Origin of the sequence: Micromonospora sp. LOL_021 (assembly GCF_048060215.1) — a bacterium.
In the GTDB taxonomy this organism is placed as follows: Bacteria; Actinomycetota; Actinomycetes; order Mycobacteriales; family Micromonosporaceae; genus Micromonospora_E.
The window spans coordinates 1-54,251 of record NZ_JBHMIN010000044.1 but is presented as its reverse complement, the minus strand read 5'-3'; the positions used below and the strand labels follow the sequence as shown (position 1 = coordinate 54,251).

The window sequence follows — 54,251 nt, the reverse complement described above, 5'->3', positions numbered from 1 at the left end:
TCATGGACCCGGCCGACCCCCAGCAGATGCACGGCTACGCCTACGCCAACAACAACCCCACCACCTACACCGACCCCACCGGCCTCGCCTTCCTCGAAGGCAACGGCGGCCTGGACGGAGAAGGCCAAAAAACCCGGCCAGGCAGAAAACGGGGCGACCGAGCCCTAACGCCAGGAACGCCGTTGGCGCCACGCAACAACAACTCCGGAAGGGCCAGTAACAGTGGTGGTCCGACGCTAGAGACTCCCGCTCCCGCCCCGCTCCCGCCCCCAATACCAGTCGATTGCATCGCCGCCGATCAGTGTCGCCCGGTAGAAGTAGATCTTGCAATGTCTTTCGTTCCTTTTGTGGACGTTCCTGATTGTCTGGGCGGCAGTGTGATTGCCTGTATTTTTGTGGGCATGGATGCTGGTGGCGGAAAGATTGCCAGCGGCATCATTGGATTCGGATTGCTTACCGCCAAGCGGATAGGTAGATTGGGGCACGTTGGACGCGGAGTTTGGGATCTGCCGTGGAAGCAGAGGGGGTTCGAAGTTGAGCGGATCATTCTTGCCGATCGAGGACGTCCTGGATCTGTCGCCAATAATCACCCCAGAATTGATGATTTCTCCTTTCATTCTGGTGATGCTTTAAGTGTGAAGAGTATTGATACGGAGTACGGTTTCAAGAAGCCTGGGGCTCTCCAGGGAGAACTGCGTCGTTATGTTCGCGCTCTTGAGAAGTATCGTGGTGGAACGCATGCAGGTGTTACCATCGATCCACGGGACATTAAAACGAGAACTCTAGCTGTCGGTATTCCCTCTGGCACAGTGACCGAGGTACAATATGCGGCTATGGTGGACGCCATAAGGTATGGGCAGAATCGTAATATTGATGTGGAGTTTGTGATCGTTCGATGATTGGCTACGGGTCGATAGACAGATTGCAATATGTAACAGTCGTGGCGAGTCACTCCCGTGTGGATACCGGCATTTGGGTGGTCAACGGCTGGTTCAGGACCCTGGATAATTCGATTTCGGATGAAGGGCTTGCTGAGGCAGTCCTTGAGGCGTTCGCCAAGACGCAGGATGGCGTAGGCCAAGAATTCGCCGAGGATGTCAAGGGCCGAATGCGGCAAATCTTCAATTCGGTTGGGGTCGATTCGTATGCGGCTTACCTGAAAGGCCTCGTTTCGGTTAATGCAAGGCGGGAATTCCCGGGCAGTTTTGTCGAGTTGACCCCGATGCAGAACTTGGGGCCGCGGCGAGGGCTTAGATTCGATCTTGATCAGATGGTTGTCGTGTCTTCGGATTCGGGACTCAACGATCTTGGAGCCTCAATCCGGGTGGCGCTTGATAGGGCGTCGTGAGCACGTGAATTAGTTTGGGGGTGCCAGACTTGGTCTGCCGTGGTCAGTGACCCTTAAGCTGATCTTGCAGGTCAGGGCGGGCGCAGCAAGCCCGGAGAGCGTTGAAGGCGAGGCTCCAGGTAAGACAGCAGTCGACCAAGATCCGATGCCCCGACCGGGAGCCTCGCCCGTGCTGTCTTACCCCTCCACGATCCCGCTGTCCAGCCGCACCCTCAACCACCTCACCGACCTCATCCGAGCCGACCGCAACCAGCATCGATCCCGCTGGCGGCGCCTCGACCCCGCCAAACGTCCAGTGACTGGACGTCTTTGTTCACGTTGCGCCCGATTGGCCTGGGAAATTAAGTTAAGACGGTCGATGCAACTGCCGATTTCATGACGACTTGGTCCTGATCGAGGGCATTCGCGAAAGCACAGCTTGAGCGGTTTTACTACGCTATGAGTGTCTGGCTAGGTTTGTCCACAAGTCGCTGACGGCCGTCGCAACCACAGGGGCTGACACCCTCATGTGTTGCCCGCCTGGCCTGCCCATATGCGGTCAAGAGCTTCAAAACGGCAAACGTGAATCAGGATGAGACGTCCTCTGAGTGAGCGTTTGTGATAGGCGTGTCCGTCGGCGGGGTGGGGTTGGGTCGATGTACACGGTGCGGCGCGTACCCTACCTACCCCTCGGACCTGACCGATGCCTAGTGGGAGATCATCGAGCCGATGCTCCCGCTGATCAAGGAGCCCGGTCGTCCGCTGAAGCATCCGCGTCGGGACATCGTCGACGCGATCCTGTACGTGGTAAAGACCGGCTGCTCGTGGCGGCAGCTGCCGGCGGACTTCCCGCCGTGGGAGACGGTGTACGGCCAGTACCGCAAGTGGGAACAGCGGCGGGTGACCGAGTGGATCGTCGACCGGCTCCGCGAGGAGGTCCGGGTTCGGGCCAGGCGTGACCCGGACCCGTCGGCGGGGATCATCGACTCGCCGGTGCAGGAGACCGCCTGCAGGCGGCGGATGTCGTAGCGGCCGTGTCCCGGGGGTAACCTCCCACCCACCAGTAGCAGTAGCCGGCACGGTGGCGTGCCGGCTACTGGGATCGATGCGGTGAATGCTGATGGCCGCCCATGCTGACAGGATCAACCGAGACGGCTGTGGTGGCTACGGCGTACTGGCTGTTAGGCGGTGAAGCGTTCGCGGCTCGCTTCGCGTACGAAGGACTGCCAGTCCTCGGGGTTGATGCTCAGGGCGGGGCCGGCAGGGTCTTTGCTGTCGCGGACGAGGATCCGCCCGGTGGTCGGGAGGAGGTTGGTGGCCACCTCCACGCAGTCGTTGCCGTTGCCGCTGCGGCTGGACTTGCGCCACTGGGCACCGGTCTGGTCAGGCTTCACGGAGTGCCTCCAATGCAGAAGTGATCATGCTTCTCGACTCGTCCTCGTTGAGTGAGCGGCGGTCGATGTCTTCCCAGACGAGCTGGTAGGTGCCGGACTCGCCGGGCTTGTTCAGGTAGAGCGCTCCGGTCAAGGTGTCGACGTAGGCGAGTGGCGGCTCCAGCGGCTCACCGCTCTGCGGGTCCGCCGGGAAGGTCAGCAGCGCGAATGGGGTGGACGCTGCCATGCCGCCGTGGACTCCGGCGGTGAACGGCAGCACCCGGATGCTGATGTTGCCTCGCCGGGTCAGGTCGAGCAGGTGCTCGAACTGCTCGATCATCACCTCGCGCCCGCCCACGTGCCGGTGCAGCACGGCCTCATTGAGGATGACGCTGAGGTGCGGTGCGCGAGGACGGGTCAGTAGCGACTGCCGCTCCATCCGGACCTCGACGCGTCGCCGTTTCTCGTCGTCATCGATGTAGTCGGTCGGTACCCCGTGGACTTCCTCGGCGTACCGCCGGGTCTGGAGCAGACCCGGGATCAGCTCGACCTCGTACTTCCGGATCGTCTCGGCAGAGTCCTCCAACGAGACGTAGAGCGCGAAGAACGCCGGCAGCTCGGTCTCGGTGCGGTCGTGCCACCAGGACTTCCGCCGCCCGTTGCGGGTCTCGGCGGTGAGCGCGAGGAGGATCCTCCCGTCCTCAGCCTCCGCGCCGTAGAGCTCCAGCATGGCCTTGACGTCGATGTCCCGGAAGCGTACGGCCTCGTGCCCGTCCTCCATGCGGGCGATCGTCGCGCGTCCCTTCTGGAGTGCGTCGGCCGCCTGCTCCTGGGTCAGGCCGGCGCGTCGTCGCAGTGCTTCGAGTCGCCGGCCGACGTACCGACGCAACAGTGCAGAACCCACCATATCCGACACCTGTCGACCACCTCCCGCTCGTTTTGGGCGTGTGTCTCGCCCAAATGATACAACCGATCTGTCATTACATACATTGGCCCCGCCTAAATGGGCTGGACAATTACCGATGATCTCACGTCGGCTCGATTAATGGAAAGCTGATCTCCCTGAGGTGTTGATTTTTGGACACACCCAAAGTGTAATGAGGTGGTCGCAAGTTCTCCGCCGCCTGTTCTGGCGCTGGCCAGGATATCGATTGGAGCAAGAGCGTGATTCTCGTGCTGGTAGCCGCGATATGCCTGTTCGCCGGCGTCTTCGTCGGGTTCTGCTTCGGCAAGGAAGTCAGCGGATGGTGCGTGGAGTGCGGGGATCGGGTGCGCCCACCCGATCTGCACCGTGCCGGCGGCCAGACCCCTACCCGAAGACCCTGGTCCTGATCAAACGGACGCGCAACGGACCGACGTGCGCGGCCGACGACGGCTCGCAAAGCTTCGGCACCCCTGCACCTCGCCGCCCAGGCCGGGACCCGGCTCAACACCTATTACATAGCAACTCAAGGAAGGAGGCGTGATGCCACCACCCACCCCTGCCACCGACCCGCACCAGCGCCGCCCCGATGACATCGCAGACGCGGCCACCTATCGCCCGTCCGACCGCGTCTGGGTATGGCCCCCACACACCGGCCAGTGGCGACCCGGCGTCGTGGAAGCCAGGTCGAACCTTGCGGTGCTGGTGACCTACCAGCGTCCCGGCGGTGGTACCAGCGTCGACTCGCTGCTCCCGCACAACGTCATGGCCCGTACCGAGCCCGACGCCGACCTCGACGGCACCTCGTCCCGTCCGATCCGGCTGCGCGACGTCCGATCCCTCACCGCCAGGTCAGCCGCCCCGGCGTGACCAGCAAGGTTGTACCTCGAAAGGTTACATATGGACAGTCAGCTGTAAACCGCAACCGACCTGGACCACCCGGACTGGTGTGATCTCAGCGAGTGCACCGCCAGCGGCCCCAGCGAGTTCCACCCCGAGTCGTCGCCGCCCGCGCACTGGGGCCACCGGCATTCCTGCAACCCCCAGCCGGGGCGGTACCCGACCGAGGTGGCTGTCCAGCTCGTCCGGTTCGTCGACGACCCGCCGAAGACCGACTTCATCCGAGTGGAGCTGGGCAGCTACGAGGAGCGGCGCTCGCACTACGTGCGCCTCGCCCAGGGCGCGGCGATGCGCGACGTACTGAATGTGCTCCTCGCGCAGGCGCAGACGGGTCGCGACGTGGCCCGCGAGTCGGGGGCGTGATCCGATGCCCTCCGGCTCTTTCGACGTGGAGGCCGCGGAACGTGCCGCCGAGCAGTTCCTGACGGAGCTGGGTGTCACCTTGGACACCGACTCCCGGTCGCGCAGCGCGGCCCGTATGGTGGCCGCCTACCAGGAGCTGCTCGCCGGCCCGCAGTTCGCACCGACGACCTTCGCGAACGACGCAGGGCATCGGGATCTGGTCCTGGCACGCGCGGTGCCGTTCGTGTCGCTGTGCGAGCACCACTTCTTGCCGTTCACCGGGGTCGCGCACGTTGGCTACCTCCCTGACGGCCGCATCCTCGGCCTGTCGAAGCTCGCTCGACTGGTGGAGATGTTCGCCCGACGTCCGCAGGTCCAGGAGAGCCTTACCCAACAGATCGTTGGCTGGCTGTTCGAGGAGTTGAGCGCACGCGGCGCCGGGGTTGTCGTCGTCGCTGAGCACATCTGCATGACCCGCAGAGGCATCAGAGCGCACGGTGCGACAACCGTCAGTGTGGGATGGCGCGGCACGCTCACTGACGATCCGTCCGCGAGGGCAGAGTTCCTGACCCTTGCCGGGGTCTCGCTACTCGCGGGCGGCGCGCGGTGACCGACGGTCCCGCTCGCGAATCGCGACGTGATACGGAAGCGCCGCAGCTGATCAGCGCGATCGGTTGGTATGGGACGACGTCGCGGCGGGTGTCGAGGCGGTCAATCCGTCTATCGGATCCTGCTGCCGTTGTAGCGGGTTCCGCACCTACGAGAGTTCGCGAACGTACGGCAGACCTCACGCAGGTCTCAGGTGACACCAGGAGGGGCGATGGGACAGAGACCTAGCGGGGCGAAAGCGGGATCGCCAAGGAAAGTGGTATTGGTGCTGTCCGGTAGTTGATCACCAATAGGCCAGTGACGAGGAGCAGTGCCGAGCCGCCGATGGCGCGTAGGAAGTCCGCCGCGCTGGTGCGGAGTGGGTGCGGCGGAACCTGCCGAGGAGGTACCGGCTTGGGCTGGAAGAACTTCCAGACGCGCTGCGTCCGGTCGTTGGCCGTCCTGTCCCGCCGCGCGGCCGCGAACGTCTTGTGCCAGGTCCAGTCCTGGTGCGGGCCGGCCAGGAAGACCTCGAGATGGTTGAGGATACTCTCCTGTAGGGACGGGTCGAGCGACTCGAACTCCTTGACCACCGAGCCGATCGCGGCCGGGTCGGGAGTCTCCGCCGTGGTCTGCGGCAGCGAGTCCAGCAGCGAGCCGACGACATTGATGCCCCGAGCCCAGGGATCTTCGGAGCGTTGTGTCGCCCAACGGCGCACCTGTGCCAACTGTGCGAGTTCCTGGTCGGTCAGGCTCTGCACGGTACGGCCGCTCAGCAGTGCGAGCGCCAGGTAGAAATAGGCGCGGGAGTTCGTGTAGCCCCGGGCGACCGCTTTCATGATCAGCTCCCTCGCCTTGGACGGCGCGCTAATCTCCAGGTAGTGGAGGCCGACCTCGAACTGCCGCTCAGGCGGGTCGTCCTCGCTGACGTGGTACCCGCCTTCGATGTGGACCCATTGGGCCTGGAACCCGACCCGGGCATCGCCGTCCGCGACGTTGATGAACGCTTTCTCCTGCGGTCCGGCGCTCATGACAGGGCCCGCAGAGCCGCTATGAGCCCCGCGACCCGCGTGGCGAGATCCGTCCAGTCCAGCAGCAGGCCGCGCAGCTTCCGCAGGGCGGTGGTCGCACGACTGCGTGCCTCGTCGTCGGCCGGAGGAACCTCTGCGGCGGCGGCATCCATCTCCTGCTCCGCAGCGCGGTACGTGACCGTGTCCACGTCACCCGCCTCATGGCACTTACGGAGCGCGGCGCGCAAGTCTGCGAGCTGGTCGTGGAATGTCTCCCTGCCGGGGCCGCCCGGCGCGCCGTAGACGGTCGCGTGGTGAACGGTATGTGCCTGAAATCCGACGTGGGCGTTGCCCTTGGCGACGTTTCTGACAGAGCCGGACATCGACGCATCACCTGCTTCTTTCCGAGGACGGCGAGGGGAGGAGCCATACTGCGACCCGAGCTCCTGAGCGAGCGCGAGGGCGAAGGCCGCGGCGTTGGCGGCGGCACGCGGCTGCCAATTCTCGCCGTCGGTGTGGACCTTGGTCCCGTCGGCGCGGTCGCTGATACCGCGGACGACGACGGCCGGCAGAGATCGGTTCAGGTGGGCGGCCTGGGCGACCCCGGCGGACTCCATCTCCACCGCCAACGCGTCGTTGTAGTGATCACGGATAAGCGTCGCCTCGGGCGAGGACGCCGAATCGAGGACGACCTCTCCAGCGGCGATCGGCCCGAACCGCACCCGGGGCACGCCTCCGGAGAGACCCTGCGCCCAGCCCCGCTCCCGCTCAAGATGCCGGGCGAGCTGATCACAGACATGGGGGATCTCCCACACGCGAGGTCGGGTGCGGAACGCGTCGCTCTCGCTGGTGCCACCGTGATAGGCGTACACGTGGGTGGCCACGACGACGTCGCCGAGGCCGACGGAGGGCCAGAGCGCCCCGGCCACACCGGCGAAGATGACCGCTTCCGGATCGAACTCGGTCATGGCGCGCTCGGCGATGACAGCGGAGGGATGGTTCCCCTTGCCGACAAGGCCGAGAATGATCTCACAGGAGCCTCCGGCCACAGTTCCACGTTCGAATCGCGTGCCCATCGGATGAACGTGCGGTTCGACTTTCGTGAGACGTTCGCGGACTGCGTTGTACTCGAGGTCCAGTGCGGTGAGCACGACCACAGGTCTGGTCATCTCTCATCTCCTCCGGATGTGACGGCCGAATCCGTGCGGATCATGGGTGGGTAGAGGTTCTGGCACGGACCAGCGCGGTAGACGCGGGCCGGGCGACCGGTGCCCGTGGCGCGCGGCGGACCGGCGGGGACCACGAAGCCCTTCGTGCCCTGGACCTTGCGGTAGAAGTTGCGGGGGTCGAGCGGCGTGCCCCAGACGGCCTCGTAGACCTGCTGCAGCTCCGTGAGGGTGAAGACCTCGGGGCAGAAAGCGGTCGCGAGCCCTGTGTGCTCCAACTTGGAACGGGCACGCTCCACCCCGTCGACGACGATGCGTAGGTGGTCGAAGGCAAGCGGTACCCGCGCCGCGAGTACGTCGTCGGCCGGAGTCCACTCGGCCGCTGCGGCGTCGGTTCCCGCGATGGGTTCGGGAAGGCGCGGCACGACGGCGAGGTGGGCGACGGAGACTACGCGTCCACGAGGGTCACGGTCGGGGTCGCCGTATGTACCGAGCTGCTCCAGGTGCGGGATGTCGGTGAGCCCTGCCTCCTCGCGCAGCTCCCGGCGGGCGGCGCCGAGGATGTCCTCGCGCTCATCGGCGAGGAATCCACCAGGCAGCGCCGCCTGCCCAGCGAACGGCTCGACGCCACGCCGCACGAGAAGCAGGTGTAGACGGCCATCGCGCAGGGTGAGGATCACGAGATCGACGGTGAGCAGGATCCGGGGTGGTTCCCATATGTCATCGGGCACCACTCGACCATAGCTTTTTGTCGACATGACAAGAAGTTATCCGAGCTGTCGCGTCGCCGACACTCGAAGTCGCGGCTTGATTATCAAGAAGTGAGTCCGACAGCTGGCAACGCCGCCTCAGTCAGTGCGTCGTCGACACGTGGTGGCGGTGTGAGTGCTCCCGCCGGTCGAGGTGTTTGCACTGGTCAGGTGCGGTGATGGAGCCCATGGTGGTGCCGAGGTGCATGCCGGCGCGGGCCCACGCGTCGAAGTGGTCGCCGGTGTCGATGGTCCCACTGAAGCGCTTCTGCTGACGGATGCTGTAGTACCGGTAGCCCAGCCCTTGCCGCCGAACCAGTTGTTGATGCCGGTCCACCGGGCGCCGTACTGGCCCTGCGGTCCCGGGCCATGGTGCTGTCGCCCATGTCCTACCAGTAGGCGTAGGAGTAGCCGTCGTGGGTGCCGGTCTGGTTGGTGGTGACCACCGGGCGGGATCGGGCTTCGTCGGCGTGGGCAGTGCCGGCCGGCGCGGTCGCCGTGACCGCAGGAAGCGCGGCGCAGGCGAACAGCGTCCGGCGGTCGGCGCCACCGAGGGCACAGGCGTAGACGGCCGAGCCCGGTTGCCGAACGTCTCCACCGCCAGCAGGACGCCATCGTCAGTGAGTACGCTGCCGTTGGGGAACCACGGCTCGTCCGCCACCTGGGTAACGGTGCCATCGGGGTCCACCCGGTGCGGTGCGGCCGGTGCCAGCAGCTCACCGGCCATCAGTCCGTCCTGCGTGACCAGTTCGTGCGACGTGGGCGATTAAATTGATACATTGACATGCATCGCTCAATCTGAGAGGTGTGTGCCCATGAAGCTCAGAACCGTGCTGGGGGCCGTACTCACTGCCGGCCTCGTCGCGACAGGTGTCGGCGTCACCGCGGCGGCCGGTGCCGCTCCGGCCGCCGGTGACCGAGCAGCCGGCCCGATCGGCGCGAACGCCCTCGGCGACTTCGACTTTTCCCGCCCGGCGGTAGCCGCGACCGGACTCCAGGTGCCGTGGGGGATGGACTTCCTGCCCGACGGCAGCGCACTGGTGGCCCAGCGCGGTACCGGCCAGGTGGTCCGGGTGCGGCCCGGCCAGCAGCCGCAGCCGGTGGTCACGATCCCCGACGCGACCCCGGTCAGCGAGGGCGGTCTGCTCGGGCTCGCGGTCTCGCCGACGTTCGCGCAGGACGACTACGTCTACGTCTACTACACCACCGCGACCGACAACCGGATCGTCCGGTTCCGGCTCACCTCGCCGCAGAACCGGCAGCCGATCCTCACCGGGCTGGCCCGCGCGGCCATCCACAACGGCGGCCGGATCGCGTTCGGCCCCGATGGCATGCTCTACGCCGGCGTCGGCGACGCCGGGCAGACCTCGCACGCACAGAACCAGCAGAGCCGCAACGGCAAGATCCTGCGGATGCGCCCGGACGGCGGCGCTCCGGCCGACAACCCCTTCCCGGGGTCGCTCGTCTACAGCCTCGGCCATCGGCACGTCCAAGGGCTGGCCTGGGACGCACAGGGCCGGCTCTACGCCACCGAGTTCGGACAGAACGCCTGGGACGAGATCAACCTGATCGTCGCCGGCGGCAACTACGGCTGGCCGATCGTCGAAGGTCGGGCCAACGATCCCCGGTTCCGCGACCCGCTGCTGGTCTGGACCCCCGCCGAGGCCTCGCCGAGCGGCGCCGCGATCGTCGGGAACCGGCTGTACGTCGCCACGCTGCGCGGCAACCGGCTGTGGAACGTGCCGCTCGACGGGTCCGGCGGCGTCGGCACCCCGAGCGCTGAACTGCTCGGCAGTTACGGGCGGCTACGTACCGTGGAGTACGGACCGGACGGCTGGCTCTGGGTGACCACCAGCAACCGGGACGGTCGGGGGCAGCCAGCCGCCGACGACGACCGGATTCTGCGCTTCCCGCCCCTCGACGCCGTGACCCCGCCACCCACCACCGCCCCTCCCACCACCGCACCCCCGACCACGCCACCGCCGCCGACCACGGCCCCGCCGACCACCCCGCCGCCGAGCGGTAGCTGCCAGGTCTCCTACCAGGTCAACCAGTGGGGGAGCGGGTTCACTGCGGACGTACGGATCACCAACCGCGGCGCGTCGCGCAACGGCTGGACACTGACCTGGACCTTCGCCGGCAACCAGCAGATCACCAACGGATGGAACAGCCAGATCAGCCAGTCCGGTCAGGTGGTGACCGCCCGCAACGCCGCCTGGAACGCCAACCTGCCGACCAACGGCACGGTCAGTTTCGGCTTCCAGGCCACCTACAGTGGCAGCAACCCCAGTCCGACCGACTTCCGGCTCGACGGGACCGCGTGCCAGGTCGGCTGAACAGGTCCGGACCGGCGTCCGGCCGTGGTGGGGTTCCCGCCCACCCCGGCCGGCGCCGGCCGGCTCAGTGGCCGACGTGGAACGTCGCGTCCTGGCGGTCGACGGCCGACGAGCCGCTGGAGATCGGGTCGAGGCGCAGGACGTGGTTGGCGTGCCGGAGGTGGCGGTCGGGCAGGTTGTGGGACCGGAACGAGGTCCAGGCCGCGTCCGCCAGACCGGGCGTACGGTGGAAGGTCGCGTCCGCGGCGAACAGCGACGAGCCGTCGTCGACGGCCAGCACCAGCTCGTAGTCGGCGTGTCGTAGATACCTGTCGGGGAAGTTGTAGGACTTGATCCGGTTCCAGCCGGGTGCACCCCAGCGGGCTAGCAGATTGGTCTGATCCGTGCGGTGATCGGGCGATGGTGGGATGTTTAACGTTCAACGGCTGGGTGTACTGGGCCTTGTTCAGCGCCGACCAGCTGTTGCTGCCGACGTTGCCGCTGCGGGCCGAGTAGACGATGCCGTACTGGTCGCGGCCGGCATCCCAGAACCCCTCGGGTGCCAAATGTGGGTGGTCATGGAGGGCATGCGCACCCGTCGGTACCCGGTGAAGCTGCGCAGGTCGGCCGAGTCCCAGAGGTGGATGTACTGGTTCTGCTGGGTGAAGTCCTTGCCGTTGAGGTCGGTCGCGAGCACCGCGAACGTGCCGTCCTGCCTGCGCATGACGAACGGGTCTCGCAGGCCGTGCGTCCCAGCGCTGGGGGTGACGACCGGATTAGCTGCCTTCTCGTCAACATGGCCGACCCGCTCCACATTGGTCGTCACTGACAGGTTGCGTTGCCGAAGGTTATCGTTAACATTGACATCGGTCAAGAGTTGCTCGTGGCTGGTGTTGCAGTTAATTTGCATAAGGGCTTGCTAAGGCTTCCTTGATCTGATGGTGGTTGCTCTGCCGGATCTCTTGACATTCACGGTTGTTATCGCAAACATCATCAATACGTCCGGGCAAGACGCCACACCCGTCGCCGGGGCCGCCAGCGGTCCAGCCGGTCGGCGCGGGTGGCACCCCTCGCGAGCGCGATCGGTCCGTCCTCCGGTCGCGCGGCCTGTCGCGACCTCGTCGAGCCTGTCGGGGTCGCGACGGCCCGACGGAAGGAACCTGGTCATGTCCACACTTCCCGCACCCCCGGCAGCTCGGGTGCTGACCACAGCCCAGCGACGTCGCACATCCACCCGGCGCAGGCGCCCCCCGCTGCTCGCCGTCGGGCTGGTCGCCGGCGTCCTGCTGGCCGGCGGCGCGATCGCCGCCGCGCCGCCGGTCGCCTCCGCCGCCACCGTCGACACGACCGCCTGGTACGTGCTCGTGGCCCGGCACAGCGGCAAGGCCCTCGACGTGTACGAGCGGGCCACCGGCGACGGCGCGCAGATAGTGCAGTGGTCGCGCAACGACGGCGCCTGGCAGCAGTGGCAGTTCGTCGACGCCGGCAACGGCTACTACCGGCTCAGGTCCCGGCACAGCGGCAAGGTCCTCGACCTTCGCGACTCGTCGACCGTCGACGGCGCGGACGTGGTCCAGTGGACCGATGTCGGCCGGACCAGCCAGCAGTGGCGGCTCGCCGACTCCGACGCCGGCCACGTACGCCTGATCAACCGCAACAGTGACAAGGCCCTCGACGTGTGGGAACGCTCAACCGCCGACGGTGCCCGGATCAGCCAGTGGACCGACTGGAACGGCACCAACCAGCAGTGGCAGCTGGTCCGCGTCGACGCCCCCGGCACACCGACGACCAATCCGCCCACCTCGGCGCCGACCCCCACCCCCGGCAACCCACCCGGCTCCTACCCGGACCCCATGCGGGTCACCGGGGACACCGGGGTGCACGATCCGAGCATGATCCGCCGGCCGACCGGCGGCTACCTGATGGCCCACACCGGCAACGACGTGGCGCTGAAGACGTCCACCGACCGGGTCAGCTTCCGCAACGCCGGGTCGGTCTTCCCCGGTGGCGCGCCGTGGACGACCCCGTACACCGGTGGCAGCCGCAACCTGTGGGCACCGGACTTGTCGTTCCACGACAACCGGTACTACCTGTACTACTCGGCGTCGACATTCGGATCGAACCGGTCCGCCATCTTCCTGGCCACCAGCTCCACCGGCACCTCCGGCAGCTGGACCGACCAGGGGCTGGTCGTCGAGTCACAGAGCTCGGACAACTTCAACGCCATCGACCCGAACCTGATCGTCGACGACCAGGGCCGTTGGTGGCTGAGCTTCGGGTCGTTCTGGTCCGGCATCAAGATGATCGCCATCGACCCCGGTACCGGCCGGCGGTCCGGTTCGGCCATGCACAGCCTCGCGGGTCGCGGCGGCGGCGCGGTCGAGGCACCGACGCTGGTCAAGCGCGGCAGCTACTACTACCTGTACGTCTCCTTCGACCGGTGCTGCCAGGGCGCGGCCAGCACGTACCGCGTGATGGTCGGCCGGTCGACCAGCGTGACCGGTCCCTTCACCGACCGGTCCGGCAACCTGCTCACCGCGGGCGGCGGCACCCAGATCCTGGCTGGCCACGGCGGTGTCAACGGACCGGGCCACCAGGCGGTGCTCGCCGACGCCGACGGCGACTACCTCGTCTACCACTACTACGCGAACAACGGTGCCGCGTTGCTCGGCATCAACCGGATCGGCTACGACGCGGCCGGCTGGCCCTACCTGTACTGACCGCCCACGCCTACCGGCCGCCCCGACCTGCGGGCGTTCGCTGTCGGCGCACGCACCGGTGCCGACCCCGACCACGCGAAGGAGTACCCGATGAGACCCATCCGCCAACTGTGGCCTGTCCGGAGCCGGCGCCGCCGGCCCTGGCGGGCCGGTACCGCCGGCGCCGTCGTACTGGCGGTGGCCGCCGCGGTGACGGCGGTGGCCGCACCCGCCGCCGTGGCGGCGACCGCCGATCCGAACATCTACTACGTGCTGGTCAACCGGCACAGCGGCAAGGCACTCGATGTGTACGACCTGGCCACCCACGACGGCGCGGCGATCAACCAGTACGCCCGCAACGACGGCGCCTGGCAGCAGTGGCGGTTCCTCGACGCCGGCAACGGCTACTACCGGGTGCAGTCGCGGCACAGCGGCAAGGTCCTCGAACTGCCCAACGCCAACGACGGCATCCAGCTGATTCAGAACGCCGACCGGGGCGACACCCGGCAGCACTTCCGGCTGGCCGACTCGGCCGGCGGCTACGTACGACTGATCAACCGGCACTCCGCCAAGGCCGTCGACGTGTGGGAGTGGTCCACAGCGGACGGCGCGATGGTGTCGCAGTACCAGGACCTCGACGGCTACAACCAGCAGTGGCAGATGATCCCGGTCGACACGGCCGGCACGCCGCCGGCCGGGACCTTCACCAACCCGATCAAGCGCAACGGCCCGGACCCCTGGCTGCAGTACCACGCCGGGTACTACTACCTGGCCACCACCACCTGGAACTCGACGATCACCATGCGTCGCTCGGCCACGCTCGCCGGGCTGTCCAGCGCACCGGACCAGGTGGTGTTCAACCTCGCCGGGCGGCCCAACGGCTGCTGCAACATGTGGGCGCCGGAGTTCCACCTGATCGACGGGCCCAACGGGCCGCGCTGGTATCTGTACTACGTGGCCGGGCAGAATGTCGCCGACTTCAACCCGACCCAGCGGCTGCACGTACTGGAGAGCGCCGGCACCGACCCGATGGGGCCGTACATTTTCAAGGCCGATCTCGGCAGCGACTGGCAACTCGACGCCAGTGTGCTGCGGGTCAACAACGACCTATACCTGCTTGGCACCTACAACGCGGGCAGCAACGGGCAGAGCCTGTTCATCACCCCGATGAGCAACCCCTGGACGATCAGCGGCTCCCGGGTCCGGCTCACCTCGCCCACCCTGAGCTGGGAGCGGCAGACCCATCCGGTGACCGAGGGCCCGGAGCCGCTCTACCACAACGGCCGTACGATGATCATCTATTCGGCGAGCGCCTGCTGGGGCCCCGACTACAAGCTCGGCATGCTCACTCTGACCGGGAGCAACCCGCTGAGTGCGTCGTCGTGGACCAAGCATCCCACCCCGGTGTTCCAGCGCAGCGACGCCAACGGCGTCTACGCGCCGGGCCACAACGGCTTCTTCACCTCACCGGACGGCACCGAGGACTGGATCGTCTACCACGGCAACGACTCGGCGTCCGGCGGCTGCGACATGAACCGGTCCACCCGGGCCCAGAAGTTCACCTGGAACGCCGACGGTACGCCGAACTTCGGCACCCCGGTCCGGCTCGGCGTCACCCTGCCCGCTCCGTCGGGCGAGTGACCGCCGCCGCACCGGGCCGATGAGCTGTCGATCTGCCGGTGACCGGCTCCGTCAGTCGGTCACCGACAGATCGATGGTGTGTGCGGCGTGGTTCGCCTTGGCGGCCAGGTAGCGCATGTTCGCCGCCGAGACGTGCACACCGGTGGGGATCTGTTCGGTCACCGTGACCCCGAGCCCGGTGAGCTGCGCCGCCTTGTCCGGATTGTTGCTGAGCAGGGCCACCCGGTGCACGCCGAGCGCGAGCAACATCTGCGCCGCGACCGTGTAGTCGCGTTCGTCCTCACCCCGGCCCAGCGCCACGTTCGCCTCGAACGTGTCCAACCCGGCGTCCTGCAGCGCGTAGGCGTCGAGCTTGGCGTACAGCCCGATGCCCCGCCCTTCCTGCCGCAGGTAGAGCAGGAAGCCGCCGTGAGCGGCGATCCGCTCCACCGCCTCCCGCAGCTGCGGGCCGCAGTCACACCGCTGACTGCCGAACACGTCGCCGGTCAGGCATTCGCTGTGCGGGCGTACCAGTGGCGGGTCGCCACCGTCGGCGGCCCGGTCCAACGCCCGGTCCCAGTCGCCCAGACCCAGCGCCACGTGCTCGCGTCGGTCGGTCAGGCCGTCGAAGGTGAAGACCCGGGCGCTGGCGGTGTAGCCGTCGGCGAACCGCAGCGGCACCGTCACCTGCCGGCGGACCGTCGCCGTCGGCGCGGGACCCGTCCCGTTGGTGGCGGCGCGCTTACCGTTGACCGGAGCGTGGGGCGGCGGTTCAAGCATCGTGCGTCCTATCGGTGATGTGCTGCGCAGAGCGCCGGCACCGACACATGAGCCGTACGGGAGAATGTGTGCCGGCCTCGCATGCAGGCTATCTTTCGGTCGTCGAGGAGGTGCCATCAGTGGTTGAGCGACCCTACGTCCTGCTCAGCTGCGGCATGTCGATCGACGGATATCTGGACAACGCGAGCGGGCGGCGCCTGCTGCTGTCCAACGACGCCGACTTCGACCGGGTCGACGCGGTACGCGCCGACTGCGACGCGATCCTGGTCGGGGCCGGCACGGTACGCCGCGACGACCCTCGCTTGCTGGTCCGGTCGGCGGACCGCCGGCGGCGGCGGGTGGCCGCCGGCCACCCACCCACCCCGATGAAGGTCACCGTCACCGGCAGCGCCGATCTCGACCCGCAGGCGCGGTTCTTCACTGTCGGCGACGTCGACAAGGTCGTGTACTGCGCCACGGCGAGTCTGGACAGCGCCCGCAGCCGGCTCGCCGGACTCGCCACCGTCGTCGACTGCGGTGACCCGGTCGACCTGCGACGGGTCGTCGGTGACCTGCACGTCCGGGGCGTCGGCCGGTTGATGGTCGAAGGCGGCGGACGGGTGCACACCCAGTTCCTCACCGCCGGCCTGGCCGACGAACTGCACCTGGTGGTCGCCCCGATCTTCGTCGGCGACTCCCGGGCACCCCGGTTCGTCGGCGACGGCAGCTTCCCGTGGCACGCCGACCGGCGGGCGACGCTGGTCGAGGTCCGCCAGATCGGCGACGTGGCCCTGCTGCGCTACGCCCTGTCGTCCCGGTTCGGCGAGCAGTAGCCGACCAGCCCGGCGGATCGTCACGTCGCCGGACGTGGTCGCGGGCGTAGCCGTAGCCGTAGCCGCAACGGCGGCCGTTGCCGGACCGCCGGCAGCCGACGCAACCAGCGGACCGCCAGCACACCGGCACCCGGCAGGCTTGCCGTCAACGCCAGCAGGCCGTACACCACGGCGACGGTCAACCCGAGGCCCGCGCCGAGCCCGGCCGCACCGAACGCCCACGCGGTCACCCCTTCCCGCGGTCCCCAGCCGCCGACGTTCAACGGCACCGCCATCGCCAACAACGCCAGCACCATCAACGGTGCCAGCTGGTGCAGCGGAGCCGTCGACCCGGCCGCGCGGGCCGCGACCAGGAACGTGGCGAGGTGACCGGCCAGCGCGGCTACCGACAGCAACGCCACCCCCGGCCAGGTCCGTCGGGCCAGCAGACCGCTGCGCAGGTCGGCGACGGTCCGCCCGACCGCGCGGGTCCACCAGGACCCGATGGACCCGGCGGCTGCCGTTCGACGGACCCGTGGCCGACGGCGGCGTACCGCCACGAACAGCGCCACCACCAGCGCCGCCGCCGTGACCATGGCCACCGCGACCTGAGCCGCGGTGACCAGCCGCGCGGGTGCCGGCACCGGCAACGTCAGTAGCACCCCTGCGGCGACCGCGAACAGCACCAGCTGACCGGCGGTCCGCTCCAGCACCACCGCGCGTACCCCCCGGCCCACGTCGGCCACCTCACGGCCGTGCCGGACCGCGCGGTGCACGTCACCCAGCACCCCACCGGGCAGCGCGGCGTTGAGGAAAATCGCCCGGTAGTAGTCGGCGACCGCCCCGGCCAGCGGCAGCGCCAGCCCCATCCCCCGGGCGACCAGACACCACCGCCAAGCGCTGCAGACCGTGGTCAACAGCCCGATCCCGACCGCCAGCAGCAGCACCCGCGCGTCGATCACCCGCATCCCGTCCAGGAACGCGTTGGTGCCGAGCCGCCAGACCAGCAGCCCGAGGATGGTCACCCCACCGGTCAGTCGCAGCCAGGCCCAGACCTTGCCCTTCACTGTGCGTCACGGCCGGTGCCGGCCGTGCGCAACGGGCGCTTCGCCCTGTGCATTACGTGCCCCCCTCGATGAGCCTCCGCCGACAGATACGCGGCGGTGTCTCCTCCGGTTCACCTGCCCGGCACCGGAAGTATGCTGTGCAAGCCTCAGCCGGGCACGACCAACATGTCCCGGTGTTCCACGGTGACCCCCAGCTCACCGGCGACGGCAGCGGCGAGCCGGCGACGCCGGTAGCCCCCTGGCCGGGCGGCCAGCTCCGGCCGCTGCTCGTACGCCGCCGCGATCCAGCCGTCCAGCCACCGTTCGGTCAGCTCGGCCCGCTCCGGGCCGAGTAGCCACGGGCTGGGCCGCACCAGCACGGTGGCCCCGTGCCGGGTGAACGCTTCGGTCGCCGCTTCCACCGCCGACGGGCCGAGTAGCCGCCGACCCGCGCTGTGCCGCCGCTGATGGTCGTTGAACGCGGCCGTCAGCTCCCCGTCGAGCGGGTCGGCGGGGTCGAACCGTACGTCACCGACCACGGTCAGGGTCAGCAACGCCGGACAGGCGACCGCCCGAACGGTCGCCGCCAGCCGGTCCACCTCGTCGGCGGTGAGCAGGTCCAGCAGCGCCGAGGCGGTGACCAGGTCGGCGCCGACGAGGTCGTCGACGGTGAGCGCGGTGACGTCGTCGCGGCGTACCGTCGCGGTGACCGGTGCGCCGTCGGACGCCGCCGGGGCCATCCGGGCCTCGGCATGGCGCAGCAGTTCGTGGTCGCGGTCGTGCAGCACCCAGTGCTGGGCACCGGGCAGCTGCGGGGCCAGCCACCGGCCCATCGACCCGGTGCCGCAGCCGAGGTCGTGTATCTCGGTGCGGGCGGCGCCGGTCAGCAGCCGGCGTACCTCGGCGACCAGTTCCGCCGAGCGCGCCTGCGCGTCCGCGGGCTCCCGTAGTCCCAACCACGCCGGGCTGTACCCGGCCGACTCGATCGTCTCCATGAAAGTCTCCCTCCGCTGGCCGGCGACACCGCTGCGGCGCGCCGCCGTCAGCGCCGACCCAGTTCGCGCAGTACCGCGCCGACCCTGGCGGCCGTGTCCGCCCAGTCGGGCAGTCCGGCCCGGCGCGCGACGGCGGCCGCCCGCAACCGCTCCCGCTCGCCGCCGTCGGTCAGCCAGCGACGTACCGCCGCACCGAGCGCCGCCGGGTCGGCGGGCGGCACCAGCCGACCCGGTCGCTCACCAGCGTCGGTGCGACCCAGTGCCTGCGGCACCCCGCCGACGTCGCTGGCCAGCACCGGGATGCCGCAGGCCAGCGCCTCGGTGATCACCATGCCGTACGTCTCGGCGTGCGACGGCAGGATCAGCAGGTCGGCGTCGGCGTACGTGCCGGCCAACGTCGCCGCCGCGCGGGGCCCGGCCAGCGTGACACGGTCCCCGATCCGGTGGTACGCGATCCGCTGCCGGACCCGGTCGACGTACGCGGCGGCGGTGAGCGCTCCCACGCAGAGACATTCCCAGTCCAGGTCGGTGACGGTGGCGAGCGCCTCGACGAGTACGTCGTGGCCCTTACGGGGGGTGACCGACGCGACGCAGAGCAGCCGTCGGCCGGTCGGGTCCCGGTTCGCCAGGGGTGCCGGTGCGACACCCGGGACCGCCACCCGGATCCGGTCGGCGGCCAGACCGTGGCGGGCGGCGAGTTGGCGTGCCGCCGCGTCGCTGGTGGCGATCACCACCGCCGCCGCGCCGAGTACCGCGCGTTCGGCCAGGTCCAGGGCGGCCGCCTCGGCCGGGTCCAGCCCGGTCTCGTCGGCGAGTGGCAGGTGGACCAGCACGGCCAGCCGTAGCCGGTCGGCGTGCGGTCCGACCACCTCGGGCACCCCGCAGGCAACCAGACCGTCGATCAGCACCACCGTGCCGTCGGCCAGGGTGGCGAGGTGGTCGACGAGCGCCCGGCGGCTCGTCCGGTCCGGGCGCGGCCAGGCACCGGGAAGAGCGATCTCGCGCACCGGCCATCCGGTCACGGCCAGACCGGCGCAGACCCGCCGGTCGTAGGCGTTGCCGCCGCTGGGGGTGGTCGGATCGGCCACGTTGCCGGGCAGTACCACGACGACCATCGGCGTCAGAGCGCCCGCTCGTAGCTCGCCCAGGCGATGTGCGACTCGTGCAGGGTGACGCCGATTCCGGTCAGACCACGGGCGCCGGCACCGAGGTCGCCGGCGTGCACCCGGTCGGCCAGCCGGTCGGCGATCAACTTGGCCAGCCATTCAGTGGAGGTGTTGACCCCGGCGAACGCCGGCTCGTCGTCGAGGTTGCGGTAGTTCAACTCGGCCAGTACGGCCTTGAGCTGCTCGGTGGCCAGGCCGATGTCGACGACGATGTTGTCGCTGTCGAGGTCGGTGCGCTTGAACGTGGCGTCGACGACGAAGGTGGCACCGTGCAGCCGTTGCGCCGGGCCGAACACGTCACCGGTGAAGCTGTGGGCGACCATGATGTGGTCACGGACGGTGACGCTGAACATTTCTCATCCTCCAGTCGGGTAACGGATCACGTGGCACAACGCCGGCAACTCGCCGGCCGCGAGCCGGGGCAGCACTCCGGGCAGGTTGGTGAAGTCGCTCTCACCGGTCAGCAGCGTGTCGAACCTCTCGTCGGCGAGCAGGTCGAGGGCGAGAGCCAGCCGTCCGGCGTACCCGTGCCGGTCGCGCCGGGCCGGGGCGACCCGGCCGACCTGGCTGCTGCGCACGGTCAACCGGCGGGAGTGGAAGTGTTCGCCGAGCGGCACGGTGACCGGGCGGTCGCCGTACCAGCTGAGGTCGACCACCGTGCCCTCGACGGCGAGCAACTCCAGCGACCGGGCCAGCCCGGCCGATGTGGCGCTGGCGTGGAACACCAGGTCGCACCCGTCGGTGGCGGTGTCCGGGTGGGCGAAGCCGACGCCGAGCGCGGCGGCGGTCGCGGCTCGTGCGGGGTCGACGTCGACCAGTTCGACCCGTACGCCGGGGAACCGGGCGGCGAGCGCGGCGACGGTGGCACCGACCATGCCGGCGCCGACCACGGCGATCCGGTCGCCGAGCAGGGGAGCGGCGTCCCACAGCGCGTTGACCGCGGTCTCCACCGTGCCGGCGAGCACCGCGCGGCGGGCCGGCACCGTGTCCGGGACCACGGTGACCGCGTCGGCCGGCACGACGTACCGGGTCTGGTGCGGGTAGAGACAGAAGACGGTACGCCCGACGAGCGCGGCTGGGCCCTGCTCGACCTGCCCGACGTTGAGGTAGCCGTACTTGACCGGGGCGGGGAAGTCGCCGTCCTGGTACGGGGCGCGCATCGCGGCGTACTGGCTGGGCGGCACCTCGCCCCGGAAGACCAGCGTCTCGGTGCCCCGGCTGAGCCCGGTGAACCGGGTCCGTACCAGGACCTCGCCGGCGCCGGGCGGGCTGACCTCGACCGGGCGGATCTCGCCGGTGCCCGGGGTACGCAGCCAAAACGCGTGGTCGCGCGGCGTCATCGGCGTCCCTTCGTCGTCCCGGCCGGCCACGGTAACCATACGCAGGGCACGCAGGGTGACGATCGGTGATCTACCAGGCTTTCCGGCGGGTCGGTGTCAGGACCCGTCAGCCCAGTACTGGTTCAGTCGAGCGACCGCTTGCTCCGTAGTCATCGCGGCCACGTCGGACTCTTTGAGGCCGACGCGATTGACCAGAAGATGCGCGAGTTCGACGGGTAGTGATTCGGCAGGTATATCGGGATTACTCCGCTTAGGTAGTAGCCCATCCCGGGCGCAGGCCCAGAACTCGTCCTCGGCGACGTCCAGTTGATCGCGCAGTATGTGGTCCTACAGGCTCCGCCCGTACACCGAGCGGTCGACCGGATGGGAGAGGCGGGTCCGCAGAATGCGCCCGTCTGCCAACCCGAGCTCGAAGGTGACGTGGTGGGTGCCGGTCCGTCCGCGTGCGTCTCGGACCCGGGTCCACTGCTCGTGCTGACAGAACTTCTCATGGGCCTGGCGGACCGGTTGCGGCCAGGTCATCAGGTGGAACCCACCAGCCACTCGGGCAGCTGGCTGTCGCTGCTGATGGTGATCAGTTGGACCAGTCCCCAGTTGGCGGCATGGTTGGGCGCGTCGAGGAGCCGGTCGTGCCAATCCTCGGCGTACTCGCGTAGGGCGAGGATCGTCTCGTCGATGGCCTCGTCGAGGTTCGCTCCATCGGCGGCGACCGGAAGCCCCGGGATGATGACCGTTCACCCGGGCCCGGAGCGACACCGAGCCCACGCCCGGGACAACAAGTCGCGCTGTTCTGCGGTAGCCTGCCGAGTCGTCGTCCAGATCCGACAGTCCGGGCGACTCACCCCAGCTCGGCCATGTAGGACCGGGCCGAGCGTCTTATTCGGAAGGAAACCGATGTCGCAGACCACGGCCGTACCGGCCACCGAGCAGAAGTCCTGGATCGTCGCGTTGCTGCTCTGCTTCTTCCTCGGTGGTCTCGGTGTGCACCGGTTCTACGTCGGCAAGATCGGCACCGGTGTGCTGATGCTGGTCACCTTCGGCGGGCTCGGCCTCTGGGTGCTGATCGACCTCATCGTCATCCTGATCGGCAAGTTCAGCGACAAGCAGGGTCAGCCGCTGGCCAAGTGACCGGCGAAGCCTGCAGGCTGGGGCGCCACCCGTACGGGTAGCGCCCCAGCCGCGTCACGAGACGTCGACGACGACCGCTCCGCCGCCGAGCGCGGTGGTGTCGGCGTTGATCCGGCTGTCGTAGACCACGGTCTCGGTGTCCGCCTCCCGGATCCGGATCCAGAACCGGTCCTTGCCCTGCTCCCGCAGCGCCTCGTCGTTCAACCCGACCAGGTACTCGTAGTCGCCGGCGCCGTTGACCGTGCCCCGGCCGTTGAACCGCACCTGTGGGCCGTCGACGACGTACCCACGGTGGCTGGTGGCGGCGAACTCCCACTCGCCGAGGCGTAGCCGCAGTGCCGCCGGTCCCGGCCCGGTCGTTTCCGGCCCGGTGGCCGCGACGAACCCGAAATCGGCCCGCCCGGCCTGCTCCTCGTCTGCGACGTACGCCCCGGCCGGTGAGATGACCCAGCCGGAGCCGGCGACGTGCCCGCCGTCGGCCCGGCGCACCGCCACGTAGCCGCCGGCCAGGGTGTGCGCGGCGTCCCGGTCGTCGATCACCGTGACCGTCGGCCGGTACACACCCGGTTGGGCGTAGGTGTGCGCCGCGACGCAGGCGGACCCGTCGATCGTGCCGGCGTCCACGGTGTCGTCGCCCCAGACCACCACGCAGCGGTGCGTGTCGTCCGTGCCGGAGTCGGTGAAGGTCGCGGTGACGCTGACCTCGGTGCCGGCCGCGACCGGACCGGCCGGACCGGTGACCGCGATCACCACCGGAGCGGTGTTGACCGGCCGGATCGGCGCGACGCTTTCCAAGGTCGGCACCACCGGGACGATGGAGCCGTCGTCGGCGAACTCCAGTCGGTCGATGGTCGTCTCCCGGTGGGTGCCGTCGCCGTCCGGGATGGCGAACCGGTGGTACGCCACGTACCAGTCGTCGGTGCCCGGCACCCGCACCACCGAGTGGTGCCCGGTGCCCTTGATGCCCAGCGACAGGTCCTTGCGCAGGATGGTGCCGCGCCGCTCGCTCCACGGCCCGAGCGGCGAGTCACCGACGGCGTACGCCACCTGGTAGTCCTCGCTACGGGTGTCGTTCTCCGACCACATGAAGTAGTAGCGGCCGTCGCGCTTGATGACGAAGGCCCCCTCGTTGTACCCGGCCGGCCGGTGCGAGGTCACCTTCGCCGGGTCGAACGACACCATGTCGTCGTTGAGTTCGACCTGGTAGGCGTAGCCGTTGCCCCAGTACAGGTAGGAGCGACCGTCGTCGGTGAAGACCGCCGGGTCGATCATCTGACCGGGGTAGGTGCCCGCCGGCACCAGCGGCTCGCCGAGCGCGTCGCGGAACGGCCCGGTCGGCGAGTCGGCGACGGCGACCCCGAGGTGCTTACCGGTGTCGCCGGTGGCCCTGCCACCGCTGAAGTAGAAGTACCACTTGCCGTCGCGTTCGGCGATGGTCGGCGCCCAGGCGCTGTTGTCCGCCCAGGAGATGTCGGTCGCCAGGTCCAGGATGACCCCGTGGTCGGTCCAGTTCACCAGGTCCGCCGAGGAGAACACGGAGAACTTCGTGCCGCTCCAGCCGGCGAAACCGTCGGTGGTGGCGTAGAGGTAGAACCGGTCGCCGAAGACCGCGATGTTCGGGTCGGCGTACAGGCCAGGCAGCACCGGGGAGCGCATCAGCCGGGCCTCGACGGTCCAGGTCGCGGTGGCGCCGTCCGCTCCGGTGACCGTGTACGTCACCGGTGCGCTCAGGTCCCGGACGGTGCCCGACGCCGGTGCGACGGTGGCGCCGGGGGCGAGGGTGAACTCCGGGGCCAGGGCGGTCAGATCGGTGTCCGGACGGACCGGCAGGATCACCCGGCGGTCGTCGGCGTCGACGATCGCGTCCACCTTCAGCTGCGGCAGGGTCGCATCGGTGATCGCCGCCGGATCGCCGCCGAGGGCGTACACCTCGTCGGCGGTCAACGCCCGGCCGTAGATCCGGAAGTCGTCGACCTCACCGGCGAAGTACGGATCCTCGCCGTACAGCGACCGTCCGACGTAGCCGGCATTGCTGCCGGTGGCGTCGTGCAGGTCCGCCGGGCGCACGGCCACGTCGGTGGCCCGGGCGATCGCGACGCCGTCGAGATACATCACGGCGGTACGGGTGGCCGAGTCGACGGTCACCGCGACGTGTTTCCATTCGCCGCCGGTCAGCGCCGACGACGCCCGCAGCTGCTTCTCGGCCTGCCAGCTGCCGGTGGTGATCGCCGAGAACAGCACCCCGTTGGTGTTCGGACCGCTGAACAGGTAACGGTTCCGGTCCGGCCCCAACCCGTAGATCCACTGGTTGGCGGTGCTGGAGGCGTCCCACTTGACCCAGGTCGCCACGGTGGTGCTGGTGACCCCGGCGAACACGCCGTTGGGGATCGTGACGTACGGCGCGGTGGTGGAGTTGCTGGCGCCGCCGCTCATCTTGAACGAGCCGCCGTGCACCCCGGTGCCGAAGGCGGGGGTCCGCTCGTAGCGGCCGTGCCTGCCCTGTCCGGAGGAGTCGGTGGCGACGGTGCCGCCGGTCTCGTCGAACTCGTAGTGCAGCAGCAGCCCGGCGGCGGGCGGCTCCGGTGCCGGGTCCGGTCCGTACGCGGCGAGCAGCGCGTCGTACTCGGCCTGGGTGACCGGCAGTACGGTGCCGTGGCGCGGGCTGGTCGGTAGCGCGTAGTCACTCGACGGCGTCCACTCGCCGGAGGCGAGGTCGGTGGTCTCGAACGGGATGTAGCCGCGCCCGCCGAACTCGTCGATGAACAGGTACCACTTCTCCTCGGTGTTCGACTTGAAGATCGTCGGTCCCTCGCCCTGGGACATCGCGCCATGGCCGATGCAGTCGGCGAGGAACTCCCAGCCGGTGTCGCGCAGCGACGTCGCCGTCTCGGCGAGGATGAACTTGCTGCACGGCGTCGACGAGGAGGTGTTGCGTTCGTCCTTGGTGTAGCGGTAGTAGACGCCGTCGTGGTCGATCACCGTGGAGTCGATGACCGAGTAGCCGGGGTCGACCCACACCTGCGGCTCGGAGAAGGTGTGGAAGTCGCGGGTGGTGGCGTACAGCATCTTGTTGTAGGTGCTGCCGGTGTGGTCCGGGTCGTCGGCGGCGTAGAGCTTCGAGGCCCAGAAGACGACGTACGCGCCGATCGTCGGGTCGTAGTACGCCTCCGGCGCCCACGTGTTGCCGGCGGTGTCCGGGGCGACCTGGACGAGGCGCTGGTCGGTCCAGTTGACCAGGTCGGTGGACTCCCACACCATGATCGACTTGCTGCCGTGGCGCTGCGCGCCGTCCCAGTCGCCGTTGCCGTGGATCCGCAGGTCGGTGGCGATCTGGTAGAACTTGTCGCCGTCCGGGGAGCGGATGATGAACGGATCCCGCAGGCCCTGCTCGCCGAGCGTGGAGGTGAGCACCGGCCGGCCGTCGTTGAGCTGTTGCCAGTGCAGCGGGTCGTTGCCCTGGCTGAGCGCGAAGTAGACCTGCTCGCCGTCAGCGGTGCCCTCGCCGGTGAAGTAGCTGAACAGGTAGCCGGTGCGCTCGGCCGGTCCCGGCAGTTCGGGGACGCTGGCGGTGAACTCGCGGGTGGCGCTCGCCGTGTTGCGGGTGACGGTGGCGGTCAGCGTGACGGTGGTGCCGCCGGCGCCAGGTGCCGGTCGATTGACCACCCCGTCGGTGGTGATCACCGCCGGGTCGTCCGACGCCCAGGCCACCGTGGTGCCGTCGGCGCCCGTCGTGGGCAGGGTCAGGTTTCCGCGTACGTCGTTGACGTCGTGCACGGTCAGCGCCGCGGCGGCGTCGGCGACGATGCGCGCGTCGTCGAATTCGGCCAGCACGGTCACCTCGAAACTCCTGGTGTCGGTGACGGTGCCCCGGCGCAGGGTGGCGGTGAGTGTGGCCTGCGCGTCGGGTTCGCCGACGGCCGGTCGGGTCACGGTACCGTCGGTGGCGACCACCGTCGGGTCGCTGGAGGCCCAGTCGATGCCCGAGCCGCCCGGCCCGGTGGCCGGCAGGGTGAGGTCGGCGGTGACCCGGCTGGTGTCGCCGAGGTCCAGCGTGGCCGCGTCGTGGGCGACGACCGCGGCCGCCGCGCGTGCACCGAGCTGGGCGGCTTCGTCGGCGGTGACCGCCCGGTCGTAGATGCGGAAGTCCCGCACCCGACCGGCGAGGTGGCTGTCGCCGGTGTAGACCGAGCGTCCGATGTAGTTGGCGGTGGTGGTGCCGCCACCGATCGACCCCGGGGTGATGGTGACCGCGGTGTTGCGGCCGACCTCGACGCCGTCCTCGTAGAGCACTCCGGTGCTACCGACCTGGGTGTAGGTGAGGTGTTTCCAGACGCCCCGGGCGAGGTTGCGGGACGGGTTCGGCCGGGTGTTCTGCTCAGTGGACCAGTTGCCGCTGGCGATCGCTGCGCGGAACTGGTCGCCGGTGGCGAACAGGTATCCGTCGCCGGTGCCGCCGCTGGTGTTGCCCATTCCGAAGATGAAGTACGGGGTGACCTGGGCCGGGTCGATGAACACGTCCATCGCCACGGTGACCGAGGTCAGGTCGCGCAGCACGTCGTCGGGCAGATCCACGTACGTGTCACTGCCGTTGAGGCCCAGTCCGTCGGCGCCGGACCAGTCGGCGGCACCGTGCACGGTGCCGTGCCGGTCGTTGCCGGAGGTGTCGGTGGCGACGGTTCCGGCGGTGGCGTCCAGTTCGTACCACAGGACGAGGCCGTCGGTCGGTCCGGCCGCGGCGGCGGTGGTCGGACCGGCGGCCAGCAGACCGGCGGTGAGGGCGAGGGCGGCGAGCGGTGCCAGAACTGTTCGTCGCGGTGGCACGGCTGTTCGTCGCGGTCCGGCGGTACGCGGTCGATCCCGCTGCGGCATGAGTGTCTCCTCCTGGGAGGCGTCCGGTTTGCTGTCAGAGGTTCGGTATCAACTCTTGTTAGCGTTAACAACATGTGGCAGACGACGCCCGGGTCCGAGAGCGCCCGATTCGTCGCCGTGACACGGCGGTTGCGAGAGTGTTAACCGGTTCGTGCCTCGTCGTCAAGGGACGCACCGGCCCGGCAGGCCCGCTCCGGCCGATCGCGACGCCGACGTCGCCGCCCCGGCCGTCCCCGTCGGCAGGTGGCGGGCGGCCTCTAGCATCCGGATCATGAGCTACCAGCCGCCGTCACCACCGCCACCATCACCCGCCGGTCCGAGCCGCGGCCGGCGGACGACCGTGATCATCGTCGCTGTCGTGCTCGCCGTCGTCCTGCTCTGCTGCGTCGGCGTCGCAGGGGGTGGCTTCTGGCTGTACCGGACCGTGTCGGCGGCCACCGAGCCGGCCCGCGACGCCACCACCGCCCACTTCGACGCGCTGTCCGCCGGCGACTACGCCGGCGCCTACCAGCGACTGTGCCGGGACCGGCGGGACACCCTGTCCGAGACGGAGTACGTCCGGCAGGAGTCCGCCGCCGGACAGATCGCCGGGTACGACATCGTCGGTGTCAACGTGTCGACCACCAACGGGCGGACGTCCGGCACTGTCACCGTCGAAGTCACCTATGACGGTGGCGCGCAGCGGCAGGAGGCCGTCAGACTGGTCGAGGAGAACGGCGAATGGCGGGTCTGCCAGTGACACCCGACCACCTGCCACGACGGTGACGGAGGGCGGCGCGGGATGATCGAGGCACTGCTGCCAGCCACGGCGGTCGCCCGCGAGGCGTTCGACGACAGCGTCCCGGTCACCCTGTTCCCCGAGGAGTCGGCGGTGCTCGGCAACGCGGTCGACAAGCGCCGCCGCGAGTTCGGCACCGCCCGTCGCTGCGCCCACGAAGCCCTCGCCGAGCTGGGCTTCCCCGGCGTACCGGTGCCGTCCGGCGCCCGCCGCGAACCCCGCTGGCCGGCCGGGGTGGTCGGCAGCATCACCCACTGCGCCGGCTACCGCGCGGCGGTGGTGGCCCGGTCGGTCGACCTGGCCGCGGTCGGCATCGACGCCGAGCCACACGAGCCGCTGCCGTCCGGAGTGCTGAACAGCATCACCGTGCCCGACGAACTCACCTGGCTCGCCGCCCGCCGGGACACCCACCCGCAGGTGCACTGGGACCGGCTACTGTTCTGCGCCAAGGAAGCCGTCTACAAGGCGTGGTATCCGCTGGCGGAACGCTGGCTCGGCTTCGAGCAGGCGTACGTCGAGGCGAGCCTGGACTCCGGTGGCACCGCCACCGACGGCCCCGGTGGCACCGCCACCGACGGGGACTTCACCGCCCGGCTGCTGGTGCCCGGCCCGGCGCTGCCCGACGGCACGCCGCTGACCGGGTTCACCGGTCGGTGGCTGGCCCGCAACGGTCTGATCGTCGCCGCAATCAGCGTCCCGGCCGGCCCCGACGTCTGACCGTCACACCGCCCCAGAACGCCAACCCGTTGATGTGGATCCTCGGCCCGCCGGGGCTGCCCAGCCCGGCGGCCCGCTGCCCGAAGTCGCCCATCAGCCCGATCCCGCTGATTGACACCTCGGCGTCGTCCGGCACCACGATCTCGATCCCGCCCATGATCGCCCAGGCCCGGATCCGGATCGCGTTCGCGTCGAACTGCGCCTCCCGCAGGTCGATCCGGCCGCCGCCCCAGAAGGCGAAAGCCCGCAGCATTCCCGGTGCCGCCCACCGGCCGCGCCGGTCGAAACCGCTCATCACCGCGACCGCCCACTGCGATGGACGCGACGGCGCCAGGCCGTGATCGCCCCGCCGGGCCACCGTGTCGGACACCGCACGGGGAATGTCCCGGGTCAGCGGCTCCAACTCCGCGTAGGTCCGGGCGGCGTACACCCGGCCGAGTCGTTCGTCCAACTCGGGCAGATCTATCCGGCCCTCGGCGGCCGCGGCCCGCAGCACCTCCGCCACCTGCTCGCGGTCGGCGTCGGAGGCCCGCAGCCCGTCAGGGGGCAGCCGGTCAGGAAGGTCGCTCACGCCCACAGGGTACCGAGCGACGCCGGGTCCGTCGGATCGGCGAGGTAGTGCGCCAGCACCTCGGTGTGCAACGGGAACGCCAACGTGACCGGTTCGGTCACCACCAGCCACTCGGTGGCCTCCTCGGTCGCCACCGACACCGGCAACGCCTGCGCCGGTCGGGGCGGCAGCAACCCGAAGATCAGCAGACTGGCGCCGTTCGGCACGCTGCGTACGGCGTACAGCCGCACCTGGTCGGCCCGCCCGGCCAGGCCGGTCTCCTCGCGCAGCTCGCGGACCACCGCGGTACGCCAGTCCTCGCCGTACTCGATGAAACCACCCGGCAACGCCAGCTCGCCGCGCGCCGGCTCGATGTCGCGTCGCTGCACCACCACGCCGATCCCCTGTGGAGTCGTCACCGGTACCACGGCGACCGCCACCGGCGTCGGGTTCCGCCAGACCTGCTGCCCACAGTGGTCACAGGACCGGGGCCAGCCGGCGTCGGCCGGGTAGCGGGCACCGCAGGACGAGCAGAACGAGTAGGGCACGCCAGTCACAGCGACCGACGATACGCCGGCCGCCGGGTCACACCCGCTGTCGCCTATCCGACCGCCGCCGGGCACCCGCCGCCGCCCCCGGTCGGGGATCCTGACGGCAGCAACCGTACGGGGAGGTGTGCCGATGCTGTTCAGCGCGGCGTGCCCGGTCCGGGAGACCGAGCGGGACTGGATCGACGAGTCGCTGTCCTGGCTGATCCGCGAGTTCGGCGAGCCGGCGCTACGCGCTCCGGTGGTGCTGCCCACCGACGAGTTCTTCCCCGGCGCCTACCACGGCAGCGAGGCGGACGTGGCGGCCGTGCTGCACCGCGTCGCGCGGCACATGGCAGTCGACCCCGACCGGGTCGAACTGGTCTTCGAGCCGGACGACGACACCGAAGCAGCGCTGCTTGCCAGCCTGCCGGCGTACGCGCAGGCTGCCTCGGGCGCCGCTGGTCACTACGTACGCCAGGGTGGCCGGGGCGTGATCACCATCGCCGGGGCGCAGGCCCGCCAGCCGACGGCGCTGGTCGCCACCATCGCCCACGAGCTGGCCCACGAACGCCTGATCGGCGAGGGCCGGCACCGCCCCGACGCCGCCGACCACGAGCCGCTCACCGACCTCACCACCGTCTTTTTCGGACTCGGCATCTTCACCGCCAACGCCGCCTTCGACTACCGGAGCCGAGCCGGCGGCTGGCAGTCGAGCCGGCTCGGCTACCTCACCGAGCCGATGTACGGCTACGCGCTGGGCCGGTACGCCTGGCTGCGCGACGACCTGCCGCCCCGCTGGGCCCGGCACCTGGACACCAACCCGCGCAACTACCTGCGCCGGTCGCTGCGCTACCTGGACCGGCGGCGGTAACCTGCGGCGATGCGGCACACCCTGGAGCCGAACGCCCAGACCCTGCACGGCTACTTCTCACCCGACTATCCGCCGGTGCTCACCATCGACCCCGGCGACACCGTCACCCTCCGTACCCTGGACTGCTGGTGGTCGGCCGGTCCGTACGCCGGCGGGCCGCACGACCAGCGGCCCCGGGTGCCGGTGTACCGGCCGGGCTTCGGCCACGCCCTGGTCGGGCCGATCGCGGTACGCGGCGCCCGGCCCGGGACGACCCTGTCGGTACGCGTCGACGAGGTACTGCCGGCCGGGTGGGGCACCACCCTGGCCGGCAGCGCGTTGACCCCGCACAGTGAGCGGTACGGCATCGCCGGCACCGAAACGGTGCACACCTGGCAGTTGGACCCGGCCGCCGGCACCGGGCGCAACCAGCACGGCCACGCGGTGACCCTGCGGCCGTTCCTCGGGGTGCTCGGCATGCCACCGGCGCAGCCCGGCGAGCACTCGACGATCCCGCCCCGACGCTGCGGCGGCAACCTGGACTGCAAGGACCTGGTCGTCGGCAGCACCCTGCTGCTGCCGGTGACCGTCGACGGCGCGCTGTTCTCCGTCGGCGACGGCCACGCCGCCCAGGGCGACGGCGAGATCTGCGGTACGGCGATCGAGTGCCCGATGGACCGGGTCCAGCTCACCTTCGACCTGGTCGACGACCAGCCGCTGACCGGCCCGGTGGCCCAGGTCGACGGCGCCTGGCTGACCCTCGGCCTGGGCGACACCCTGGACGCCGCGGCCGCCGACGCCCTCGACACGATGATCACCCTGATGTCCCGCCGGCACGGGCTGTCCCGGGGCGACGCGGTCGCCCTGGCCAGCGTCGTCGTCGACGTACGGGTGACGCAGATCGTCAACGGCGTCGTCGGCGTGCACGCCCGGCTCGCCGACGACGCCCTCCGCTGATGGGGCCGGTGCCGTTCAACTCTGCGCCGGTGCGTCCGGTGTCGGTCGACGGTGCGCGGCCAGTGCCCGCAGCACCAGCAGGCCGCCGACGCCGGGCAGCAGACTGAGTAGCCGGGTCGATGTCGGCGCGGCCGGCTGCTGCGCGGTGGCGACGACCACCAGCAGGTACGCCGCCCCGTGGGTCGGGCCGAGCAGCGACGACACGGCCGACCAGTGCACCGTGGCCAGGTTGGCCAGCATCACGATCAGAGTGGTGATCTCGACTCCGGCGGCGATCCGCAACAGCCGCTGACTGCCTGACATCCTCACACCCCGGTCGTCGAGCCGGGACGGACGATCATCAGCACCGTGACCGTCGCCCAGAGCAGGTTGAACACCCCGGTGTACGCCGCCAGCCGCTGCGGCGCGGTGGTCGGTGTACTCGCGGTCGCTGCCCCTGTCGCTGCCCCTGTTGCGGTCGCCGTCGGCTCCGGCTGGGCGCCGGGAGCGTCGATCCCGGTCAGCAGCATCTGCTGGCGGGGCAGGACCCGTAGCACCAGCAGTGCGGCGGCGATCGCGGTGAGCGCGATCGACACGAGCAGCCAGGTGTCGGTGAGCACCCCGAGGCTGGTGGCGGTGGCCAGACCGAAGACCGGCACGACGATCCCGACGGCGGCGTACACCCGGCAGATTCGGTGCAGCGTGCGCAGGGTCGTGCGGGCGGCGGCGTCGCGTGGGTCGGCGATCGCCCGCCGGGCGGCGGCCGGGAACATGCTGGCTGCGACGGTCACCGGGCCGATCGCCACGATCGCTGCGAGCACATGTACGGAGAGCAGAAATTTCGTCACGACGCGACGGTATGGGTGGTTTCGTGACGCGAGGAGTGGCAGGAAGGACACAGGTCAACGGATTCTCGCCACAGTCGGCGTACCGTCGTCGACGTGCACCGGATCGCGATCCTCGCCCTCGACGGGGTCATCCCGTTCGACCTGTCCACCCCGATCGAGGTGTTCGGCCGGCTGCGGCTGCCCGACGGCCGGGCCGCGTACCAGGTGGTGGTCTGCGCGGCCACCGCCGAGGTGGACGCCGGCGCGTTCACCCTGCGACCCGCCGCCGACCTGACCGCGCTGGCCACCGCCGACACGGTGATTGTCCCCGGCTGCGCCGACCTGTCGGCCCCGGTGCCGCAGCCGGTGCAGGCCGCGCTGCGTGCCACCGCCGACGCCGGCACCCGGATCGCCTCGATCTGCTCCGGCGCGTTCGTCCTGGCCGCCGCCGGCCTGCTCGACGGGCGACCGGCCACCACCCACTGGCGCGCCGCCGCCGACCTGGCCGCCCGCTACCCGGCCGTCCGGGTCCACCCGGACGTGCTCTACGTCGACGACGGGCAGATCCTCACCTCCGCCGGGGCCGCCGCCGGCCTCGACCTCTGCCTGCATCTGGTCCGCCGCGACCATGGTTCGGCGGCGGCGGCCGACGCCGCCCGGCTGTCGGTGATGCCGCTGGAACGCAGCGGCGGACAGGCTCAGTTCATCCCCGCCCAGGCACCGCCGGCACCGCCCGAGCCGGCGATCGAGCCGCTGCTGAACTGGCTGCGTGAGCAAGCGGCCGAACCGATGACGCTGGCCCGGATCGCCGACCGGGCCGGCATGAGCCCCCGGACCCTGCACCGACGCTTCCGGGAACACACCGGCGTCCCGCCGCTGCGCTGGCTGCAGGAGGCCCGGATCCGGCAGGCCCAGCACCTGCTGGAAGCCACCGACGACGGGGTCGAGCAAATCAGCCGCCGGGTCGGCTTCGGTTCACCGACCGCGTTCCGGGAGAGCTTCAAACGGATCGTCGGCACCAGCCCGTACGCCTACCGGGGCGCATTCCGCCGGCCCGGCGACGAACGGAGTCAGCCGACTGGTGCGCGGCGTCAACTGGGTGGTAGCAGTGACGGGCGGCGGCGGGCGGCCAGGTCCTCGACCCAGCCGAAAGCCAGCACCACGCCGACCAGCAGCACGGTGCCGACGCCGAGGATGGCCGCCTTACCGGCGTAGAGGCCGGTCAGGGTGAGGAGCCCGCTGGCGGCGTACAGCACCGGCAGATGCCAGACGTAGACGGTCACCGCGCGGGCGTTGATCATGCGGATCAGCCGGGCCAGCCACGGCACCTGCGCCAGCCAGTCCAACCGGGGCCGGGCCCGCATCAGCAACAGCACCACCGCCCAGCCCCACACCAGCGCGCCGAGCCGGTCGTCCTCGCCCCGCTCGGCCAGCCACATCATCGCGCCGAGCGCCAGCACGCCGACGCCGAGCACGTACCACCGCAGCGGGACCCGGTCCAGCAGGCCAGTGTGCCGGGCGTAGCCGATCAGCCAGCAGGTGCCGTATGCGGCCATCGACCAGACCACGTCGGTGACCGGGTTGACCGGCAGGTCGACCAGTGGGGAGGAGAGCAGTACGGCGAACGCTGGCAGGGTCAGCAGGGCGCCGACCGGCCAGCGGCGGAACGCCCACCACAGCAGCGGGGAGAGCAGCACCAGCCACAGATAGGCGCGGATGTACCACAGGCCGAGGGAGAACGGCCCGCCCCACTCGCTGGACGGCGGGTTCCGCAGCGGCACCACCCACCAGGCGACGTCCAGCAGGCCAGGCCGCCAGCCGACCAGCACCATCAGCGGTACGGCGACCGCGGCGAGCGCCCACAGTGGTGGCAGCAGCCGGCGCAGCCGCGAGCCGACCACCCGCAGCGGCGCGCCCCGGTCCAGCGACACGGCCGTGAGGTAGCCGGCCAGCGCGAACATCACCGGCATCGCCGGGAACGCCATCGGCAGCCAGGTCAGCCACAGGGTGTGCAGCAGGTAGACCCGCAGGATCGCCAGCGCCCGCAGCGCGTCGATGTACGGGCTGCGCTCGCCGGACCGGGCCGGTGCGGCCGTCGCCGGAGCGGCGCCCCGGTCGCGGTCACCGTCGCGGTCACCCAGGAGCCCGCTGACACGCATGAGCGCGAACGCTAGCCCGGCAACCTCGGTACCCGCGCAACGTCCGGTTGCCGGGCGGCGACGATCCGGTTAATGCCCGGCGGCGTCTCGCGCCGGGACCAGCGACGGGTGGTACGGGGCGCCGATCGGACACCCCGTACCACCCGTCGACTCAGCGCTGCCGCACCGTCAACTCCACCGGCACGGTCGGCACCTCGTACGGGGTCTGCGCCCGCAGCGCCAACGTGGCGGTGTACCGGCCGGGCCCGTCGACCCCGGTCGCGGCGTCGGCGGTGAACCGCAGCGTGACGGCCTTCGACGCGCCCGGTGCCAGCGTGAAGCTGGCCGGCCGTACCCGCAGCCAGGGCACCTCGGCCTGCGGTGCGCAGCCGTCCGCCCCGGACCACCGGGAGATCGACGGCAGGGCCGCCCACTGTGGCGACATGCCGCCGATCGCCAAACCGCCGCAGGCACCGGCACCCCGGAACGCGGCCTGCCCGGTCGGGGCCAGCTCCTGCCAGGCGTCGGCCACCGGGTCGTACCCGATGGTCCGGTCGGTGATCTCCCCGGCGGACAGCATCCCGCCGGCCAGCACCAGGCGACCGGCGGCCACCGAGTACGCCATGCTGGTCACATGCTCCGGCATGGCCGCGCGAGTCGACCAGCGGTCGGTGTCCGGGTCGTAGGCGAGGGTGTCGGCGTAGTCGCCGTCGTGGCTGTACCCGCCGGCGCAGTAGATCCGCAGGTCGATCGCCCCGCAGGCATGCCACGCCACCTCGTGCGGGTAGTCGGCGCGGGCCCGGAACGTGCCGGTCGCCGGGTCGAACGCCAGCACGTCGGCCGACGCCCGGCACAGGTCGTCCCGGCAGCCGCCGACCAGGTAGATCAGCCCTTCGACGACCACCGCCGCGGCCGCCGCCCGGGGGGCGGGGTTGGTCACCCCGGCGAGCGTGTGCCACACCCCGGTCGCCGGGTCGAACACGTCGACCGCCGACTGCGGCCGGAACTCGGTGTCCCAGCCGCCGAACACGTACACCTTGCCGTCGACCGCCGCCACCGCCGGTTTGCCCCGGTCGCGGGGCAGGTCCGGCAGCCGCTGCCACGAGTCGGCGGCCAGGTCGTAGGCCCACGCCTGCCGGGTGGTGCCGAGGTGGGTGCCGCCGCCGATCGAGTAGACGATGCCGTCGAGCACCACGGCGGCGTTGTCGGACAACCCGTCCGGCGCGTCGGCCAGCCGCTGCCACGGCGGCTGCCCGGACAGCGGCGGCGTGGCCGCCGGGGCGGGCCGTTCCAGCACCGTCACCGTCACCGGTGCGGTCCCGGTGTTGCGGACGGTGACTTCGGCGCTGCCGCTGCCGCCGTCCGGCAGCTCCGCCGCGACCGGTGCGCCGCTGACCGCCAACTGCCCGGCGCGCAGGTCGAAGTCGACCCGCCGGGCACCGCCGGCGATCACCGACGCGGTCCGCTTGCGCTGCTGGTACGGGGCCGCCTCGGCAACGAACGACCGCTGCTGCCCGGCCTCGCCGGCGAAGAACCAGTAGAACCCGTCCGGCACCGTCTCGTCGGCCGGGGTGGTCGCCGAGGTGCCGTACTCGTCCGGGCGTTGCGGGTCGGCGACCCGCGCCCCGACCACCGGCTCCCCGGTGTTCGCGTCGCTGGTGAACCCGGCGATCAGCCCGCCGTCGTCCGGCGTGCAGGTCCGGTCGACGATCGCCACGTCGTCGACCTGCCACCACCAGCTGTACCCGCCCCGGTAGCGGAACCGGACCTGCACCTGGTCGGCGCCGGCCACCGGTGCCAGCGGGATCTCCACCAACAGCGGCCCGCGTACGCTCTCGGTCACCTGGGAGACGTTGACCCATTCGGTGCCGTCGGTGGAGACATCGACTGCGGCGACGTCGCCGTTGCCGGCGATCCGCGCGTCGGTGCGGAACCGCAGCACCGGTGCCGCGATCTGCGAGATGTCGATCATCGGCGTGTGCAGCAGGGTGTCCTGGCTGCGGCCGACGCCGTGGCCGTCGCTGTCGACGATGGCGAACCCGCCGGCACCGCCGGTCAGGTTGCCCCGCTGGTGGTGGTCGGTGAAGGTCCAGCCGCCGCCGTCGGTGCGGTCCACGACCGTCCAGCCGGCCGGCTCGGCGGCGAAGTCGGCGGTGAACACCGTAGCGCCGGTGTCGGCCGTGTAGCCGGGGGCGGTGCAGGCGATCTGCGCCGCCACCACCAGGTTCGCCCGCCGGGCCTGGCCGCCGACCGCCACCTCGGTGGTCACCGTCCGGTAGCCGGGGTACATCGCGGTCACCGTCAGCTGGTACGTGCCGTGCCGGGGCACCTGGACGGCGTACCGGCCGCTGGTCGGGTCGGTGAAGACGGGGCGGCCGGGCCGCCCGGCGATCTCGATCCGTGCGTACAGCGGCCAGCCCTGCCCGGAGCCGTCGGTGACCCGACCGGAGAGGGTGACCAGCGGCACCGCGTCGAGGGCGACGTCCAGATTCACCGGTACGGTGCCGACGGTCACCGTCAGCGACCGGGTGGCCCAGCCGAACCCGGAGACGGTCACGGTGTGGCTGCCGGCCGCCAGGTACGTTGCGTACCCGCCGGCGGGTCCGGTCTGCACACTGCGCCCGGCGACCGTCACGGTCGCCCCGGCGACCGGGGAGCCGTCCGCCGCGTCGGTCACCGTGCCGGTCAGCCGGCCGGTCTGCGCGCGGGGTGACTGCGCCACCAACTGGTACGCGTCCAGCCGACCCTCGCCGGCCAGGTTGTTGTCCGCCACCGTGCCGCCGCATTCAGTGGCGTCGACGTCGATCGCGGTACGGTCCAGCAAGGCGACCGTCGCGTCGTAGTCGTTACGCAGTGCCGGCGCGGCCGACCACAGCAGCGCGATTGTGCCGGCGACGTGTGGCGCCGCCATCGAGGTGCCGTCGGCGGTGCCGTACTGGCTGCCCGGGAGTGCCGAGACGGTGCCGACCCCGGGGGCGGCGATGTCCGGCGTGATGTGGCCGTCCACCCCGGAGGCGCCCCGGCTGGAGAAGCCGGCAATCGTGCCGTCGACGTCGTGCGCGCCGACGGTGTAGACGCTCGGGTAGTCGCCGGGGGAGCTGGCGGTGTTGCACGCCGGCCCCTCGTTGCCGGCCGAGAAGACCGGGAAGATGCCGGCCGCCCGCCAGGCGGTGACCACCTGCTCGTACCAGGGGTCGGCCTGGCCGCCGCCCCACGAGTTGTTCACGATGTCCGGTCGCAGGTCGGGGCGTGGGTTCTCGCCGTTGCGGTCGGTCGGCGCCAGCACCCACTGGCCGGCGGCCAGCAGCGCCGGGTCGGAGCAGTTGCGGTCCTCGCAGCCCTTCGCCGCGATCCACCGCGCCCCCGGCGCCACCCCGATCCGGGCACCGGCGCCGTCGTCACCGACCATCGTGCCCACAGTGTGGCTGCCGTGCCCCTGGTTGTCGCAGGGCGTCACGTCCGGGCACACCCCGGTCGGGTCGAACCAGTTGTAGTCGTGGTCGAAGGTGCCGTCACCGAGGTTCCCCCGGTAGCTGGCGACCAGCGCCGGATGGTCGAACTGGACCCCGGTGTCGATGCTGGCGATCACCACGGTCTCGCCGCGTACGCCGAACTCCGACCAGACCCGGGGCGCGCCGATCTGCTCCACCCCCCACGGGGTCTGCGGATCGTCGGCGACGGACGACTGCGTGACCGGCTCGATCAGCTCGTGGCTGCGCACCGGTTCCACCCGCGCCACCTCCGGCCGGGCGGCGATCGCGTCGACCAGCGCCCGGTCCCCGGTTACCTGCACCGCGTTGGCGATCCAGAAGCTGGTGTGCGGCACCTTGCGCCGGGTCAGGTCGGCGGTCAGCCCCTGTTGGCTGCGCTCGGCGACCTCGGTCAGCTGCTCGTACGCGACAGTGGATCGCCGGGCCCGCTCGCTGATCCGCGCCGCGGCGTCCAGGGTGGCCTTCTCCCGCAGGTAGACCATGAAGCTGGTGGTGCCGTCGGCGGCCAGGTCGGCCAGCAGTTCGGCACTGACCGCCGCCGGGGCGTCGCCGTTGCCGCCGATCGGGGCCGCCGACGCGGCGGGGGCGGCAGCCGTTGCGGCGGTGACGCCGAGCACGACCGCCAGCGTCGCGGCGACGGCCCGGACAGTCACGGCGACGGACCGGGCACCCGCTGGTGGCGGGCCGGTTCGTCCAGGTGGATGGATCATCGTTCTCCTCACAGTGGTGACAGGCGGATCCCGCCTGCCGGCCATGCTCGGTGTCCCGATGACCAGGTGAAAGCACCAAGATGGGCAATCGCCGGGCAAAACCGGGACAGCGCCCGGCGCTGGAAGTGCTCCCACGCGGGCGTTGACGTGGGCCGGTTCACCCGGTTGGCTGACCTCCGGGGACACACTGGGGGAGACGCGGTGACGGGTGGCGAGGTGCCGTTGGTGGTGTGCGTGTCGACGGACCCGGCGGTACGCGAGCGGCTGGTGTCCCGCGTCGACGACCTCGGTGCCGTGCTGATCGTCAACAACCTGACCGAGCTGCGGGCAATGCTGTCGGTGGCGGCCGATGGGTCTCCAGCGGCCGACGGGTTGCCGGCGGTGGCTGCCGGTCCGTCTGCTGCCACCGGTCTGTCTGCTGCCACCGGTCTGTCTGCTGCCGGTCTGTCGCGGGCCGGGCCGGCCCGCCTCGGTGACTTGCTGCTCGACCCGGTATCCACCGAGATCACCTGGCGCGGCGAGGCACTGGCGCTCACCCCGTTGGAGCGGGAGACGCTGCTGCGACTGGCCGGTCCACCGCTGCAGCTGTGGACGTACCGGCAGTTGTTCGAGGCGGTCTGGGGCGGCGCCTATCTGGGCGACCGGGCCGCGCTGCACGCCACCGTGAAGCGACTACGGCGCAAGCTCGCGGCGCTGCCCAACGGGCCACGGGTACGCACCGTCCGAGGCGTCGGCTACCACCTGGTGCCCGGGTAACCGGCTTCTGGAGTCAGCGTGCGCGTCCGCCGGCCGGTAGCTTGCAGAGCGGTTCGCCGGAGGCGATGTCGTCGAGCACGTCGTGCAGTTCGGCGATGCGGCGCTCCGCCTCGGCGACGAGCGCCCGGGTGAGCTGCTGCCAGTCGGCCTCGGTCGGGCTGGCCGGCAGGGCGGCGAACAGGGCGACGATCTCCTGCACGCTGAGCCCGACCCGTTGGGCCACCTGGCAGATCCGCACCACGCACGGGGCGAACTCGTCGTAACGGCGCTGGTTGCCGCTGGTACGGACCGAGGTGAGCAGTCCCTGGCGTTCGTAGAACCGGATGGCCGAGGTGGCGACTCCGCTGGCAGCCGCGACCTCGCCGACGGTCAACGTCGCCTGGGCGGCGGTCAGGTTGGGCATGGACGCATCATCGCTTGACTTCAACCAATGTTCAAGTTCTACCGTCGGCGGCATGGAAACGGACAACGTCACCGTCCCGAGCGGACCGCCGCGGGTCGGCGTGATCACCGGCAGCACCCGCCCCACCCGGCGGTCACCCGCCATCGCCCAATGGGTTGCAACGGACACCAGCCAGCCGGAGCTCCACCTGGAGGTGATCGACCTGGCCGGCTTCGACCTGCCGATGCTGGGCGAGCCGCTCGCCGCCGTCTTCGGCAGCTACGAACACGACACCACCCGTCGCTGGGCTGCCGCGATAGCCAGCTACCACGCGTACGTCATGGTCGTCCCCGAGTACAACGCCTCCTTCCCGGGCGTACTGAAGAACGCCCTGGACCACCTGTACGCCGAGTGGGCCGACAAGCCGGTGGCCTTCGTCGGCTACGGGATGACCGGCGGCGGCCGAGCTGTGGCGCAGCTGCGCCAGGTGGCCGAGGAGCTGCGGATGCGGCCAGTGGGAACGTCGCTGCACCTCTCGCCGCACCAGGTCGCCGACGGCCGGTACGCGGCCAGGGCTGACGAAGTCGAGGATCGCGCCCGGATGCTGGCCGAGTTGGCCGGGGCACTCAGCGTCGGGCGCGCCCCCGCCGCCGAGGGGAGGATCCGATGAGCGCCGGGGCACCGGCGGCGGTCGTCGACTGGCTGTCCGCACAGGTCCGACCAATGCGGGCGTACGGCGACACCCCGTGGCGCGACGTCGTGACCGGCGTCGCCTACGGCTTGCTGCCGCGCCGAGCGGGCCGCGACGCGCCTGCCGCGCCGACGGTCATCGGCCTCGCGCCGACGACCCGGGAGAGCGTCGAGGTGTGCGAACTGCAGGTCGACCTGCTCCAGGCGTCGGTGACCCGGGGCGTGCGTAACGTCGTCCTGCAGGACACCACCGAGATCGGCGCCCGGCTCGATCGCTGGGCCAGGGCCGGAGACCGGTCGGCGAACGGCCCCGAGGCGATCCTCGTCGACGCCTGGGGGCCGTGGCGCACCGAGTCGCTGCGCCGCGCACTGCTCTGGTTACGCGCCCACAACGCCGCCGACCCGGCAGACCAGGTGGAGATCCGCGGAATCACCCGCCCAACAGCGGCGCCCGCCGACTACGACCGGGTCCTCGCCCTGACGGCGGGCACCCGCAACCATGAGCGGATATCGGCACTGCTGGCGACGATCCGGGTCGCACACGATGGCGGCGAACACGTCGAACGCGCCCACGGCAGGTGGACCGGCGTGCCCTTCGTCGACCTGGCCCGGCAGGCCCGTACCGCGACGGCGGCCGTGCTCGACCCCGGCTCAGACGCCGCGACCCGTGCACTCGCGGCGCTCGACCGCATCGTACGGTTCCACGCCGCCCCACTCAGTCGGGGCCGCAGCGGCGACGACGAGACGACTGCGGCAGACCAGCTGGTCGAACACCTGCGGGCCACCGGCCGGCGAGCCGTCGTCTGGGACGGGCTCGGTCACCTGGCCGCCCGGGGGACCGGCTTCGGCTCCCGACTCCGCCAGCACCTCGGGACGGGCTACCGCTGCGTGCTGACCACCTTCGGGTCCGGCCGCATCCGGGACATCCACCTGCCGGCACCCCGCCCCGGCAGCCTGGACCAGACCCTCGAACGCGTCGCGGCCAAGCTGGGTGCGGGGTACGCGGTCGACCTGACCGCAGCGCCGAAACCCGAAGCCGTCGGGCGGTGGCTGGCCGGCCGGCACGCCGTACGGGTCATCTCCGGCATGTACCGTCCCGACGAGGACAAGCGGCACTACTTCGCGCTCGACGACCTCGCCGGATCCGTGGACGTCCTGCTGCACCTGCCGCAGATCAGCCCGGTCAGGTGGGTCGAGGATCCAAAGACGTAGGACTGATCCGATCGGTCCTACGTCGCGGCGGTCACCCGTGCGGCGATGACCCGGGCGCAGTCCAGCGACTCCAGGTGGCTGGTGTCCACCTCGATGTCGTAGCCGACTCCCTGGTGGACGATCTGGGCCTGCGACGCTGCCATCCCGATCACCCGGTCGCCACGGGCGATCTCCCGCGCCGCCGCGACATCCGCAGCACACCGCACCCCGACCCACAGCACGGTCAGGCCGTCCAGATATCGACGCGCCTGCTCCTGGGAGACGCCGCCGCCGAGGAAGACCTCGTCGATGATGATGTGCGCCCCGGCTTTCGCCATCGCCGCGACGCCCACCCGCCAGGCGTGCTGCAGCTCGTCGAAGCCGTCGCCGAGAATGACCTCGCCCTGCGCGCCGAACGTCACCATGGCCGGCGGCAACCGCTCGATCAGGTCGTCGACGCCGAGGCTGATCCACGGCTCAGGCAACAGGTGCTTGAGACATCGGACGATCCCGGACTTGCCGGAGCTGGATCCGCCGTTGAGCACGATGACCTGCGTCGCCATGTGGTCGGCTCGCCTTCTCCGTTGGGCTGCGGGGTGGCCGTGTTCGACCCTATCGAAGGTCCGACCACCGGCCCGGCATGGTCGCTGACCGTGTGCCACCCTGAAGGCAGTGCTCGAGAAGCGGGGAGTCAGCGTGCTGTTGCGCGACGTACGGCCGGACGATGTCGACGCGTACGTCCGGATGCGCTGCGACCCGGTGATGATGGCCGACCTCGGCGGGCCGCTGCCGGTCGACGGCATCGCGGCCAAGGTCGAGCGGGACGTCCAGTCGGCGGCCGCCGACACCCAGTGGATCAAGATGATCGTGCCGGACGCGGCCGACCCGGCCATGGTCGCCGGTTCGGTGGCCCTGTGGACTCACGACCTCGACGACGGGCCGGTGTCCGAGATCGGGTGGATGGTGCTGCCCGAGTTCCAGGGCCGAGGGCTCGCCAAGTGGGCGGCCGGTACGCTGCTGCGCCGGGCTGCCGTCGACGGCCGCTGGGGCAGCGTGCACGCGTACCCGGCGGTGACCAACGCCGCGTCGAACGGCGTCTGCCGTAGCCTCGGTTTCACCCTGGCCGGCGAGACCAACGTGCCGTTCGCCGACCGTGTCATCCGGTCGCAACATTGGGTGATCGACCCCCGCGCCGACCTGGTCGACTGAGTCGCCGCCTTGGCACCGTCGGTCCTTCCAGGTGCGGCAGGAAGCACCGAAGAGGTTAGCCTTCCTGTGGTCCGGGCAGGAGGTATCTGGCCTTGTGTCGATGGGCGGCTTTGATCATCTCGGTCACTTCGATGGGTTCGCCGTCGGTGGTGTAGATGATGCGGAACTGGCGCAGTACGGGCATGTCGTCGGGCATCTGTAGGACGATGAACTCGTCGATGGTGGGCATGGTGGCTTCGACGTCGTCAACGGCTGGTCCGGCGTGCTTGCCGAGTTCGGCGAGCACGCGCAGCGATCCGCCGCTGATCAGGCGGTGTTCGGTGAGCGGGGTGCCGTGGGCGAGGTCGGTGCGGTAGTAGTTGGTGACCAGTTCGGCCGGGACGTCGTCGAGCAGGAGCAGCAGCCGCCGGCGGATGACGCGTGTGTCGGGTTCGATGTCGTACGCTGCGGCGACCGCGACTGGCGGCGTTACCTCGTCGACGGAGAGCAGGTGGCTGGTCTTGCGGCGGCCGTGACTTGCGATCTCACTGATCCACGGGTACGGAGTGGCGCTGCTGGTCTGGCCTGGGTAGTGGTTCGCTTCGACCACGATCGGCTGGTTGGCAGTGACGAACACGCCGACCCCGGACTCGCCACGGACGAATCCTTGCTTTTTGAGGATGGCGAGTGCGCGTTGGGTGGTGAGGTTGGAGACGCCGTACCGCTCGCAGAGTTGGGCCGTGGAGGGCAGCTTGTCGCCGGGTGTGAACTCGCCGGTGAGGATCTGCCGGCGGAGATCGGCCGCGATCTGGCGCTGGCGGTCGCGTACGTCGTTGGCGGCGGCGTGGTCGGGTTCGTCGGTCATGCGGATTGGACCTGCATCTGGTAGGTGTGGCCGGTGGAGCGGCTGGGCACGGTGCGCATGACGGCGTACTCGACGGGTTGGCCGGTGGCGGCGCGGCTGATGCGGGTGAGGACCAGGAGTGGTTCGTCGGCGGTGACGTCGAGGAGTTCCTGTTCCTGATCGGTCGGCCGTCGTGCGGTGACGTGTTCGCTGACCTGGTGCGGTGCGAGGTTGAGGTCGGCGAGGACCCGTACCGCTCCGCCTTTGATCTTGCGGTTGTCGGCGAGTGGGGTGCCGGCGACGATGGATTCCGGGTAGTAGGAGTCGGCGAGTTCGACGGGCCGATCGTCTTCGAGGATGAGGCGGCGGCGGACGACGGCTCGTTCGCCGGCGGCGAGTCCGAGTGCGCGTCTGACCTGTGTGTCCGCGTCGGCGGTCTCGACGCCGAGAAGCTGTTGCGTGCCGACGCGTCCCCGGCCGGCGGCCTCGGCGGACCACGCGTCGTGCTGCTGCGCGACGAGGTACGGGTCTGAGCTGCTGGTCCAGCCTTGGTCTGTCATGGTTGCCTCCGGTTGCTGCCTCCGATCATGGTGCCGGATGCGTGGCGGCTTGGCTCACTGACCGTACTTGGGCGGGGAACCTTGTTGGCCAACGCCACTTGCAGCCTTATCACAATCATTATAAGCTCTGCTTACTTGAGGTTCCTGCGCTGGTCAGTCGACCAAGGATCCCGGCCCCCACGGATCACGGATGTTGAATCGAGAGCACTGGTGACCCCAGTGCTCTTGCCCGCTGTGCCTGAATTCGGCCCTGTACCTGCCGCGGACCTCTCAACAGTCCTCCCTGCGAAGGAGAAGCTCTTGACCAGGAACCAAGGTCCCCGCAGTAGGTATGGCGTGCCGCCGTACGTCGTTCGCAATGAAGGTCCGACGCCGAACCGGCCGCCGTTGCCGCGACGGACGCCGGGGCAGACGGACATCGGGCGGGACCCACGGTTCCGGCTGCTGGCCGCGCGTGGGGCGGCGTCTGCGCCGGATGCCGAGCGGCCGGCTGTCGACGCCGAGCGGGCGGTGCTGGACGAGGTGGCGGCGGCGATGCGGAACCGGCCGGGTGTCGACGTGTTGGACCGGGCGCGGGAGACGGTGGCTGAGCACATGCCGAGCCGGTTGGCCGAATGCCGGGTGTGCGACGTGGCGGCGTTCTGCCCGCCGTTCACCAACGCGTTGGCGGTGTTGGACCGGTGGGATCACAGTCGGGCGCGTCGGGTGCGGGCGGTGTTGCAGTACGCCGGGTTGTGGCCGGACGGGTACGTCCACGACGGCCGAGACGACTGATGGCCGATGGTGAACTCCTGCGGGTCGGTGACACGCTGCATCTCGGTAAGGCCGACTGGGTGTTCGGCGACCGGTCGATGACGGTACGGGTCTCCGACATCCGGTACGGCCTCGACGACGCCAATTCCCCGGTGGTCGGCATCCTCGCCACGATCACGTTGGCGGGGCGGGACGGGCGGATGGCTGCGATCGGTGTCTACAAGTCAGCGCTGACCCGCCCCGGCGTACTGCAACGCCACCGGCCGCCCAACAGTGCCGACCCCTTCCCGGTCACGCACCCGTAAGACCCGCCCGTCGTCTATGCGGGCCGGGTCGGGCCGGTGGCGGCAACCACCAGCCCGACCCCATTTCAAACCTCAGTAGAAGGTTGATGACTATGGATGTTTGTGCCCTGACCAGTGCCGTGTTGCTCGGCTACCTCGCCGGGCTGTTCTCGTTCCGGGTGAAGAGCCGCTGGTGCCCCCGCTGCGGCGAACTTACTACCGTCAAGCTGCCGTCCTAAAGCGTCGGGCGGTGAGGTTGGGCACCTCGGCCCGCCCAAAAGACCGGACTTTGGTCGAGCCTCGACAGTCGGGACCAGACAGGCCACCACCAACGCGAGCAGCACCCGGACGTTGTCGGTCAGGTCTGCGGTGGGCAGCCCGTCGCCCAGCGACATCACCGGCAGGATCATGGTGGCCGCCACCAGACAAGTCCAGGCCAATGCCCGGCCTCGGCGCTCGCTCACTACCAGCAGGGCGGCTAGCACGAGCCAGGTCTGGTGGTGGGTCCAGGACACCGGCGAGAACGCCAAACCGGCGGCGCCGACGATCACCACGCCAGCCAGCCGGTCCCCGTCCCGGTAGGCGACCGCGCCGCGTACCAGGGCAATCGCGACCACCGCGAGCCCGGCGGTGAACAGCACGAGGGTACGAGCGTCGTCAGGTGCTCCCAGCCGTAGTAGGGCACCGTTGATCGACTGGTTGCCGGCGGTGACGATGTTGCCGACCCGGTCGACGTCCCACATCTCGGTGAGCCAGAACCGCGCCGACTCGCCCGGCAGGATCAGCCAGGCCAGGCCGGTACCGGCGAGGAAGGTCCCGGTCGCGGTGACCGCCGCTCGTCGCTCGCCAGCGAGCCACAGGTACGGGATGAAGATCAGCGGGGTGAGCTTGATCGCGGCGGCCAGTCCGGTGGCGACACCAGCCAGCCGACGCGGGGCACGCCCAGGCAGTCAACCAGCACCAGCAGGGTCAGGATCACGCTGACCTGGCCGAACCGGAGGTTGCTGGACACCGGAGCCGACGCGAACAGCAGCAGGGCGATCGCCGCCGGTGCCACCTGCCGGGGCAGGAGCCGGTGGATCCCATCGGCGCGGGCCACGATCACGGCGAGCAGCGCCACCAGCGCAACGGTGGCCGCCGTCCAGATCACCCGCAGCACATCGATGTCGATCAGCGTCAGCGGTACGAACAGCAGGCCGGACAGGGGCGGATAGGTGAACGGCGCCTCGGTGCCGGCAGCGGCGTAGTCGTAGAGGCTGGCGCCGTGCCGCAGCCCGGTGGTCGCCCCCACGTACACGTCGAGGTCGGCGAGCCGGTCGTGCCGGGCGCGGGTGAGCGCCGCCGCCGACTGGGCGAAGGCGACGACGGCTGCGGTGCACCACACGGCGACCGCGACCCGGACCGGGTGAATGGAGCCACTGCCCTGTAGTCGGTGCGGAGTCCTTCAGCCGGTGCGACATAGCAGACCGGACATCGTGCATGCCTCGCCCCGCAGCCATCATGCTGAGTCAGTACAGTGGATTGTACTGGACGGTCTTGTCCTTCCCGTGTTGCGCCCCTCCTGGTCGGTCAGCCGCTGCACATCTGGCCTCGCTCCTGTCGCCGGATGCGAAGATCAGATGACGAAAAACCGGGACGGCACCGGCGTGTCGCCCGGTTTTTCGTCAACTGATCATGAGCAGTAGATACGCAGCCGGCTGCTCGCCTCGGCTCAGGCGCCGCCGGGGTTGAGGGTGACGGTCAGCGGGGTGAAGTCGGCCCCGGTGACGTCGACGCCGTCGGCCTTCGCCGCTTCGAGCGCCTGGGTGATGTAGTCGTTGGTGTAGGCCAACCCCTCCGGCTCGGCGGTCAGCACCGTCTGGCCGTCCTGGTTCTTCGTGGCCAGCGACAACTCGACCGTACGGGCCCAGTCCGCCTCGTCGATCAGCCCGATCCCGCCGGTCGACGGCCAGATCAGCTTGTTGACCTCGTTGACCTGCCACAGCTGGTGGCTGGCGCCCAGCGTCGACCCGGCCGCCACCGACAGGTCCCGGCACTCCTCCGGGTTGTCCCGGCAGTACACCCAGCCCTTGATGGTGCCGGTGAGGAACTTGACCGTCTGCTCCTGGTACGCCGGGTCGTCGAGCTTGGTGGTGTCGGCCCAGATGGCGTCCTGCAGCATCGCCGTGCCGACCTCGTTCCAGTCGAGCACGGTGAAGTCCTCCGGCGTGTACAGCTCACCGGTGTCCGGGTTCTCCGCCTCCAGCAGCTGCGCGTACTCGTTGTAGCTCATCGCCTGGGCGGCGTCGATGTCGCCGCGCAGCAGCGCCTGCATGTCGAACTGCTGCTGCACCAGGGTCACATCGGACCCCGGGTCCAGCCCGGCCTGGGTCATCGCGGCGAACAGCTCGAACTCGTTGCCGAAGCCCCAGTTGCCGACCTTCTTGCCGCGCAGGTCCGCCGGCCCGGTGATGCCGGAGTCGGCGAACGCCACCTGGTAGGTCCCGGAGCGGGCGAAGATCTGCCCGACGTCGGTGATCTCGGCACCCTGCTCGCGCGACGCGAGCGCCTTCGGCACCCAGGCGATCGCGTAGTCGGCCTGCCCTTGGGCGAGCACCGTCTGCGGGACGATGTCCACCCCACCTTCGATCAGCTCGACGTCGAGCCCTTCCTCCTCGTAGAAGCCCTTTTCGACGGCCGCGATGTAGCCGGCGAACTGGGCCTGGAAGAACCACTGCAACTGCACCTTTACCGTGGTGGTGCCGTCGGTGGCACCACCACCGGCATCCGGTTCCTCGTCCGCCGTACCGCAGGCGCTGATCAGCAGCGCGGCACCCGTCAGCGCCGCCGCGGCGGCCAACCGTCTTCTCATCTTTGTCGTTCCTCCTGGTCGCGATGATGGAGCGGGGGACTGCGGCGCGCGGACGGGAGCGCCAGGGGAAGCGGGTTCACGGCGAGGTACGGGTGCGCCAGGGCATCGCGAGGCGTTCCAGAGCCAGGGTCGCCAGGTAGAAGACCAGGCCGAGCAGGCAGGCGCCGACCACGAACGCCCAGGCCCGGGGGTACGCGGTGAGCGCCGCCGCCGAGGTGATCCGTGCGCCCAGTCCGTCCTGCAGCCCGCCGAAGTACTCGGCGACCACGGCCGCGATCACCGCCAGCGACGACGCCTGGCGCAGCCCGGTGAAGACGAACGGCAGCGCGCCGGGCAGCCGGACCAGTCGGGCGAACGTCGCGCCGCCAGCGGCGTAGCTGTCCATTAGCTCCCGGTGGATCGGCTGCACCTGGCGCAGCCCGCGCAGCGTGTTGACGAAGACCGGGAAGAACGCGACCAGGCCGACCACGATCCGCCGGGGCACACTGCTCGCGGCGTCGAACATGTTGTTGAGCACTGGGGCGAGCGCGATGATCGGCAGCGCGTTGACCAGCGCCGCCAGCGGCACCGACACCTCGCTGAGCAGCCGCAGCCGGCTGATCGCCAACGCCACCAGCACCCCGAGGGCCGCCCCGGCGAGCAGACCGATCAGCGCGTTGGTGCCGCTGGCCAGCCCGGCGGACAGCACCACCGTACGGTTGGCCCAGAACTGTTCGGCGATCGCCGACGGGGCCGGCAGCACGTACGAGGCGACCCGGCCCAGCCGTACCGTCGCCTCCCACAGCGCCAGCCCGGCGAGCCCGACAGCGACCGGCGGCCCGGCCGCCCGCAACGCTTTCACGCCACCGCCGCGTCCGTGGCCGGCGCGCCGGTGCCGCGCAGCGCCCGGCGGACCTCGGTGACGGCGGCGAAAAACTCCGCCGACTGCCGGGTCTGCTCCGACCGCTCGCCGAGGTCGACGTCGACGACGGCGGTGATCCGACCCGGCCGGGCCGACATCACCACCACCCGGTCGGACAGGTACACCGCCTCGGAGATCGAATGGGTGACGAAGACGGTGCTGGTCGCGGTGCGGGCGCAGATGCCGAGCAGCTCGTCCTGCAGGCGTTCGCGGGTCATCTCGTCGAGGGCCCCGAACGGTTCGTCCATCAACAGCAACGGCGGGTGTACGGCGAGCGCCCGCGCGATCGCCACCCGCTGCTGCATGCCGCCGGACAGTTGGGCCGGGTAGTGGCCGGCGAAGTCGGCCAGCCCGACCAGGGCCAGCATCTCGTCGATCCGGTCTCGCCGCTGTGCCCGCCGCACCCCGCGCAGCTCCAACGGCAGTTCCACGTTGCGCCGTACCGTCCGCCAGTCGAACAGGCCGGCCTGCTGGAAGGCGATGCCGTACTCCTGGTCGAGTCTGGCCTGCCGGGCGGCCTTGCCGTTGACGGTGACCGTGCCGGCGGTCGGGGTGATCAGGTCGGCGATCAGCCGCAGCAGGGTGCTCTTGCCGCAGCCGGACGGCCCGATCAGCGACACGAACTCGCCCCGGCCGATGGTCAGCTCCACCCCGGTCAGCGCGGTGACCGCGTCGGCCCGGCCGGCGTTGAACACCTTGTCGACCCCGGTGATCTCGACAGCGGATTCCTTGCTCATCCGGTCACCGCCACCCGCCGCTGGTGCCGGGTCAGCCCGACCTCCAGCAGGGTCACCGTGGCGGCGACGATCAGGCCGAGCACGGCGGCACCGAGGATCGCCGCGTACACCTTCGCCGGGGCGCTGGTCGCCTGCCGCGAATATTCCAGGATCAGCCGGCCGATGCCGCCCCGGGTGCCGGTGGAGATCTCCCCGACGACCGCGCCGACCACGGCGGCGGCCCCGGCCAGCCGCAGCGCCGGGAACAGGTACGGCAGCGCGGCCGGGGCCCGCAGTTTCCATAAGGTGCGCCACCAGCCGGCCGCGTAGCTGCGCATCAGCTCGACCCCGGCGGCTGGCGGCGACTGCAGGCCGCGCAGCATGCCGACGGCGACCGGGAAGAACGCCAGGTACGCGGCGATCACCGCGACCGACATCCACGGCTGCCACGGGTAGGTGCCGATCGACAGCCGCCCGCCCCAGCCGGCGATCACCGGGGCGAGGGCGACCAGCGGCACGGTCTGCGACAGCACCACGTACGGCAGCAGTCCACGTTCGACGATCCGCCACCGCTGCATCGCCACCGCCAGGATCAGCCCGATCAGGGTGCCGGCGGCGAACCCGACGCCGGTCACCCCGAGGGTGAACAGGCAGGCGTCGACGACCACCCGCCACACCGGCTGGCCGGCGGCGACGTCGACCGTGCCGAGGCCGGCGACGACATCGGCCAGATGCGGCATGGCGGCGTCGTCGGCGCGCGGCAGCAGCGGTACGCCGAACAGGTCCGTACCGTCCGGGTCGCCGACCAGTTTGTAGCCCTCCCACGCTGCGGCGGCGAGGGCGAGCGCGGCCAGCGCGACCCCGGCGACGCCGGCCCGGCGCGCCCAGCCGCTGGTCGGGCCGCTGGTCAAGACGCGACCACCTGGCGGTACGCGGGGATGATCTGCTCGCCGTACGCGGCCAGGGTCTCCTGCTTGGCGTCGTGTTGCAGGTAGACGGCGAACTGGTCGACGCCGAGGTCGCGCAGCTCGGCGAGCCGGCGCAGGTGCTCGTCGGCCGGGCCGAGCAGGCAGAACCGGTCGACGATCTCGTCGGGTACGAAGTCGGTGTGGGTGTTGCCGGCCCGGCCGTGTTCGGCGTAGTCGTAGCCCTGCCGGCCGGCGATGTAGTCGGTGAGCACCTTCGGCACCGCGCTGCCGTCCCCGCCGTAGCGGGCGACGATGTCGGCGATGTGGTTGCCGACCATGCCGCCGAACCAGCGGGTCTGTTCCCGCTGGTGGGCCAGGTCGTCGCCGACGTAGGCGGGGGCGGCGACGCAGAAGGTGACCGCGTCGGGGTCGCGGCCGGCGCGTTCGGCCGCCGCCCGGACCGCGCCGATCATCCAGGCGGCGATGTCCGGGTCGGCGAGCTGCAGGATGTAGCCGTCGCCGACTTCGCCGGCCAGGGCGAGCGCCTTCGGCCCGTACGCGGCGACCCACACCTCCAGCGCCCCGTCGTCGACCCACGGCAGGGTGATGTCCCGGTCGCGGTATCGTACGGTCCGCCCGGCGGCCAGGTCACGGATGACGGTGACGCATTCGCGCAGCTCGGCGAGGGTGGTGGGGCGGGCACCGAGGACCCGGACGGCCGAGTCGCCCCGGCCGATGCCGCAGACCGTGCGGTTGCCGTACATCTCGTTGAGGGTGGCGAACGTCGACGCGGTGACGGTCCAGTCCCGGGTGCTCGGGTTGGTCACCATCGGCCCGACCGTCACCGACGAGGTGGCGGCGAGGATCTGGCTGTAGATGACGAATGGCTCCTGCCACAGCACGTGCGAGTCGAACGTCCACACATGGCTGAAGCCGGCCTGCTCGGCCTGCTGGGCCAGCGACACCAGCTCCCGGCCGGGCGGGTCACACTGGAACACGACGCCGAAGTCCATCTGGCGTACCCCCTTCAGATCAGGTAGTCCGACAGGCCGCGGCGCAGGTAGCGGCCGTGGCCGGCCCGGCCGTGGTAGGCCCCGTCGCCGCTGACCAGGACGGTGCCGCGCGACAGTACGGTGTCGACCTTGCCGGTGATCTCGAACCCTTCGTACGCCGAGTGGTCCATGTTCATGTGGTGGGTGGCCGCCGAGATGGTGGTCCGTCCGGCCGGGTCGTAGACGACGATGTCGGCGTCGGATCCGGGGGCGATGACGCCCTTGCGTGGGTAGAGGCCGAACATCCGGGCCGGGGTGGTGGCGATCGTCTCCACCCAGCGCGCGAGGGACAGTTTGCCGTCGACGACGCCCTGGTAGACCAGGTCGACCCGGTGTTCGACGCCGCCGATCCCGTTGGGGATCTTGGAGAAGTCGCCGAGGCCGAGTTCCTTCTGGTCCTTGAAGCAGAACGGGCAGTGGTCGGTGGAGACCACCGCCAGGTCGTTGGTGCGCAGGCCCCGCCACAGGTCGGCGCGGTGGGGTTCGTGTCTGCTGCGCAGCGGGGTGGAGCAGACCCACTTGGCGCCTTCGAAGCCGGGCGCGCCGAGCTGGTCCTCCAGGGTCAGGTAGAGGTACTGCGGGCAGGTCTCGGCGAACACGTTGCGGCCGGTGTCGCGGGCGGACGCGACGGCGGCGAGGGCTTCGCTGGCCGACAGGTGCACGATGTAGAGCGGGCAGTCGGCGGCGACCCCGGCCAGCGCGATGGCCCGGCTGGTCGCCTCGGCCTCCAGCGCGGCCGGGCGGGTCAGCCCGTGGTGGATCGGGTCGGTCTCGCCCCGGGCCAGGGCCTGCCCGATGAGCACGTCGATCGCGATGCCGTTCTCGGCGTGCATCATGATCATGGCGCCGTTGTCGCGGGCCTTCTGCATCGCCCGCAGGATCTGGCCGTCGTCGCTGTAGAACACCCCCGGGTACGCCATGAACAGCTTGAAGCTGGTGATGCCCTCGGTGGCGACCAGGGAGTCCATCGCCTTGAGCGACTCGTCGTCCACCCCGCCGATGATCATGTGGAAGCCGTAGTCGACGTGGCAGTTGCCCTCGGCCTTGGCGTGCCAGGCGGCCAGCCCGTCGCCGACCACCTCACCGGCGCGCTGCACGGCGAAGTCGATGATCGTGGTGGTGCCGCCGAAGGCGGCGGCCTTCGTGCCGGTGTCGAAGGTGTCGCTGGCGAAGGTGCCGCCGAACGGCAGCTCCATGTGGGTGTGCACGTCGACGCCGCCGGGGATGACGTACTTGCCGGCCGCGTCGAGGACGTCGACGCCGTCGGCCGGGCCGGCGCCGGGAGCATAGATCGCGGCGATCGTCTCGCCGTCGACGAGCACGTCGGCGGCGTACGGTCCGGTGGGTCCGACGACGGTGCCGCCGGTGATCAGCAGACTCATGGCTTCCTCCGCCGGGTCAGGGTTGGACCAGGTCGCCGTAGGCGTCCGGGCGGCGGTCGCGGTAGAAGGCCCAGCGGTTGCGGACCGTCTCGATCAGCCCGAGGTCGAGGTCGCGGACGATCAACTCCGGCTGGTACGGGTCCCCGGTGTCGCCGACGAACTTGCCTTCCGGGTCGACGAAGTAGGAGGTGCCGTAAAAGTCGTTGTCGCCGTAGTCGGCCTCGACGCCGACCCGGTTGATCGCTGCGATGAAGTACTCGTTGGCCACGGCGGCGGCCGGCTGTTCCAGTTTCCACAGGTACGACGACAGGCTGCGGCTGGTCGCCGACGGGTTGAACACGATCTGCGCGCCGGCCAGGCCCAACGCCCGCCAGCCTTCCGGGAAGTGCCGGTCGTAGCAGATGTAGACGCCGATCCGGCCGACGGCGGTGTCGAACACCGGGTAGCCGAGGTTGCCGGGGCGGAAGTAGAACTTCTCCCAGAAGCCTTTGACGTTGGGGATGTGGGTCTTGCGGAACTTGCCCAGGTAGCTGCCGTCGGCGTCGATCACGGCGGCGGTGTTGTAGAGGAGCCCGGCCTGCTCGCGTTCGTACATCGGCAGCACCATCACCATGTTGTGCTCGGCGGCGAGGGCGGCGAACCGTTCGGTGGTCGGCCCGGGGATCGACTCGGCGTAGGCGTAGTACTCGCTCTCCTGCACCTGGCAGAAGTACGGCCCGTAGAACAACTCCTGGAAGCAGATCACCTTGGCGCCCTGGGCGGCGGCCTGCCGGACGTACTCCTCGTGCGCTTTGATCATGGATTCCTTGTCGCCTGTCCACGTGGTCTGGACGATGGCGGCGCGGACGACTCCTGGCATGGCTGATCCTCCCTGCGCTACCGGCTTCCGGCGCGGTCGGGTCCACTCCGGAGCACATGGCTGGTCCGGATGACCGGCGGTGACCTGGTGCTTCCCGGCCTCGGGAAGCTACGACTGTATCGACGCCGACGGTCGCAGACAATCATGCCCGTGTTACCTACTGTTTCCAACGTGTAATGTGGTCAACCTCCCTCGACCGATGTCGATCTTGCCTGAAATGCGGCGACGGCGGCGACGGCGACCGTGCTGTCCAGTTTGACCACTGCCACCGACTTCCCGCT

The 54,251-nt window shown here is 70.3% G+C and carries 54 protein-coding genes and 3 pseudogenes; 23 read left to right on the top strand and 34 right to left on the bottom strand.

Features of this window, described 5'->3' with window-relative positions:
- The 4 genes and pseudogenes from ACFHWT_RS23935 to ACFHWT_RS23920 all read left to right on the top strand — a co-directional run.
- A partial coding sequence (locus tag ACFHWT_RS23935) for a hypothetical protein (protein WP_416596933.1) occupies nucleotides 1-899 on the top strand: 899 nt, incomplete at its 5' end.
- On the top strand, nucleotides 896-1,348 hold the full coding sequence (locus tag ACFHWT_RS23930; RefSeq protein WP_416596932.1) for a hypothetical protein: 453 nt from the start codon (nucleotides 896-898) through the stop codon (nucleotides 1,346-1,348). The genes ACFHWT_RS23935 and ACFHWT_RS23930, both read left to right, overlap by 4 nt.
- A 169-nt stretch (nucleotides 1,349-1,517) precedes the next feature.
- Nucleotides 1,518-1,640: pseudogene (locus tag ACFHWT_RS23925) on the top strand (IS5/IS1182 family transposase); the annotation flags it as partial.
- A 404-nt stretch (nucleotides 1,641-2,044) separates the two neighbouring features.
- Complete coding sequence (locus ACFHWT_RS23920; RefSeq protein WP_416596937.1) at nucleotides 2,045-2,356, top strand: transposase; 312 nt, start codon at nucleotides 2,045-2,047, stop codon at nucleotides 2,354-2,356.
- A 152-nt stretch (nucleotides 2,357-2,508) separates the two neighbouring features.
- Here the strand turns inward: ACFHWT_RS23920 and ACFHWT_RS23915 are convergent, their stop codons facing one another.
- Entirely contained in the window at nucleotides 2,509-2,721 is a 213-nt protein-coding gene (locus tag ACFHWT_RS23915; protein WP_416596931.1) for a DUF397 domain-containing protein, read from the bottom strand.
- The gene (locus ACFHWT_RS23910) at nucleotides 2,711-3,607 is read right to left on the bottom strand and encodes a helix-turn-helix domain-containing protein (protein ID WP_416596930.1); all 897 of its coding nucleotides are present in this window, start codon (nucleotides 3,605-3,607) and stop codon (nucleotides 2,711-2,713) included. Before ACFHWT_RS23910 ends, ACFHWT_RS23915 begins: the two co-directional genes overlap by 11 nt.
- A gap of 558 nt (nucleotides 3,608-4,165) precedes the next feature.
- On the opposite strand from ACFHWT_RS23910, the gene ACFHWT_RS23905 reads away from it, so the two are divergent.
- From ACFHWT_RS23905 to folE, 3 genes are all read left to right on the top strand, one after another.
- Nucleotides 4,166-4,492, top strand: a complete 327-nt coding sequence (locus ACFHWT_RS23905; protein ID WP_416569245.1) for a hypothetical protein — start codon at nucleotides 4,166-4,168, stop codon at nucleotides 4,490-4,492.
- A gap of 198 nt (nucleotides 4,493-4,690) precedes the next feature.
- Nucleotides 4,691-4,885, top strand: a complete 195-nt coding sequence (locus ACFHWT_RS23900) for a hypothetical protein (RefSeq protein ID WP_416596928.1) — start codon at nucleotides 4,691-4,693, stop codon at nucleotides 4,883-4,885.
- Nucleotides 4,886-4,889: 4 nt separating this feature from the next.
- Nucleotides 4,890-5,474, top strand: coding sequence for a GTP cyclohydrolase I (folE, locus tag ACFHWT_RS23895; RefSeq protein WP_416596927.1), 585 nt, complete (start codon nucleotides 4,890-4,892; stop codon nucleotides 5,472-5,474).
- Nucleotides 5,475-5,697: 223 nt separating this feature from the next.
- Here the strand turns inward: folE and ACFHWT_RS23890 are convergent, their stop codons facing one another.
- The 4 genes from ACFHWT_RS23890 to ACFHWT_RS23875 all read right to left on the bottom strand — a co-directional run bounded on the left by ACFHWT_RS23890 (nucleotide 5,698) and on the right by ACFHWT_RS23875 (nucleotide 8,714).
- Nucleotides 5,698-6,483, bottom strand: coding sequence for a hypothetical protein (locus ACFHWT_RS23890; protein WP_416596925.1), 786 nt, complete (start codon nucleotides 6,481-6,483; stop codon nucleotides 5,698-5,700).
- Nucleotides 6,480-7,631 carry a purine phosphorylase gene (locus ACFHWT_RS23885; protein WP_416596924.1) on the bottom strand — a complete coding sequence of 384 codons (1,152 nt, stop codon included), beginning with the start codon at nucleotides 7,629-7,631 and terminating at the stop codon, nucleotides 6,480-6,482. Before ACFHWT_RS23885 ends, ACFHWT_RS23890 begins: the two co-directional genes overlap by 4 nt.
- On the bottom strand, nucleotides 7,628-8,359 hold the full coding sequence (locus tag ACFHWT_RS23880) for an NUDIX hydrolase (protein WP_416596922.1): 732 nt from the start codon (nucleotides 8,357-8,359) through the stop codon (nucleotides 7,628-7,630). Before ACFHWT_RS23880 ends, ACFHWT_RS23885 begins: the two co-directional genes overlap by 4 nt.
- A 121-nt stretch (nucleotides 8,360-8,480) precedes the next feature.
- A complete protein-coding gene (locus ACFHWT_RS23875) occupies nucleotides 8,481-8,714 on the bottom strand; it encodes a glycoside hydrolase family 11 protein (protein WP_416596921.1) in 234 nt (77 codons plus the stop codon).
- 478 nt (nucleotides 8,715-9,192) lie between these two features.
- Here ACFHWT_RS23875 and ACFHWT_RS23870 point away from each other — a divergent pair, with 478 nt between their 5' ends.
- Entirely contained in the window at nucleotides 9,193-10,713 is a 1,521-nt protein-coding gene (locus tag ACFHWT_RS23870; RefSeq protein WP_416596919.1) for a PQQ-dependent sugar dehydrogenase, read from the top strand.
- Between the two features lie 64 nt (nucleotides 10,714-10,777).
- On the opposite strand, the gene ACFHWT_RS23865 is transcribed toward ACFHWT_RS23870, so the two are convergent.
- On the bottom strand, nucleotides 10,778-11,047 hold the full coding sequence (locus ACFHWT_RS23865) for an AbfB domain-containing protein (RefSeq protein ID WP_416596936.1): 270 nt from the start codon (nucleotides 11,045-11,047) through the stop codon (nucleotides 10,778-10,780).
- A 111-nt stretch (nucleotides 11,048-11,158) separates the two neighbouring features.
- Nucleotides 11,159-11,566, bottom strand: a complete 408-nt coding sequence (locus ACFHWT_RS23860; protein ID WP_416596918.1) for a hypothetical protein — start codon at nucleotides 11,564-11,566, stop codon at nucleotides 11,159-11,161.
- Between the two features lie 292 nt (nucleotides 11,567-11,858).
- Between ACFHWT_RS23860 and ACFHWT_RS23855 the strand changes: the two genes are divergently transcribed.
- Entirely contained in the window at nucleotides 11,859-13,412 is a 1,554-nt protein-coding gene (locus ACFHWT_RS23855) for a family 43 glycosylhydrolase (protein WP_416596917.1), read from the top strand.
- A gap of 90 nt (nucleotides 13,413-13,502) precedes the next feature.
- Complete coding sequence (locus ACFHWT_RS23850; RefSeq protein ID WP_416596916.1) at nucleotides 13,503-15,032, top strand: family 43 glycosylhydrolase; 1,530 nt, start codon at nucleotides 13,503-13,505, stop codon at nucleotides 15,030-15,032.
- Between the two features lie 51 nt (nucleotides 15,033-15,083).
- Here ACFHWT_RS23850 and ACFHWT_RS23845 read toward each other — a convergent pair whose 3' ends face one another.
- A complete protein-coding gene (locus ACFHWT_RS23845) occupies nucleotides 15,084-15,791 on the bottom strand; it encodes a GTP cyclohydrolase II (RefSeq protein ID WP_416596915.1) in 708 nt (235 codons plus the stop codon).
- 119 nt (nucleotides 15,792-15,910) lie between these two features.
- Between ACFHWT_RS23845 and ACFHWT_RS23840 the strand changes: the two genes are divergently transcribed.
- Nucleotides 15,911-16,603 (top strand): RibD family protein, encoded by a 693-nt coding sequence (locus tag ACFHWT_RS23840; RefSeq protein ID WP_416596913.1) that lies wholly within the window; start codon nucleotides 15,911-15,913, stop codon nucleotides 16,601-16,603.
- Nucleotides 16,604-16,623: 20 nt separating this feature from the next.
- Here the strand turns inward: ACFHWT_RS23840 and ACFHWT_RS23835 are convergent, their stop codons facing one another.
- From ACFHWT_RS23835 to ACFHWT_RS23810, 6 genes are all read right to left on the bottom strand, one after another.
- Nucleotides 16,624-17,649, bottom strand: coding sequence for a lysylphosphatidylglycerol synthase transmembrane domain-containing protein (locus tag ACFHWT_RS23835; protein WP_416596911.1), 1,026 nt, complete (start codon nucleotides 17,647-17,649; stop codon nucleotides 16,624-16,626).
- Between the two features lie 146 nt (nucleotides 17,650-17,795).
- Complete coding sequence (locus ACFHWT_RS23830; protein ID WP_416596910.1) at nucleotides 17,796-18,623, bottom strand: class I SAM-dependent methyltransferase; 828 nt, start codon at nucleotides 18,621-18,623, stop codon at nucleotides 17,796-17,798.
- Nucleotides 18,624-18,670: 47 nt separating this feature from the next.
- The gene (locus ACFHWT_RS23825) at nucleotides 18,671-19,747 is read right to left on the bottom strand and encodes a glycosyltransferase family 4 protein (RefSeq protein WP_416596935.1); all 1,077 of its coding nucleotides are present in this window, start codon (nucleotides 19,745-19,747) and stop codon (nucleotides 18,671-18,673) included.
- Nucleotides 19,744-20,142: a 6-pyruvoyl trahydropterin synthase family protein gene (locus ACFHWT_RS23820; RefSeq protein WP_123600818.1), complete on the bottom strand. Its 399-nt coding sequence runs from the start codon at nucleotides 20,140-20,142 to the stop codon at nucleotides 19,744-19,746. The genes ACFHWT_RS23825 and ACFHWT_RS23820 overlap by 4 nt, the downstream gene beginning before the upstream one ends.
- A 3-nt stretch (nucleotides 20,143-20,145) precedes the next feature.
- Nucleotides 20,146-21,129, bottom strand: coding sequence for a zinc-dependent alcohol dehydrogenase (locus tag ACFHWT_RS23815; protein WP_416596934.1), 984 nt, complete (start codon nucleotides 21,127-21,129; stop codon nucleotides 20,146-20,148).
- Nucleotides 21,130-21,456: 327 nt separating this feature from the next.
- Complete coding sequence (locus ACFHWT_RS23810; RefSeq protein WP_416596909.1) at nucleotides 21,457-21,651, bottom strand: hypothetical protein; 195 nt, start codon at nucleotides 21,649-21,651, stop codon at nucleotides 21,457-21,459.
- 372 nt (nucleotides 21,652-22,023) lie between these two features.
- On the opposite strand from ACFHWT_RS23810, the gene ACFHWT_RS23805 reads away from it, so the two are divergent.
- Nucleotides 22,024-22,257 carry a TM2 domain-containing protein gene (locus ACFHWT_RS23805; RefSeq protein ID WP_416596907.1) on the top strand — a complete coding sequence of 78 codons (234 nt, stop codon included), beginning with the start codon at nucleotides 22,024-22,026 and terminating at the stop codon, nucleotides 22,255-22,257.
- Nucleotides 22,258-22,311: 54 nt separating this feature from the next.
- On the opposite strand, the gene ACFHWT_RS23800 is transcribed toward ACFHWT_RS23805, so the two are convergent.
- Nucleotides 22,312-27,126, bottom strand: coding sequence for a family 43 glycosylhydrolase (locus tag ACFHWT_RS23800; RefSeq protein ID WP_416596905.1), 4,815 nt, complete (start codon nucleotides 27,124-27,126; stop codon nucleotides 22,312-22,314).
- A gap of 271 nt (nucleotides 27,127-27,397) precedes the next feature.
- Between ACFHWT_RS23800 and ACFHWT_RS23795 the strand changes: the two genes are divergently transcribed.
- Nucleotides 27,398-27,865 (top strand): DUF4878 domain-containing protein, encoded by a 468-nt coding sequence (locus ACFHWT_RS23795; protein ID WP_416596904.1) that lies wholly within the window; start codon nucleotides 27,398-27,400, stop codon nucleotides 27,863-27,865.
- Between the two features lie 42 nt (nucleotides 27,866-27,907).
- Nucleotides 27,908-28,621, top strand: a complete 714-nt coding sequence (locus tag ACFHWT_RS23790) for a 4'-phosphopantetheinyl transferase family protein (RefSeq protein ID WP_416596903.1) — start codon at nucleotides 27,908-27,910, stop codon at nucleotides 28,619-28,621.
- Here ACFHWT_RS23790 and ACFHWT_RS23785 read toward each other — a convergent pair.
- Entirely contained in the window at nucleotides 28,593-29,192 is a 600-nt protein-coding gene (locus tag ACFHWT_RS23785) for a DUF1707 SHOCT-like domain-containing protein (protein ID WP_416596901.1), read from the bottom strand. The genes ACFHWT_RS23790 and ACFHWT_RS23785 overlap by 29 nt on opposite strands.
- Nucleotides 29,189-29,728: an NUDIX domain-containing protein gene (locus ACFHWT_RS23780; RefSeq protein ID WP_416596900.1), complete on the bottom strand. Its 540-nt coding sequence runs from the start codon at nucleotides 29,726-29,728 to the stop codon at nucleotides 29,189-29,191. Before ACFHWT_RS23780 ends, ACFHWT_RS23785 begins: the two co-directional genes overlap by 4 nt.
- 124 nt (nucleotides 29,729-29,852) lie before the next feature.
- Between ACFHWT_RS23780 and ACFHWT_RS23775 the strand changes: the two genes are divergently transcribed.
- Nucleotides 29,853-30,572 (top strand): hypothetical protein, encoded by a 720-nt coding sequence (locus tag ACFHWT_RS23775; RefSeq protein ID WP_416596898.1) that lies wholly within the window; start codon nucleotides 29,853-29,855, stop codon nucleotides 30,570-30,572.
- Between the two features lie 9 nt (nucleotides 30,573-30,581).
- The gene (locus ACFHWT_RS23770; protein WP_416596896.1) at nucleotides 30,582-31,508 is read left to right on the top strand and encodes an acetamidase/formamidase family protein; all 927 of its coding nucleotides are present in this window, start codon (nucleotides 30,582-30,584) and stop codon (nucleotides 31,506-31,508) included.
- A gap of 15 nt (nucleotides 31,509-31,523) precedes the next feature.
- Here ACFHWT_RS23770 and ACFHWT_RS23765 read toward each other — a convergent pair whose 3' ends face one another.
- Nucleotides 31,524-31,811, bottom strand: coding sequence for a DUF3817 domain-containing protein (locus tag ACFHWT_RS23765; RefSeq protein WP_416596893.1), 288 nt, complete (start codon nucleotides 31,809-31,811; stop codon nucleotides 31,524-31,526).
- 2 nt (nucleotides 31,812-31,813) lie between these two features.
- Nucleotides 31,814-32,335 (bottom strand): hypothetical protein, encoded by a 522-nt coding sequence (locus ACFHWT_RS23760; RefSeq protein ID WP_416596890.1) that lies wholly within the window; start codon nucleotides 32,333-32,335, stop codon nucleotides 31,814-31,816.
- Between the two features lie 93 nt (nucleotides 32,336-32,428).
- On the opposite strand from ACFHWT_RS23760, the gene ACFHWT_RS23755 reads away from it, so the two are divergent.
- The gene (locus ACFHWT_RS23755) at nucleotides 32,429-33,529 is read left to right on the top strand and encodes a GlxA family transcriptional regulator (protein ID WP_416596888.1); all 1,101 of its coding nucleotides are present in this window, start codon (nucleotides 32,429-32,431) and stop codon (nucleotides 33,527-33,529) included.
- On the opposite strand, the pseudogene ACFHWT_RS23750 reads toward ACFHWT_RS23755, so the two are convergent.
- Nucleotides 33,529-34,473, bottom strand: a pseudogene (locus ACFHWT_RS23750) (acyltransferase family protein); the annotation flags it as partial. The gene ACFHWT_RS23755 and the pseudogene ACFHWT_RS23750 sit on opposite strands and share 1 nt — an antisense overlap.
- Before the next feature lie 151 nt (nucleotides 34,474-34,624).
- Nucleotides 34,625-38,596, bottom strand: coding sequence for a S8 family serine peptidase (locus ACFHWT_RS23745; RefSeq protein ID WP_416596886.1), 3,972 nt, complete (start codon nucleotides 38,594-38,596; stop codon nucleotides 34,625-34,627).
- Nucleotides 38,597-38,854: 258 nt separating this feature from the next.
- Here ACFHWT_RS23745 and ACFHWT_RS23740 point away from each other — a divergent pair, with 258 nt between their 5' ends.
- On the top strand, nucleotides 38,855-39,409 hold the full coding sequence (locus tag ACFHWT_RS23740) for a winged helix-turn-helix domain-containing protein (protein WP_416596885.1): 555 nt from the start codon (nucleotides 38,855-38,857) through the stop codon (nucleotides 39,407-39,409).
- A gap of 13 nt (nucleotides 39,410-39,422) precedes the next feature.
- On the opposite strand, the gene ACFHWT_RS23735 is transcribed toward ACFHWT_RS23740, so the two are convergent.
- Nucleotides 39,423-39,812, bottom strand: a complete 390-nt coding sequence (locus tag ACFHWT_RS23735) for a MerR family DNA-binding transcriptional regulator (protein WP_416596883.1) — start codon at nucleotides 39,810-39,812, stop codon at nucleotides 39,423-39,425.
- A gap of 52 nt (nucleotides 39,813-39,864) precedes the next feature.
- Here ACFHWT_RS23735 and ACFHWT_RS23730 point away from each other — a divergent pair, with 52 nt between their 5' ends.
- Together ACFHWT_RS23730 and ACFHWT_RS23725 are read left to right on the top strand one after the other, a co-directional pair.
- On the top strand, nucleotides 39,865-40,461 hold the full coding sequence (locus tag ACFHWT_RS23730; RefSeq protein WP_416596882.1) for an NADPH-dependent FMN reductase: 597 nt from the start codon (nucleotides 39,865-39,867) through the stop codon (nucleotides 40,459-40,461).
- Nucleotides 40,458-41,693, top strand: coding sequence for an erythromycin esterase family protein (locus ACFHWT_RS23725; protein WP_416596880.1), 1,236 nt, complete (start codon nucleotides 40,458-40,460; stop codon nucleotides 41,691-41,693). Before ACFHWT_RS23730 ends, ACFHWT_RS23725 begins: the two co-directional genes overlap by 4 nt.
- A 17-nt stretch (nucleotides 41,694-41,710) precedes the next feature.
- Here the strand turns inward: ACFHWT_RS23725 and cpt are convergent, their stop codons facing one another.
- Nucleotides 41,711-42,235 carry a chloramphenicol phosphotransferase CPT gene (gene cpt / locus ACFHWT_RS23720; RefSeq protein WP_416596879.1) on the bottom strand — a complete coding sequence of 175 codons (525 nt, stop codon included), beginning with the start codon at nucleotides 42,233-42,235 and terminating at the stop codon, nucleotides 41,711-41,713.
- A 109-nt stretch (nucleotides 42,236-42,344) separates the two neighbouring features.
- On the opposite strand from cpt, the gene ACFHWT_RS23715 reads away from it, so the two are divergent.
- Entirely contained in the window at nucleotides 42,345-42,881 is a 537-nt protein-coding gene (locus ACFHWT_RS23715; RefSeq protein ID WP_416596878.1) for a GNAT family N-acetyltransferase, read from the top strand.
- A gap of 55 nt (nucleotides 42,882-42,936) precedes the next feature.
- Here the strand turns inward: ACFHWT_RS23715 and ACFHWT_RS23710 are convergent, their stop codons facing one another.
- Nucleotides 42,937-43,725, bottom strand: coding sequence for a GntR family transcriptional regulator (locus ACFHWT_RS23710; protein ID WP_416596877.1), 789 nt, complete (start codon nucleotides 43,723-43,725; stop codon nucleotides 42,937-42,939).
- Entirely contained in the window at nucleotides 43,722-44,264 is a 543-nt protein-coding gene (locus tag ACFHWT_RS23705; protein ID WP_416596876.1) for a GntR family transcriptional regulator, read from the bottom strand. Before ACFHWT_RS23705 ends, ACFHWT_RS23710 begins: the two co-directional genes overlap by 4 nt.
- A gap of 336 nt (nucleotides 44,265-44,600) precedes the next feature.
- On the opposite strand from ACFHWT_RS23705, the gene ACFHWT_RS23700 reads away from it, so the two are divergent.
- Nucleotides 44,601-45,038, top strand: coding sequence for a hypothetical protein (locus ACFHWT_RS23700; protein ID WP_416596874.1), 438 nt, complete (start codon nucleotides 44,601-44,603; stop codon nucleotides 45,036-45,038).
- Entirely contained in the window at nucleotides 45,038-45,322 is a 285-nt protein-coding gene (locus ACFHWT_RS23695) for a hypothetical protein (protein WP_416596873.1), read from the top strand. Before ACFHWT_RS23700 ends, ACFHWT_RS23695 begins: the two co-directional genes overlap by 1 nt.
- A 65-nt stretch (nucleotides 45,323-45,387) precedes the next feature.
- On the opposite strand, the pseudogene ACFHWT_RS23690 reads toward ACFHWT_RS23695, so the two are convergent.
- From ACFHWT_RS23690 to ACFHWT_RS23655, 8 genes and pseudogenes are all read right to left on the bottom strand, one after another.
- Nucleotides 45,388-46,460 (bottom strand): annotated as a pseudogene (locus tag ACFHWT_RS23690) (glycosyltransferase 87 family protein).
- Nucleotides 46,461-47,012: 552 nt separating this feature from the next.
- Nucleotides 47,013-48,152, bottom strand: a complete 1,140-nt coding sequence (locus tag ACFHWT_RS23685) for an ABC transporter substrate-binding protein (protein ID WP_416596872.1) — start codon at nucleotides 48,150-48,152, stop codon at nucleotides 47,013-47,015.
- Between the two features lie 76 nt (nucleotides 48,153-48,228).
- Nucleotides 48,229-48,993 (bottom strand): ABC transporter permease, encoded by a 765-nt coding sequence (locus ACFHWT_RS23680; protein WP_416596871.1) that lies wholly within the window; start codon nucleotides 48,991-48,993, stop codon nucleotides 48,229-48,231.
- Entirely contained in the window at nucleotides 48,990-49,790 is an 801-nt protein-coding gene (locus ACFHWT_RS23675; RefSeq protein ID WP_416596870.1) for an ABC transporter ATP-binding protein, read from the bottom strand. The genes ACFHWT_RS23680 and ACFHWT_RS23675 overlap by 4 nt, the downstream gene beginning before the upstream one ends.
- Nucleotides 49,787-50,680 (bottom strand): ABC transporter permease, encoded by an 894-nt coding sequence (locus tag ACFHWT_RS23670; protein ID WP_416596869.1) that lies wholly within the window; start codon nucleotides 50,678-50,680, stop codon nucleotides 49,787-49,789. Before ACFHWT_RS23670 ends, ACFHWT_RS23675 begins: the two co-directional genes overlap by 4 nt.
- Nucleotides 50,677-51,690, bottom strand: coding sequence for a TIGR03842 family LLM class F420-dependent oxidoreductase (locus ACFHWT_RS23665; protein ID WP_416596868.1), 1,014 nt, complete (start codon nucleotides 51,688-51,690; stop codon nucleotides 50,677-50,679). Before ACFHWT_RS23665 ends, ACFHWT_RS23670 begins: the two co-directional genes overlap by 4 nt.
- Nucleotides 51,691-51,704: 14 nt before the next feature.
- Nucleotides 51,705-53,111 (bottom strand): dihydropyrimidinase, encoded by a 1,407-nt coding sequence (hydA, locus tag ACFHWT_RS23660; RefSeq protein ID WP_416596867.1) that lies wholly within the window; start codon nucleotides 53,109-53,111, stop codon nucleotides 51,705-51,707.
- Between the two features lie 16 nt (nucleotides 53,112-53,127).
- Complete coding sequence (locus ACFHWT_RS23655; RefSeq protein ID WP_416596866.1) at nucleotides 53,128-53,970, bottom strand: nitrilase-related carbon-nitrogen hydrolase; 843 nt, start codon at nucleotides 53,968-53,970, stop codon at nucleotides 53,128-53,130.
- Nucleotides 53,971-54,251: the final 281 nt, after the last annotated feature.

Excerpts from the sequence above, each read along its gene's own strand:
- ACFHWT_RS23930 (WP_416596932.1), top strand. The coding sequence starts at position 896 with ATGATTGGCTACGGGTCGATAGACAGATTGCAATATGTAACAGTCGTG.
- ACFHWT_RS23910 (WP_416596930.1), bottom strand. The coding sequence starts at position 3,607 with ATGGTGGGTTCTGCACTGTTGCGTCGGTACGTCGGCCGGCGACTCGAA.
- ACFHWT_RS23905 (WP_416569245.1), top strand. The coding sequence starts at position 4,166 with ATGCCACCACCCACCCCTGCCACCGACCCGCACCAGCGCCGCCCCGAT.
- folE (WP_416596927.1), top strand. The coding sequence starts at position 4,890 with ATGCCCTCCGGCTCTTTCGACGTGGAGGCCGCGGAACGTGCCGCCGAG.
- ACFHWT_RS23890 (WP_416596925.1), bottom strand. The coding sequence starts at position 6,483 with ATGAGCGCCGGACCGCAGGAGAAAGCGTTCATCAACGTCGCGGACGGC.
- ACFHWT_RS23885 (WP_416596924.1), bottom strand. The coding sequence starts at position 7,631 with ATGACCAGACCTGTGGTCGTGCTCACCGCACTGGACCTCGAGTACAAC.
- ACFHWT_RS23870 (WP_416596919.1), top strand. The coding sequence starts at position 9,193 with ATGAAGCTCAGAACCGTGCTGGGGGCCGTACTCACTGCCGGCCTCGTC.
- ACFHWT_RS23855 (WP_416596917.1), top strand. The coding sequence starts at position 11,859 with ATGTCCACACTTCCCGCACCCCCGGCAGCTCGGGTGCTGACCACAGCC.
- ACFHWT_RS23850 (WP_416596916.1), top strand. The coding sequence starts at position 13,503 with ATGAGACCCATCCGCCAACTGTGGCCTGTCCGGAGCCGGCGCCGCCGG.
- ACFHWT_RS23845 (WP_416596915.1), bottom strand. The coding sequence starts at position 15,791 with ATGCTTGAACCGCCGCCCCACGCTCCGGTCAACGGTAAGCGCGCCGCC.
- ACFHWT_RS23830 (WP_416596910.1), bottom strand. The coding sequence starts at position 18,623 with ATGGAGACGATCGAGTCGGCCGGGTACAGCCCGGCGTGGTTGGGACTA.
- ACFHWT_RS23820 (WP_123600818.1), bottom strand. The coding sequence starts at position 20,142 with ATGTTCAGCGTCACCGTCCGTGACCACATCATGGTCGCCCACAGCTTC.
- ACFHWT_RS23815 (WP_416596934.1), bottom strand. The coding sequence starts at position 21,129 with ATGACGCCGCGCGACCACGCGTTTTGGCTGCGTACCCCGGGCACCGGC.
- ACFHWT_RS23810 (WP_416596909.1), bottom strand. The coding sequence starts at position 21,651 with ATGACCTGGCCGCAACCGGTCCGCCAGGCCCATGAGAAGTTCTGTCAG.
- ACFHWT_RS23805 (WP_416596907.1), top strand. The coding sequence starts at position 22,024 with ATGTCGCAGACCACGGCCGTACCGGCCACCGAGCAGAAGTCCTGGATC.
- ACFHWT_RS23800 (WP_416596905.1), bottom strand. The coding sequence starts at position 27,126 with ATGCCGCAGCGGGATCGACCGCGTACCGCCGGACCGCGACGAACAGCC.
- ACFHWT_RS23795 (WP_416596904.1), top strand. The coding sequence starts at position 27,398 with ATGAGCTACCAGCCGCCGTCACCACCGCCACCATCACCCGCCGGTCCG.
- ACFHWT_RS23790 (WP_416596903.1), top strand. The coding sequence starts at position 27,908 with ATGATCGAGGCACTGCTGCCAGCCACGGCGGTCGCCCGCGAGGCGTTC.
- ACFHWT_RS23775 (WP_416596898.1), top strand. The coding sequence starts at position 29,853 with ATGCTGTTCAGCGCGGCGTGCCCGGTCCGGGAGACCGAGCGGGACTGG.
- ACFHWT_RS23770 (WP_416596896.1), top strand. The coding sequence starts at position 30,582 with ATGCGGCACACCCTGGAGCCGAACGCCCAGACCCTGCACGGCTACTTC.
- ACFHWT_RS23765 (WP_416596893.1), bottom strand. The coding sequence starts at position 31,811 with ATGTCAGGCAGTCAGCGGCTGTTGCGGATCGCCGCCGGAGTCGAGATC.
- ACFHWT_RS23735 (WP_416596883.1), bottom strand. The coding sequence starts at position 39,812 with ATGCCCAACCTGACCGCCGCCCAGGCGACGTTGACCGTCGGCGAGGTC.
- ACFHWT_RS23730 (WP_416596882.1), top strand. The coding sequence starts at position 39,865 with ATGGAAACGGACAACGTCACCGTCCCGAGCGGACCGCCGCGGGTCGGC.
- ACFHWT_RS23725 (WP_416596880.1), top strand. The coding sequence starts at position 40,458 with ATGAGCGCCGGGGCACCGGCGGCGGTCGTCGACTGGCTGTCCGCACAG.
- cpt (WP_416596879.1), bottom strand. The coding sequence starts at position 42,235 with ATGGCGACGCAGGTCATCGTGCTCAACGGCGGATCCAGCTCCGGCAAG.
- ACFHWT_RS23710 (WP_416596877.1), bottom strand. The coding sequence starts at position 43,725 with ATGACCGACGAACCCGACCACGCCGCCGCCAACGACGTACGCGACCGC.
- ACFHWT_RS23705 (WP_416596876.1), bottom strand. The coding sequence starts at position 44,264 with ATGACAGACCAAGGCTGGACCAGCAGCTCAGACCCGTACCTCGTCGCG.
- ACFHWT_RS23695 (WP_416596873.1), top strand. The coding sequence starts at position 45,038 with ATGGCCGATGGTGAACTCCTGCGGGTCGGTGACACGCTGCATCTCGGT.
- ACFHWT_RS23685 (WP_416596872.1), bottom strand. The coding sequence starts at position 48,152 with ATGAGAAGACGGTTGGCCGCCGCGGCGGCGCTGACGGGTGCCGCGCTG.
- ACFHWT_RS23675 (WP_416596870.1), bottom strand. The coding sequence starts at position 49,790 with ATGAGCAAGGAATCCGCTGTCGAGATCACCGGGGTCGACAAGGTGTTC.
- ACFHWT_RS23665 (WP_416596868.1), bottom strand. The coding sequence starts at position 51,690 with ATGGACTTCGGCGTCGTGTTCCAGTGTGACCCGCCCGGCCGGGAGCTG.
- hydA (WP_416596867.1), bottom strand. The coding sequence starts at position 53,111 with ATGAGTCTGCTGATCACCGGCGGCACCGTCGTCGGACCCACCGGACCG.
- ACFHWT_RS23655 (WP_416596866.1), bottom strand. The coding sequence starts at position 53,970 with ATGCCAGGAGTCGTCCGCGCCGCCATCGTCCAGACCACGTGGACAGGC.